This window comes from Pseudomonas bharatica, assembly GCF_048586865.1.
Lineage (GTDB): Bacteria > Pseudomonadota > Gammaproteobacteria > Pseudomonadales > Pseudomonadaceae > Aquipseudomonas > Aquipseudomonas bharatica.
In genome coordinates this window covers 113,223-170,893 of sequence record NZ_JBMAWR010000008.1, presented here as the reverse complement: position 1 = coordinate 170,893, position 57,671 = coordinate 113,223, and the positions used below count along the sequence as shown (strand labels likewise).

General features: G+C 65.6%; 42 protein-coding genes (1 of these 42 only partly in view). 29 read left to right on the top strand and 13 right to left on the bottom strand.

Going from position 1 to position 57,671, the window contains the following annotated elements; genetic code table 11:
- The first annotated feature begins 4 nt into the window (after positions 1-4).
- Positions 5-2,524: a TonB-dependent siderophore receptor gene (locus ACKLLE_RS12260; protein WP_420058144.1), complete on the top strand. Its 2,520-nt coding sequence runs from the start codon at positions 5-7 to the stop codon at positions 2,522-2,524.
- 9 nt (positions 2,525-2,533) lie between these two features.
- Here ACKLLE_RS12260 and ACKLLE_RS12255 read toward each other — a convergent pair whose 3' ends face one another.
- The gene (locus ACKLLE_RS12255; RefSeq protein WP_009395396.1) at positions 2,534-3,073 is read right to left on the bottom strand and encodes a histidine phosphatase family protein; all 540 of its coding nucleotides are present in this window, start codon (positions 3,071-3,073) and stop codon (positions 2,534-2,536) included.
- Positions 3,074-3,199: 126 nt separating this feature from the next.
- Between ACKLLE_RS12255 and ACKLLE_RS12250 the strand changes: the two genes are divergently transcribed.
- From ACKLLE_RS12250 to ACKLLE_RS12220, 7 genes are all read left to right on the top strand, one after another.
- A complete protein-coding gene (locus ACKLLE_RS12250; protein WP_420058143.1) occupies positions 3,200-4,774 on the top strand; it encodes a hypothetical protein in 1,575 nt (524 codons plus the stop codon).
- Positions 4,775-4,900: 126 nt separating this feature from the next.
- On the top strand, positions 4,901-5,578 hold the full coding sequence (locus tag ACKLLE_RS12245; protein WP_420058142.1) for a phytanoyl-CoA dioxygenase family protein: 678 nt from the start codon (positions 4,901-4,903) through the stop codon (positions 5,576-5,578).
- 498 nt (positions 5,579-6,076) lie between these two features.
- Entirely contained in the window at positions 6,077-6,781 is a 705-nt protein-coding gene (locus ACKLLE_RS12240) for an MgtC/SapB family protein (protein WP_420058141.1), read from the top strand.
- A 205-nt stretch (positions 6,782-6,986) separates the two neighbouring features.
- Positions 6,987-9,704 (top strand): magnesium-translocating P-type ATPase, encoded by a 2,718-nt coding sequence (mgtA, locus tag ACKLLE_RS12235; RefSeq protein ID WP_420058140.1) that lies wholly within the window; start codon positions 6,987-6,989, stop codon positions 9,702-9,704.
- Between the two features lie 116 nt (positions 9,705-9,820).
- Positions 9,821-10,345: a sigma-70 family RNA polymerase sigma factor gene (locus tag ACKLLE_RS12230; protein ID WP_420058139.1), complete on the top strand. Its 525-nt coding sequence runs from the start codon at positions 9,821-9,823 to the stop codon at positions 10,343-10,345.
- A complete protein-coding gene (locus ACKLLE_RS12225; RefSeq protein ID WP_420058138.1) occupies positions 10,342-11,283 on the top strand; it encodes a FecR domain-containing protein in 942 nt (313 codons plus the stop codon). Before ACKLLE_RS12230 ends, ACKLLE_RS12225 begins: the two co-directional genes overlap by 4 nt.
- A gap of 98 nt (positions 11,284-11,381) precedes the next feature.
- The gene (locus ACKLLE_RS12220) at positions 11,382-13,823 is read left to right on the top strand and encodes a TonB-dependent siderophore receptor (RefSeq protein WP_420058137.1); all 2,442 of its coding nucleotides are present in this window, start codon (positions 11,382-11,384) and stop codon (positions 13,821-13,823) included.
- A 398-nt stretch (positions 13,824-14,221) separates the two neighbouring features.
- On the opposite strand, the gene tssA is transcribed toward ACKLLE_RS12220, so the two are convergent.
- From tssA to ACKLLE_RS12195, 5 genes are read right to left on the bottom strand one after another with little or no spacing between them, the layout of a single operon-like run.
- Complete coding sequence (tssA, locus tag ACKLLE_RS12215; RefSeq protein ID WP_420058136.1) at positions 14,222-15,313, bottom strand: type VI secretion system protein TssA; 1,092 nt, start codon at positions 15,311-15,313, stop codon at positions 14,222-14,224.
- Positions 15,310-19,119, bottom strand: a complete 3,810-nt coding sequence (locus ACKLLE_RS12210; RefSeq protein WP_420058135.1) for a type VI secretion system protein — start codon at positions 19,117-19,119, stop codon at positions 15,310-15,312. The genes tssA and ACKLLE_RS12210 overlap by 4 nt, the downstream gene beginning before the upstream one ends.
- Entirely contained in the window at positions 19,116-19,886 is a 771-nt protein-coding gene (locus ACKLLE_RS12205) for a DotU family type IV/VI secretion system protein (RefSeq protein WP_064304265.1), read from the bottom strand. The genes ACKLLE_RS12210 and ACKLLE_RS12205 overlap by 4 nt, the downstream gene beginning before the upstream one ends.
- Positions 19,887-19,902: 16 nt before the next feature.
- The gene (gene tssK / locus ACKLLE_RS12200; protein WP_420058134.1) at positions 19,903-21,237 is read right to left on the bottom strand and encodes a type VI secretion system baseplate subunit TssK; all 1,335 of its coding nucleotides are present in this window, start codon (positions 21,235-21,237) and stop codon (positions 19,903-19,905) included.
- 49 nt (positions 21,238-21,286) lie between these two features.
- On the bottom strand, positions 21,287-21,757 hold the full coding sequence (locus ACKLLE_RS12195) for a hypothetical protein (RefSeq protein ID WP_064304264.1): 471 nt from the start codon (positions 21,755-21,757) through the stop codon (positions 21,287-21,289).
- A gap of 201 nt (positions 21,758-21,958) precedes the next feature.
- Between ACKLLE_RS12195 and tssB the strand changes: the two genes are divergently transcribed.
- The 9 genes from tssB (at position 21,959) to ACKLLE_RS12150 (ending at position 33,047) form a co-directional block, all read left to right on the top strand.
- Complete coding sequence (tssB, locus tag ACKLLE_RS12190; protein ID WP_064304263.1) at positions 21,959-22,528, top strand: type VI secretion system contractile sheath small subunit; 570 nt, start codon at positions 21,959-21,961, stop codon at positions 22,526-22,528.
- A 58-nt stretch (positions 22,529-22,586) separates the two neighbouring features.
- The gene (tssC, locus tag ACKLLE_RS12185; protein ID WP_420058133.1) at positions 22,587-24,080 is read left to right on the top strand and encodes a type VI secretion system contractile sheath large subunit; all 1,494 of its coding nucleotides are present in this window, start codon (positions 22,587-22,589) and stop codon (positions 24,078-24,080) included.
- A gap of 78 nt (positions 24,081-24,158) precedes the next feature.
- Positions 24,159-24,656: an Hcp family type VI secretion system effector gene (locus ACKLLE_RS12180; protein WP_009395379.1), complete on the top strand. Its 498-nt coding sequence runs from the start codon at positions 24,159-24,161 to the stop codon at positions 24,654-24,656.
- A gap of 4 nt (positions 24,657-24,660) precedes the next feature.
- The gene (gene tssE, locus ACKLLE_RS12175; RefSeq protein WP_420058132.1) at positions 24,661-25,098 is read left to right on the top strand and encodes a type VI secretion system baseplate subunit TssE; all 438 of its coding nucleotides are present in this window, start codon (positions 24,661-24,663) and stop codon (positions 25,096-25,098) included.
- Positions 25,082-26,884 carry a type VI secretion system baseplate subunit TssF gene (gene tssF, locus ACKLLE_RS12170; RefSeq protein WP_420058131.1) on the top strand — a complete coding sequence of 601 codons (1,803 nt, stop codon included), beginning with the start codon at positions 25,082-25,084 and terminating at the stop codon, positions 26,882-26,884. The genes tssE and tssF overlap by 17 nt, the downstream gene beginning before the upstream one ends.
- Positions 26,848-27,873 (top strand): type VI secretion system baseplate subunit TssG, encoded by a 1,026-nt coding sequence (gene tssG / locus ACKLLE_RS12165; protein ID WP_420058130.1) that lies wholly within the window; start codon positions 26,848-26,850, stop codon positions 27,871-27,873. The genes tssF and tssG overlap by 37 nt, the downstream gene beginning before the upstream one ends.
- A gap of 2 nt (positions 27,874-27,875) precedes the next feature.
- A complete protein-coding gene (gene tssH, locus ACKLLE_RS12160; RefSeq protein WP_420058129.1) occupies positions 27,876-30,434 on the top strand; it encodes a type VI secretion system ATPase TssH in 2,559 nt (852 codons plus the stop codon).
- 67 nt (positions 30,435-30,501) lie between these two features.
- Complete coding sequence (gene tssI / locus ACKLLE_RS12155; protein WP_420058128.1) at positions 30,502-32,508, top strand: type VI secretion system tip protein TssI/VgrG; 2,007 nt, start codon at positions 30,502-30,504, stop codon at positions 32,506-32,508.
- Positions 32,505-33,047 carry a toxin-antitoxin system YwqK family antitoxin gene (locus tag ACKLLE_RS12150; RefSeq protein WP_064304257.1) on the top strand — a complete coding sequence of 181 codons (543 nt, stop codon included), beginning with the start codon at positions 32,505-32,507 and terminating at the stop codon, positions 33,045-33,047. Before tssI ends, ACKLLE_RS12150 begins: the two co-directional genes overlap by 4 nt.
- A 109-nt stretch (positions 33,048-33,156) precedes the next feature.
- Here the strand turns inward: ACKLLE_RS12150 and ACKLLE_RS12145 are convergent, their stop codons facing one another.
- The gene (locus tag ACKLLE_RS12145) at positions 33,157-33,549 is read right to left on the bottom strand and encodes a DUF4280 domain-containing protein (protein ID WP_009395363.1); all 393 of its coding nucleotides are present in this window, start codon (positions 33,547-33,549) and stop codon (positions 33,157-33,159) included.
- Positions 33,550-33,893: 344 nt separating this feature from the next.
- Between ACKLLE_RS12145 and msuE the strand changes: the two genes are divergently transcribed.
- The 5 genes from msuE to ACKLLE_RS12120 all read left to right on the top strand — a co-directional run bounded on the left by msuE (position 33,894) and on the right by ACKLLE_RS12120 (position 38,808).
- Positions 33,894-34,460 carry an FMN reductase gene (msuE, locus tag ACKLLE_RS12140; protein WP_420058127.1) on the top strand — a complete coding sequence of 189 codons (567 nt, stop codon included), beginning with the start codon at positions 33,894-33,896 and terminating at the stop codon, positions 34,458-34,460.
- A gap of 9 nt (positions 34,461-34,469) precedes the next feature.
- Positions 34,470-35,654 (top strand): acyl-CoA dehydrogenase family protein, encoded by a 1,185-nt coding sequence (locus ACKLLE_RS12135; protein ID WP_064304255.1) that lies wholly within the window; start codon positions 34,470-34,472, stop codon positions 35,652-35,654.
- A gap of 9 nt (positions 35,655-35,663) precedes the next feature.
- Positions 35,664-36,764, top strand: a complete 1,101-nt coding sequence (locus ACKLLE_RS12130) for a sigma-54 interaction domain-containing protein (RefSeq protein ID WP_420058126.1) — start codon at positions 35,664-35,666, stop codon at positions 36,762-36,764.
- 62 nt (positions 36,765-36,826) lie between these two features.
- Entirely contained in the window at positions 36,827-37,963 is a 1,137-nt protein-coding gene (gene ssuD, locus ACKLLE_RS12125; protein ID WP_420058125.1) for an FMNH2-dependent alkanesulfonate monooxygenase, read from the top strand.
- Complete coding sequence (locus tag ACKLLE_RS12120) at positions 37,960-38,808, top strand: amidohydrolase family protein (protein WP_420058124.1); 849 nt, start codon at positions 37,960-37,962, stop codon at positions 38,806-38,808. The genes ssuD and ACKLLE_RS12120 overlap by 4 nt, the downstream gene beginning before the upstream one ends.
- 61 nt (positions 38,809-38,869) lie before the next feature.
- Here ACKLLE_RS12120 and ACKLLE_RS12115 read toward each other — a convergent pair whose 3' ends face one another.
- From ACKLLE_RS12115 to ACKLLE_RS12090, 6 genes are all read right to left on the bottom strand, one after another.
- Positions 38,870-40,129, bottom strand: coding sequence for a T6SS phospholipase effector Tle1-like catalytic domain-containing protein (locus ACKLLE_RS12115; protein WP_420058123.1), 1,260 nt, complete (start codon positions 40,127-40,129; stop codon positions 38,870-38,872).
- A 100-nt stretch (positions 40,130-40,229) separates the two neighbouring features.
- A complete protein-coding gene (locus ACKLLE_RS12110) occupies positions 40,230-40,607 on the bottom strand; it encodes a response regulator (protein ID WP_009395352.1) in 378 nt (125 codons plus the stop codon).
- Between the two features lie 54 nt (positions 40,608-40,661).
- Entirely contained in the window at positions 40,662-41,900 is a 1,239-nt protein-coding gene (locus tag ACKLLE_RS12105) for a hybrid sensor histidine kinase/response regulator (protein ID WP_420058122.1), read from the bottom strand.
- On the bottom strand, positions 41,894-42,469 hold the full coding sequence (locus ACKLLE_RS12100; protein ID WP_009395348.1) for a chemotaxis protein CheB: 576 nt from the start codon (positions 42,467-42,469) through the stop codon (positions 41,894-41,896). The genes ACKLLE_RS12105 and ACKLLE_RS12100 overlap by 7 nt, the downstream gene beginning before the upstream one ends.
- Positions 42,466-43,287, bottom strand: coding sequence for a CheR family methyltransferase (locus ACKLLE_RS12095; RefSeq protein WP_009395346.1), 822 nt, complete (start codon positions 43,285-43,287; stop codon positions 42,466-42,468). Before ACKLLE_RS12095 ends, ACKLLE_RS12100 begins: the two co-directional genes overlap by 4 nt.
- Positions 43,284-46,799, bottom strand: a complete 3,516-nt coding sequence (locus ACKLLE_RS12090; protein ID WP_420058120.1) for a response regulator — start codon at positions 46,797-46,799, stop codon at positions 43,284-43,286. The genes ACKLLE_RS12095 and ACKLLE_RS12090 overlap by 4 nt, the downstream gene beginning before the upstream one ends.
- A 261-nt stretch (positions 46,800-47,060) precedes the next feature.
- Between ACKLLE_RS12090 and ACKLLE_RS12085 the strand changes: the two genes are divergently transcribed.
- The 7 genes from ACKLLE_RS12085 to glgX all read left to right on the top strand — a co-directional run.
- Positions 47,061-47,414, top strand: a complete 354-nt coding sequence (locus ACKLLE_RS12085; protein ID WP_420058118.1) for a response regulator — start codon at positions 47,061-47,063, stop codon at positions 47,412-47,414.
- A gap of 553 nt (positions 47,415-47,967) precedes the next feature.
- Positions 47,968-49,518: a glycogen synthase GlgA gene (glgA, locus tag ACKLLE_RS12080; protein ID WP_009406540.1), complete on the top strand. Its 1,551-nt coding sequence runs from the start codon at positions 47,968-47,970 to the stop codon at positions 49,516-49,518.
- 3 nt (positions 49,519-49,521) lie between these two features.
- Positions 49,522-51,285 carry a malto-oligosyltrehalose trehalohydrolase gene (gene treZ / locus ACKLLE_RS12075; RefSeq protein ID WP_420058116.1) on the top strand — a complete coding sequence of 588 codons (1,764 nt, stop codon included), beginning with the start codon at positions 49,522-49,524 and terminating at the stop codon, positions 51,283-51,285.
- A complete protein-coding gene (malQ, locus tag ACKLLE_RS12070) occupies positions 51,282-53,348 on the top strand; it encodes a 4-alpha-glucanotransferase (RefSeq protein ID WP_420058115.1) in 2,067 nt (688 codons plus the stop codon). The genes treZ and malQ overlap by 4 nt, the downstream gene beginning before the upstream one ends.
- A complete protein-coding gene (locus ACKLLE_RS12065; protein ID WP_420058114.1) occupies positions 53,345-56,131 on the top strand; it encodes a malto-oligosyltrehalose synthase in 2,787 nt (928 codons plus the stop codon). The genes malQ and ACKLLE_RS12065 overlap by 4 nt, the downstream gene beginning before the upstream one ends.
- A 2-nt stretch (positions 56,132-56,133) precedes the next feature.
- Positions 56,134-56,442, top strand: a complete 309-nt coding sequence (locus ACKLLE_RS12060) for a DUF2934 domain-containing protein (protein WP_420058112.1) — start codon at positions 56,134-56,136, stop codon at positions 56,440-56,442.
- A gap of 94 nt (positions 56,443-56,536) precedes the next feature.
- A protein-coding gene (gene glgX / locus ACKLLE_RS12055; RefSeq protein WP_009406545.1) for a glycogen debranching protein GlgX crosses the window boundary here: on the top strand, positions 56,537-57,671 show its 5' portion. The gene runs 1,025 nt beyond the window's last position; only the first 1,135 of its 2,160 coding nucleotides appear in the window; it begins with the start codon at positions 56,537-56,539; its stop codon lies beyond the right edge, outside the window.

Sequence of the window (57,671 nt, the reverse complement as noted above, 5' to 3'; positions counted from 1 at the left end):
CTTCATGCTCTCACGTCCTACCCCACTGGCCTTCGCCCTGCGCCTGGCCCTGCTCGGCGCTACCCTGGGCGCCAGCCAGCCGTCATTCGCCGCCGAGGCCGCGACCCAGCAACAAAGCCGCAACTACCGGATTCCCGCAGGCAGCCTGGACAGCGTCCTCGGCGCCTTCGGCCAACAGGCCGGAATAATGATCGGCGTGGATTCGGCGCTGACCGCCGGTTTGCACAGCGACGGCCTGAACGGTGACTACAGGGTGGCCGACGGCCTGGCCCGGATCCTCCTCGCCAGCCCTCTGCAGGCCGTGGCGGACGGTCCCGGCTATCGCCTGGTCAAGCGCCCCGAAAGCAACGCCCTACAACTGGCCGCGACCACCATCAGCGGCCAGGGCATGGGCGAAATGACGGAAAACTCCGGGTCCTATACCACCGGCCTGGTGAGCATCGCTTCCAAGACACCGTTCAGTCTCAAGGACACCCCGCAAAGCGTCTCGGTCATTACCAGCAAGCTCATCGAGGACCAGCGCCTGACCACCCTGCCCGAGGCCATGAAGCTGGCGCCGGGCATCACTACCCGCAGCGCCACCTATCACTCGAAACAGTTCTACTCGCGCGGGTTCGGCATCGATAACCTGCAGATCGACGGCGCCGCACCGATGGATATCGGCAATGGCGTCGGTACCTTCTACAGCGACCGCCTCTACGACCTGGCCGCCTATGACCATGTCGAGGTCTTGCGTGGCGCCAGCGGCCTGCTTGGCGGCACCGGCGACCCGGGCGGCATCGTCAACCTGGTGCGCAAGCGCCCGCTGGATCACTACCAGCTCAAGCTCGATACCTCCGCCGGCTCCTGGGACAACTACCGCAGCGAGGTCGACCTGACCGGCCCCCTGGCGTTCGACGGCGCGCTGCGCGGGCGCCTGGTGGCCGCCTGGACCGACCGCCAGTACTTCATGGACAACCGCAGTACCGAGAAGCCTTTGCTGTACGGCATCCTCGAAGCGGATCTTGGCGCGGACACGTTGCTGACCGTCGGCGGCAGTTACGACAAGGTCAAGGAAAACGGCACGGGCGACGGCCTGCCCCGCTACAGCACCGGCGGCGACGTACACCTGCCGCGACACAGTTGGTACACCACTCGCCAGGCCTGGAGCGACAGTTCGACCAAGGAGTGGTTCGCCAAGGTCGATCACTACCTGAGCGAGGACTGGAAGCTCAATAGCTCGTACACCTGGAACTACAACAGCTCCACTACCGAAGGCGTGATTCCGTATGGCTCGGTGGACGAAACCAGCAACACCGGCCCGTACTGGTGGGGCAGCTACGTGTCGAGCTGGAGCGAGCAGTCGGTGTTCGATATCAACCTGTCCGGCGGCTTCGATGCCTTCGGCCGCCGCCACGAGGTGCTGCTCGGTGCCGACTACCAGAAGGTCACCAGCCGTTGGCGCGCCGCCGGCGGGATGGTCGGCAAGGGCGGCCTGATCGACCTGTGGGAGCCGTCGGCCACGCCGCTGCCCAGTGACGACTCCAGCCATGCCTTCTGGCGTGATTACTCACCGAACACCCGTGAGCAATACGGCGTCTACTCGACCCTGCGCCTGCAATTGAGCGACCCGCTCAAGCTGGTGGCAGGCGCCCGTGCCCAGCGCTACAAGTTCGAGCAGGCCTACAGCAAGCGCAACAGCGACGGCACCGGACCCTGGGCGTTGCAGGACCGCGTGTTCGATCGCGAGCCGACGACCCTGGTGCCCTTCGGCGGCCTGATCTACGCCCTGGACGATCAGTGGTCGGCCTACATCAGCTACAGCGAGGTATTCAAACCCCAGGCACAAAAACTGATGGGCCCGGAAGACGCCGCGACGTCCATCGAGCCGATGACCGGCAAGACCTACGAAACCGGAATCAAGGGCGAGTTGCTGGGCGGCGCCCTGAACGTCAGCGCGGCGCTGTTTCGTACCACCCGCGAGCATCAGGCCGCGATCGATCCGGCCTACCCCGATCCGGCCTTCAGCTACAGCGGCGCCTGCTGCTACCTGGCCCAGGACAGGATCGTCAGCAAGGGCCTCGACCTGGAGGCCAGCGGCGAGATCGCACCAGGCTGGGAGGTGCTTGCCGGCTACACCTACAACCGCGTGCAGAACGATACCGAGGAAACCCTCTACAGCACCATCACGCCCAGGCACCTGTTCAAGCTCTGGAGCATCCATACCCTGCCCGGCGCGCTATCGGCGGTACGGGTCGGCGGCGGTATCACCGCCCAGAGCCCGACCTACGTGACCGGCCAGGCCTACCGCCTCGATGCGGCAGGCAATGCCATCGACAGCCGCGCCTACGACTTCAGCCAGGCGGGCTATGCGGTGTATGACGCGCTGGTGGAGTACAAGGTGGACCAGAACTGGACCGTCGCGCTCAAGGGCAACAACCTGTTCGACCGTCGCTATTACGAAAGCGTCGGGACATCCGAGTACGGCAACTACTACGGGGAGCCACGCAACTTCACCCTGACGCTGCGTGGCGTGTTCGACTGATCCGCCGCGTCACTCGATGCGCAGGCGCCAGCGGTCGTAGCGGCTGAGGCTGAGCCGCGACAGCGCAAGCACGTCGATGTGCTGGAACGCCGTCGGCGGGCATTGCAACACATGCATCAATGCCGCGCGAATCACCATCGGGTGGGTAATGGCCTGCCAATGCCCGGTGGCCGTCCAGCCCTCCAGCCAGTCCGCCACCCGCTGGCACAGCCGCGCCACGGACTCCCCGCCATGGGGCGCGGCCTGGGGATCGTGCAGCCATTGCTGCAGAGCATCGGGCTCGTCTTGCGCCAAGCGCTTGAGCGACAGGCCCTGCCAGCGCCCAAGATCGCAGTCGCGCAGCGCTGGCTCGGGCTGCGCGGCGAGTCCCAGCAGCTCGGCAGTCTGTCGCGTACGCCACTCAGGCGCGACCAACGTGCGCGCCTGCCCGTCGAGCGCGACGGGTGAGGCGAGCGGTACCAGCACCCCCTCCTCTTCCAGGTGGAAGCGGCCGACGCGCTGGGCGTCGCTGCGGGCGTGACAGATAAGGGTCAACTGGCTGTTGTTCATGGACGGGCCTGGACGTGGGACGGGGCGGCTGCGCGCATTGTGTCACAGCTGAATTGGAGCGCCGTTCAAGCTTCTCGCCCAAGCGCCGATAACCCTTGGACAACTATGGACATCACGGGCCCACTCATGAACCCGATCAACGCAGGATTGCGAATCTCGCCTGTTTACACCGCGCCGCAGCGCGCAGCCGACTCCAGCATCGCCATACAAGCGCCTGCCGCTACCACCAGCGGCAATGTCACTCTGGGCCAGACACGCAACGATAACGATGGCTACACCTACCCGTCACGCAGTACTGCCACGACCGCGAGCTATGCCCTGGAGCAGGACGCGGTCGACAAGCTCAGCCTCAGCCTGCTGACCGGGGTGCAAGGGGCTTCACTGGGCGAACGCCTGCGCGGCGTGGGGGCAGCCCTGGTCGAGCAACTGGCGCTCAAGGGCGGCGCATCCGTGTCGCAATCGGCGTTGCGCTATGCTGCCGGCGCCGAACCCGGCGCCGAAGCCGTGAAGCTGCGCGGCGACAGCCTGCGCCAGGCACCGGACAATGCCATCAGCCTGCGCCTGACCACCGCTTCAGGCGCCACCATTACCCTGTCCCTGGCCAGCGACGACAACGGCCTCGCAGTCAGCGCCGAGGTCCAGGGCGGTGAACTCAACGCCTACGAACTCAAGGGCCTGGCAACGCTGGCGGAGGGTTTCCAGGCCGCCATCGACGGCCTGGCCCAGGAACCGCCAAGCCTCAAGCTGGACGGCCTGGTCAGCTTCGACGCGAACCTGTTCAAGTCCTTGCAGATGAACGCCAGCCTGCGAACCGCCAGCGGCGAGCAGCAGGTGTTCGACCTGAGTCTCGATGACAAGGCACGCAACCTGAGCCTACAAGGGCCGTCGGGGAACATCAGGCTCGATTTGGATACCCGCGACAGCAGCCTGCTGGGCAACGCCGGGCAGCGCCAGGCCGCGATCGACAACTACCTGCAGCAGTTCGACGCAGCGCGAAAGCGCGGCAACGGCGACAAGGACCTGATGAACCTGTTCAAGGACGCTTTCGTCCAGCTCAACCGCGTGGACGATGGCAGGCTTGCCAAGGAGGCCGGTTCGACCCAAGGGCGAAACGATCGGTTGCTGCTCAGCGGCCTTGCCGACTTCAGTGCCTCGATCGGCCAGCCGGCGAAGTCGGTCAACCCGCTGCTGCCCGGGGAAACCGACCGTTTCGACTATCGGGTTTCGCAAAGCACCACGGCCCAGGGCAAGGCCCTGTCCAGCCGCTCGATCCAGCAGGACCAGCAATCGCGCCTCGACGCCGCCTGGCATGTCGGGGCCAATCCGCAAGTGCCGCTGGCCTTGAGCAAGGACTACAAGTCGCAGAACTACAGCTATCACGAGATCACCGACGAAGCGAAAAGCAGCACGCGCCTGGGCTTCAACAAGGACAACCGGCTGGTGGAGGCCAGCGCGACCCAGCAGGCCAGCCAGAACGAGCGGGTGCGCAGCTATGTCGATGGCGTGCTGAGCAGCGAAACCAACACGCCCAAATCGGTCTCGCAGACGCGCAACCTGCTCGGCTTGCTGGATGACGTACTGCAGCGCGAGCGGATCTCGCTCCGGGAAAAGGGCGTCTCGGTGCTGGAGTCGCTCCTGGCGGGCAAGCGTGATGAATGGTGGTTGCAAGGTGATGCAAACGGCATCGCAGTGCACGCGTGAAACCAGGCGTTCGCGTTTGTGACCAGCCACGCAAAGCCGCAGATGCCAAATTGACATCATTCGGGGCCGGACCTACCCTCGGCCACCGTCCCCAGAACCTTTGCCGGCAAGGACCGCAGACCCGCCATGAGCCCCCGCGAACAACTCCGCCGAGACGGCTACCTGCTGCTGCGCCAGGCGATCCCGGAGGCCTGGCTGGACGACCTGCGCGCTGCCTTCGACGCCGGTGCCCGCGCCTCGCACGAATGGCCGATACCCCGTGGCCGCGACTGGCGCCACTCGCTGCTCGACAGCCATCCGCGGATCCAGGACCTGTGCCGCCTGCCGTTACTGTTGGCGGCCACCGGGGCGATCATCGACGAGCGCTTCTTCCTCTCCCATGTCGAGGGCCGCGAGCCCCTCGCCGGCGGTGGCCATCAGCGCCTGCACCGGGATATGTGGGGACACCGGCCGGGGGACACGGTAACGGCCATGGCCTACTTCGACGACTTCGGCCCGGACAACGGCGCGACCCGCCTGGTCCCCGGTACTCATCGCTTCGAGCCGGGGGAAACGCCGTTCGACTTCGACGATGAAACCGGGGTGGTGCAGGTATCCGGAAGGGCCGGCGATATCCTGGTGTTCGATGTCGACCTGGTCCATGGCGCCAGCCTCAACACGTCGGGCGCACGGCGCCGCTCGGTCCTGATCAACTATTGCGCCGAACCGCTCTACGCCACCCACCTGCAGACCGCACCGATGCGCAATGTGAGCATGGACAGCAGCGAGCGCTTCGAGCCCATGGACTATGCGTTCGAGCAGTAGATGCCAGGCAGCAAGGACTGAGTTGTCAGTACCGGCCTCATCGCTGGCAAGCCAGCGATGAGGCCGGTACTGAAAAGAAAGATGTCGAATCTTTCATCAAGGCCACACCCCCGGCCATCCGCGCCCTCCTACACTGACCTTGTAGAAACCCCAAGCGAAGCGCTTGACCCGCCTCTCCTGCGCGGGTAAGGTGCGCCGCAATTTCAAACCCCATAGGAGTCCTGCCTTGGACAGTTGTCCCAGTCGATTGCGACAGGTCTGAACAGCGAGCACGTCCGGCAGCACTTTCCCTGCCACTGTCTCGCTGATCACAGCGGACAGTGGCGATCCGCATCCCACCCGGGATGACGCATCCCCATTCTCCCTCCCGACATTGCCCGGCAGCGTTTGCGCGGCCCGGTAACGCCGTGACCTTTCGCCATCCATAAACCCGCATTCGCGCCGGCTTGCAGCCGGCGTTAACACCGGCCTCTATCCGTAGAGAAACGGAGGTGAATCATGGATTGGAAAATCTTTCTGCTGCGCGCCGCTGCAGCGCTCGTCCTCGGTGCCCTGATCGGCGCCGAACGGCAACTGCGCCAGCGCCTCACCGGCCTGCGCACCAACGCCCTGGTCAGCACCGGCGCCTGCCTGTTCGTGCTGATGACCCAGAGCGTCCCGGGCCTGGCCAGCGACGCCTCGCGCATCGCCGCCTACGTGGTCTCCGGCATCGGCTTCCTTGGCGGTGGCGTGATCATGCGCGACGGCCTCAACGTCCGCGGCCTGAACACCGCCGCCACCCTCTGGTGCACCGCCGCCATCGGCGTGCTGTGCGGCATGGGCCTGCTGCTGGAAGCCGCACTGGGCGCCATGGTGGTGCTCTGCGCCAATATCCTGCTGCGCGATATCGCCCAGCGCCTGAACCATCAGGACGTGGTGCCGCCCACCGAATCGGCCCAGCACTATGTCGTGGAAATCGTCTGCCGCGCCGAGGATGAAATCCAGGTACGCAGCCTGATGCTGCACAGCTTCGACGGTGCCAGCCTGCGCCTGCAATCGCTGCACAGCGAGGACCAGGCCAACCCGGCAAAGCTGGAGGTGCGCGCCGAACTGCTCGGCAATCACGACGCTACCAGCCAGCTGGAGCGCCTGGTCAGCCGCATCAGCCTGGAAAAGGGCGTCAGCTCGGTACGCTGGCAAGTCTTCGAACTGGCGGCCGATTAAGGCCGCTGAACATCAACCCGAGAGGAGCATCCGGAGCCCGGCCATGAATCCCGACCCCAGTCCCGTGACACCCAGAACCGGGCTGGGCGGCAGCTAGCGATCGCCTTTCGCGCTGCCGTCCGGCCTGACCCGACGGCAGCGCACTCCCTGCGCTGCGCAAGCCCTATTGGTGGCGGCCCGCGCGGCAACCACCCGGGAGTAGATCATGCTGTTCAAACGCTTCGGCCAGCGCCTGCTGGCCTTCTTCGACCACGGCCTGAGCCGGCATCTGCGCCGCCAGGCGATCCTTGAATCACTGCGTGGCGGCAGCGCCCGCAGTCACCTGCCTGCAGACTTCGTGCGCCAGCTCACCCTGGTCGCCAAACTGGATAACGACGCCCTCTTCCAGCGCTTCGGCAGCCGTGCCGAAGGGCTCGACGAGGCTCGCGTCGAAGCCATTCGCGCGCGGGCCGGGGCCAACCTGGTGGGCCAGGAAAAGCCGGTCTCGCCCCTGCGCCACCTGTGGTGGTGCTACCGCAACCCGTTCAACCTGCTGCTGACCCTGCTGGCCCTGGTTTCCTGGCTGACCGAAGACCTCAAGGCCGCTACCGTGATCGGCAGCATGGTGCTGATCTCGACCCTGCTGCGCTTCGTCCAGGAGTCGCGTTCGAACCATGCCGCCGAGCGCCTGAAAAGCCTGGTGGCGAATACCGCCAGCGTGCTCCGGCCTGGAATGCCCGGAGCCGACCGGCGCGGCGCGGTGGAAATTGCCTTCCGCGACCTGGTGCCCGGTGACCTGGTGCTGCTCAGCGCCGGCGACATGATCCCCGCCGACCTGCGGGTGCTGGAAGCCAAGGACCTGTTCGTCAGCCAGGCGGCGATCACTGGCGAATCGCTGCCGGTGGAGAAGTTCGCCCTGCCCCGTCACGGCGCCGCCGGCAGCCCGCTGGAGCTCGACAACCTGTGCTTCATGGGCACCAACGTGGTCAGCGGCAGCGCCCGCGCGCTGGTGGTCGGCACCGGCGAGCACACCTGGTTCGGCAACCTCGCCGAACGGGTACTGGCCAGCGACCGCGAGCCCACCGCCTTCCAGCAAGGGGTGAACAAGGTCAGCTGGCTGCTGATCCGCTTCATGCTGGTGATGGCGCCGCTGGTGCTGCTGATCAACGGCTTCACCAAGGGTGACTGGCTGGAGGCTTCGCTGTTCGCCCTGTCCATCGCCGTCGGCCTGACCCCGGAAATGTTGCCGATGATCGTTACCTCGACCCTGGCCAAGGGCGCGGTGGTGCTGTCGCGCAAGAAAGTCATCGTCAAGCGCCTGGACGCTATCCAGAACTTCGGCGCCATGGACGTGCTGTGCACCGACAAGACCGGCACCCTGACCCAGGACCGCATCGTCCTGGAACGCCATACCGATGTGTTCGGCGCCTCCTGTGACGCGGTGCTCGACGATGCCTGGCTCAACAGCCACCACCAGACCGGCCTGAAGAACCTGCTGGATGTCGCCGTGCTGGAACATGCCGATGCCGGACGCATGGCGCGCCTCGGCGAGCGTTTCGCCAAGGTCGACGAAATCCCTTTCGACTTCCAGCGCCGGCGCATGTCGGTGGTGGTCGGCGAGCAGGACAACGGCCACCGCCTGGTGTGCAAGGGTGCGCTGGAAGAAGTGCTCGAGGTGTGCACCCGGGTGCGCATCGGCAGCGATGAAGTGCCCCTGGACGCCGCCCTGCTGGCGCGCATCCGCCAGCACACCGCCTGCCTCAACGACGATGGCCTGCGGGTGGTCGCGGTAGCGGTACGCCAGTTGCCGGGCGCTCGCGAGCAGTATCGGGTGGCCGATGAAAGCGACCTGCTGCTGACCGGCTACATTGCCTTCCTCGACCCGCCACGGGACAGCACGGCGGCAGCGCTAAAGGTGCTGGCCGAACAGGGTGTGGAGGTCAAGGTGCTGACCGGCGACAACGAGCGCGTCACCCGCCGGGTCTGCCATGACGTGGGCCTGCCGCTGAAGGGATTGCTGCTGGGCGGCGAGATCGATGCCCTGAGCGATCGGCAACTGGGTGAACGCGCCGCCGAGTGCAACCTGTTCGCCCGCCTCACCCCGGCGCACAAGGAGCGCATCGTGCGCCTGCTGCGCCAGCGCGGGCATGTGGTCGGGTTCATGGGCGACGGCATCAACGACGCCCCGGCCCTGCGCGCGGCGGATGTGGGCATCTCGGTGGACTCGGCGGTGGATATCGCCAAGGAAGCGGCGGACATCATCCTTCTGGAAAAGAGCCTGATGGTGCTCGAAGAAGGCGTGGTCGAAGGGCGCAAGACCTTTGCCAACATGCTCAAGTACATCAAGATGACCGCCAGTTCCAACTTCGGCAACGTCTTCAGCGTACTGGTGGCCAGTGCCTTCCTGCCCTTCCTGCCGATGCTGCCGCTGCACCTGCTGGTGCAGAACCTGCTGTACGACGTGTCGCAAACCGCGATCCCGTTCGACCATGTCGATGCCGAGCAACTGCGTAGCCCGCAGCGCTGGCAGGCCGAGGACATCGGGCGCTTCATGCTGTTCTTCGGCCCGCTGAGCTCGATCTTCGACATCCTCACCTATGCGCTGATGTGGTTCGTCTTCGCCGCCGACACGCCGGATCACCAGACCCTGTTCCAGTCCGGCTGGTTCGTCGAAGGGCTACTGTCGCAGACCCTGGTGGTGCACCTGATCCGCACCCGCAAGCTGCCCTTCGTGCAGAGCCGGGCGGCCTGGCCGCTGCTGGCGATGACCGTGGCGATCGTCGCCATCGGCCTGTTGCTGCCGATGTCGCCACTGGCCGGGTACTTCAAGTTGCAGGCGCTGCCGTGGACCTACTTCCCGTTCCTGCTGGCGATCCTGGTGGGCTATGTGGGGGTGGTGCAGGCGATGAAAGGATGGTTTGCGCGGAGGTATGGATGGAAGTGACGGTTAAAGAGGGGCTGTAAGGCCGGTATTGCCCGGGAAAGCCCATTTGCTTTCCCGGACAATCCCTCTATGATTGCGATCAATTCCTAATTGCACCCTGTTATCAGGAGATCCTGGTGCCTGTCTCGCCGCCGCCCTCTTCCGCCCACGACCCGCTCCATGGCCTGTACCGCGACCACAGTGGCTGGCTGCGCGGCTGGTTGCGGCGCCGCCTGGGCGACGGCGAACGCGCCGCCGACCTGACCCAGGACACCTTCCTGCGCCTGATCACCGGTACCGTCGCCTATCCCCTGCGCGAGCCGCGCAATTTCCTCGCCACCGTGGCCAAGCGGGTGATGGTCGATCACCTGCGAAGGCGCAGCCTGGAGCAGGCCTACCTGCAAGCCCTGGGCAATGAGCCGGAGCTGCTCGAAACCTCCCCGGAACAGCGCCTGTTGCTGCTGGAAACCCTGTTGCAACTGGATGCCATGCTCGACGGGCTCGATCACAAGGTGCGCCAGGCCTTCTTCCTGGCCCAGCTCGACGGCCTGCCCTATACCGAGATCGCCCGACGCCTGGACGTATCAGTGAGTTCAGTGACCAAGTACATCGCCCGGGCCACCGAGCAGTGCCTGCTGTTCAGCCTGGACGCGGCACGGTGAATCCGGGGGCCCAGCGCGTTGCCCTGCGGGATGCGGCCAACTGGTACGCGCGCCTCGGCGCGGCGCCGGACTGTTCCGGTACACGGCATCAATGGCAGGCCTGGCTGGAACAGGACGCCATGCACCAATGGGCCTGGCAACGCCTCGAAAGGTTGCAGAGCGAGCTGCACGGACTGCCCCCGGCCTTGACTCGCGATACCCTGGCCAGCGACCTTGAGCAACCTGCCCGCCGCCTGCTGCTCAAGGGACTGGTCCTTGGCACGGGCGTCTCCGCGCTGGCCTGGAGCGGCTACCGACAGTCGCCGTTGTGGCTGGCAGACCTGCGCACGGCCACGGGCGAGCGCCGTCGCATCCTCCTCGCCGACGGCACGCAACTGATCCTCAACACCGCTTCCGCCGTGGACATCCGCTTCAGCGCCGAACAGCGCCTGATCCTCCTCCACGCCGGAGAGATCCTCGTCGCCACCGCCAAGGACCCGCGACCGCTCAGCGTGCGCAGCCGCCACGGGCACATGCGCGCTCTGGGGACCCGCTTCAGCGTGCGTCAGGAAGACAACTGCACCGAACTGCAGGTACTCGAACATGCGGTCGCCGTGCGCAACCGCGCGGGAGCAGCGGAACTGCAGGTCGAGGCCGGGATGGGGCTGCGCTTCGCCGACGGTCCGCTACCGGCTGCGCAGCCACTGGACCCGAATGGCGCCGAATGGGCCAATGGCCGCCTGGTCATCGACAACTGGCGCCTGGACCGCACCCTCGCCGAATTGCAGCGCTATCGCCCCGGATTCATCCAGTGCGCCGACGACGTCGCCCATCTGCGCCTGTCCGGCGCCTACCCACTGGACGACACCGACCGCGCCTTGGCCGCAATCGCCAAGGTGCTTCCGGTACGCATCGACCAGCGCACCCGCTACTGGATCAAGGTGCGCGGGCGCAGCTGAGTGCTCAATGAAAAATATTTTCATTTTCCTTTGTCGATTTGGACTTCTCGCTCGACCCCTCCTTCAAATCGCCGCCATTGCCCTTGAAGGAGCCCCGCATGCAACACCCCGCCTTTGCCCGAAAACCTCTGGTCGTCGCCTTGCTGGGCGCTGCGCTGGGCCTGCAGGCCGGGCTGATCCAGCCGCTCGCCGCCAGCGGCCAGGCCCGTGCCGAAGAACCCCAGCGCCGCTATGCCATTGCCCCCGGCCCGCTGGGCGCGGTGCTCAGCCGCTTCGCCAGCGACGCCGGGGTGGTGCTGTCGTTCGATGCCCGCCTGACCCAGGACCGGCGCAGCCCGGGCTTGCAAGGTAGCTACAGCGTCGAGCAGGGTTTCGCCCTGCTGCTGCGCGACAGCGACCTGCAGGTGGTGCGCAGTGGCGGCAGCGATTACCTGCTGCTGCCACGCAGCAGCGACGACGCCATGAACCTGGGCGCCACCACCATCAACGCCGCCGGCCTGGGCACTACCACCGAGGGCACCCACTCCTACGCCACCTCCGCCGTGACCATCGGCAAATCCACCCAGAGCCTGCGGGAAACCCCGCAATCAGTGACGGTGATGACCCGCCAGTTGATGGACGACAAGAACCTCAACAGCCTCGACAAGGTCATGAGCAAGACCCCGGGCATCACCTTCAGCCAGCGCAACTACGGTGCCCATGTGTTCCAGTCCCGCGGCTTCGTGCTTGGCGAGGAAAGCTATTTGATGGACGGCGTGCCCGGCCAGGCCTACACGGTGACCGGCTGGCTGCCACCGGACATGGCGGTGTATGACCGGGTCGAGGTCCTGCGCGGCGCCAGCGGCCTGCTGGTGGGTGCCGGCAACCCGGGCGGTGCGGTCAACCTGGTGCGCAAGCGGCCAACCGCCGAGCCGCGCTTCTCGGTAACCGCCCGTGCCGGCTCGTGGGACAACTATCGCCTCGACCTGGATGGCAGCGGCCGGCTTAACGACTCCGGCACCGTGCGCGGGCGCTTCGTCGCCGCCTATGAAGACAGGCACTCCTACCTCGACGAACTGGAATCCCGCACGCCGCTGCTGTACGGCATCATCGAGGCCGACCTGAGCGACGACACCACGCTGACCGCCAGCCTTCGCCACCAGACCGGCGATATCAACGGCTATTCGATCTTCGGCCTGCCGCGCTACAGCAACGGCCAGTCCCTCGGCCTGTCGCGTTCCACCGCCCTGGTCCAGGACTGGAACAGCCACGAAACCGAGATGAACGAGGTATTCCTCGAACTGGACCACCGCTTCGACGACCGCTGGACCAGCACCACCTCGTTGAGCCATTCCAAGGGCCAGGTCTACCAGGCGCTGGCCTACGCCCGCGGGGCCATCGACCCGATCACCCGGACCGGTTCGACCTTTCGCGGCGTCGAGTTCCGCAAGGTCGGCATCGACAGCACCGGCATCGATAGCCACATCGACGGCAGCTTCGACGCGTTCGGCCTGACCCACCAACTGACCCTGGGGGGCAACTGGTCGAAGCAGCGGATCGACGACAAGGCGGCGGATATCTACTTCGATGACCCGGTGCCAGTGGATGTCTTCGACCCCGACCACCACTCCATCGCCAAACCGGCGCGCCCGGCCTGGACCTCGGCCAACGACCTCGTCGACCAGCGCTACGGGCTGTATGCCAATACCCGGCTCAAGCTGGCCGAGCCCCTGACCCTGGTTCTCGGCGGGCGGGTGAGCTGGTACGACTACGACTACACCTACAACCTCAAGGAAGCGCCGGACTATCAGTCCAAGGAAACCGGCCAGGTCACCCCGTTCGCCGGGCTGATCTACGACTTCAGCCAGGACTGGTCGTGGTACGCCAGCTACGCCGATATCTTCATGCCACAGAGCAACTACGTGAGCTACGCCGGCTCGCCCCTGAAGCCGGCGATCGGCACCAACTACGAAACCGGGATCAAGGGCGAGCTGTTCGACAAGGCCCTGAACCTGTCCGTGGCGCTGTTCTATATCAAGCAGAAGGATGCCGCCTACTTCGACCCTGACGAAAACCACAGCTGCCCGCAGAATGCCAACGGCTTCTGCTGGCTCAACGGCGTGGTCCAGCGCAGCAAGGGCGTGGACATCGAGGCCAGCGGCGAACTGCTGCCGGGCCTGCAGGTACTGGCCGGCTACACCTACAACAGGACGGCCAGCAGCGGCACCGAACGGCTGTCCAGCGAAACGCCACGCCACCTGGCCAAGGTTTCCACTAGCTACAACCTGCCCGGTGCGTGGAACCGGGTGACGCTGGGCGCCGGGGTGCAGGCGCAATCGGGCTACGAAAACGAAACCTGGGACGGCTATGGCTACGGTGCCGCCGGACGGGCGATCTGGGACGCGCGGGTCGCCTACCGGATGGACGAGCACTGGACACTGAGCCTGGTCGGGGAAAACCTGGCAGATCGCAAGTACTACGTCTCGGCAGACGGAACCGACCGGGTCAACCTGTATGGTGAGCCACGCAACTATATGCTGACCCTGCGCGGGGAGTTCTAGGAGGGTGCTGAATGGTCCGGCCTCATAGTGGGGCTGGGCATGGTCTTCGGTACCTCCCGGCTGCGCGGGCTGTACCTGCGGGTCGAGCGCTGGATCAACGGGTTCGCGGGCGCAGCGCTGGTCACGCTGGGGGTGCAGCGGGTCTTCAGTCGCTGAGCTTGTCCCCCTGTAGGAGCTGGCTTGTCGGAGCGCCGAACCGCTGCGATGGACCGAGCCCTGTGGGAGCGGGTTCACCCGCGATTGCAGTAGTGAATTCACCATAGCAATCGCGGGTAAACCCGCTCCCACAGGGTACGCGTCGTGCTTTGGAACTGTTCTCTGCGCGACAGCGCAGCCTGAAAGGCTGGGCGGACTCCCACAGGGGCCACATTCCAACCAGGGACTGCGTCGTCGCTGTGTTAAAGAACTCCCAGCAAGGTCCACAACCGCCGCGCCTCGGCATCCGAATTGATCAGTTCGCCCAGCAGTTCGCGCAGCGGCTTGTTGCCCCATTCCACGCCGCGACGGATCAGGTACGGCACCGGGCTGTGCGGCTCGGTACGGGCCAGGTAGTCGGCGATCACCAGCAGTTGCCGGTAGGCTTCCTCACGGGTGCGCGGCTCGGCGAACGGCGCGCGGGGTTCGATTGCGGCAGACAGGTCCATCGCGCGGGGTTCCTCCGGTTCGGGTTGCGTGGCTTCGGGCTCGGGCGGCAGCAATTGCGGCGGGTGCAGCGCGAGGAATTCACGCAGCAGGTTTTCCAGGTTGTCCAGTTGCTTGCGCAAGCGCACGAACGAAGGCCCCTCGCCGCCCAGGTTGCGATCGCACCAGCCATCGAGCAGCAACAGTTGCGCCTTGGTGGTTTCCACCGCCTTGACCCCTTCGAGCCACCAGGCGACCGGCGTTCGCCGAACCTCGTCGTTGACCTTGTTCTGCAATGCCTGGGCCGCTTCGGCAGCGACCTTGGCCGGCTTGCTGTCATTGATCTGCACCTGGCGTTGCTTCATCTGCTGCCAGCTGTACAGGTTGAAGACGCCGATCTCTGCGGATACCTGGGGAAACAACGGCATCCGGGTATGGATCACCTCGTCATAGCGCCGCGCCATCCAGAGCAGCGGCGCGGCGCGGCGACCGGGGTCATCGTCGTCCAGTTGCGGATGCAGATCGCCGGGGTAGCGCTCGCACAGGCCACCGATCAGCGCCAGGGCATCGACCATACCCTTGAGCCCCTCACGGTGCAGCCAGGCCTCGCCGAGCCAGGCCGCGATCATCAGGTCCTTGCTGCGCGTCTTCATGACATCGCTGGCGATCACTTCGACCTTTTCCCAGTCGGCACGCTTGACCTCGGTGGTCGACCACACGCCCGTGGGCAGGCTGGTGTCATCTTCGCGGCGCAGTTCCTTGATGCGGTCGAACACCGCCTCGTAGTGCAGATCGGTACCACAGGGCAGGTTCGCGGAAACGGGCTCGAGCAGTTGGCTGACCCGCGCGGAGAAGCCGGGGGTAGTCATGGTAGATCTCCTGAATCGACCACGGCACGCGAGGCGTAGCCGAGGGGGGATGACGGCGCCTGGACCGGCAGCGGATGAATGGACAGGGGCGCCTTGCCCCCCTGGCTCATCAGCGACAGGCGCAGGAACATCCGCGTCTGGTTGTCTTCCTCGGGCTGGGCGTGCACCGGCACTTCCAGGCTCAGGGGGAATTCGGTGTAGTCGACATTCGGCTGGCGCAGCGTGGAACCGTGGGCCGCCATCATGCGCAGCAGCGCCCAGGGCCCCTGGTACTGCCATTCGGCTTCCAGGCCGTTGACGTGGAGTTGCTGCTGCACCGGGTCGTTGACCGGCCGCTGGGTGCCGTCGCGGGCCCAGCGCAAGCGCAGATCGAGGGTCTGGCCGAGGCTCCAGTGCAACACCTGCTCATCCCCCGGCCAGACGATTTCACGATTGCCGGCAGCCAGGGTCCAGGCGATGACCTGGTCGGCGCCGCGTTCGCTGTCGCGGTCGGTACGCCAGGTCACTTCCATGTCGATCCCGGACAGGCCGGCCTTGTCGCGCATGAGGATCGCCCCGAGCCAGGGGCGGGCCAGTGCGATCCGGTCGAGGAATTCGCCGGCCGCCGCGCGATCGCGAACCGTCAGCAGGCCGAGACCGTCCCGCGCCTGTGGCAGGCGGTTGTCGATCAAGGTGAGGAAATACTGCACCCGTGCAGGGTCCGCGTCTGGCGCATGGCGGTCGCTGGCAAAGGGGAAGCGCCCGGCCAGGTACTGATTGAAATAGCCGGCCAGTTCGTTCCAGGCGCCGGCCACGCTCTGCCGCTGGAGGTACTGGCAACGCTGCAGGGCGCTGCGCTGCAGGGCATTCCAGTGCTGGGTGAGTTGCCCGGAAGCATGGGGCGCGAGGGCCGAGCCGAGGATCTTGGCGCAACTGCCCTGGTCCATGTCGTTGAAGTCGCGCACGATCAGTTGGGTGATCAGGGCTGGCGAGCTGGACGGGTTCTGGGCCTTGTACTTGACCATCTCCTCGCTAAGGGAATTGAAACGGTTGACCAGCTCCGCCTCGCCGAGGTTGAGGCTCGGCAACTGGGTCATCAGCCAGTCCTTGGCCGGCGCCGCCTGTTCGGTGATCGCGGTGATCACGGCGAACTGTTGCTCCAGGCTGCCCTTCAGGTCCTGGGAATCCACTGCACGGAACAGGCGCAGGCCCAGGTCCTTGGTGCCGTCCCACTGGTTGATGGCGCTGTAGTCACGGAACAGCGGCTGCTGGTAGACCTCCTCGATGGCCAGGGACACATCGGCCAGGGCGCTGCGGTTCAAGGCGCTTTGCAGGCCGCTGGCCAGGTCTGGGCGCTGCAGCTGGATAAACGCACCGTGCACGGCCAGGGCCTGGTCGGTGCGCACCTGGAAGGTCGCGGCGCCGGGCAGTTCGCTGTCCACGGTCTGACGGCCCAGGCTGGCCCACATGGCGTCGCCCGCCACCGTTTCGGCCGTCTTCAGCAGGGCATTGCGGTACACCGGAGGAATGCCCGCCAGCGACTCGTGGGCATACTGCCGATAGCTGTCGGCATAGCTCTGCGCCAGGCGCAGGCCCTCGCCATCCACATGGCTCAGCGGCGTCGCCTCGCCCAGCGCATCCTCGCGCAGGGCCCGGGCGACGAAGTCACGCTTGAGCAAGAGGTTGATCGCGCTTTGCAGATGGACGATGCGGTCCTGCAAGGCCAGTTGCCCGGCAGCGTTCTGCACCAGCAGGTTGCGGCTCGACGAGCCCTGGGCGATCCACTGTTCCTTGAAGGCGTATTGCATCTGCTCGGCCTGGCGCTCGGTCTCGTCGGCGATGGCCGGGCCCAGCAGCTTGCTCTGGCGGATCTTTTCCAGCAGTTCCCCGTAGCCTGCCACCAGGTCCTGGCCCTTGCCGCGGCTCCAGGTGGAGTTGGTCAGGTCGATGGCCGACTGCAGGTCTTCGATCAGCGCATCCACATGCTCCAGCTCGCGCAGGGTCTGCCCGGCACCGTTTTCCAGGCGGTCAAGGTAGAGCTTGAGGTAACCGGCGGAAACGACATAGCCGTCGGTGCGGAAATAGTGCCCCAGCCAGTTGCCCATCAGCTGGTTGAAGTTGCCCTGGATGGTGCTGCGGTACAGCGACAGGTCTAGCGGCTTGAGCGGGCTGATGCCCTGGTTGACCAGCAGGCGGTTGTAGTAGCGCTCGTTGGGCAGGGTGCCGGCGTTCAGGTTCATGTCCAGGACCTGGTTGCTCAGCGGGATCAACTGGTCGAGCGGGGTCTTCTGGTTGGCCTGGGCCTGGCCATAGAGGCTGGCCACCTGCTCCAGGCGCAGCACCTTGTGCACCAGTTCGCGCGCCTTGAGGTAGCTCGGCCATTGCGCCGGATCACCGCCCTGGGGCGCAGCCGTACGCCGGGAGGCCTCGGCGATGGCCAGTACATCACGCAGCTCGGCCTGCAGCAGGTCGTGGATCGGCTGCTGCATATGGGTCATGGCGGTGCGCTGCAGCACCCGGTCCATGTCCTGGTCCAGCGACGAGAACCAGGAGGTCGGATAGGCCAGCGAGGTGAAGTGCCAGCGTGGCGCACGCTCCAGCACATTCCAGAAACTCTGCACGTTGTGCCGGGTCAGTTCCTGGCGATGACTGTCGTCGGGGACCGCGACGTAGTCGTTCTGTGCGTTCTGCAACAGCCGCGACAATTCGCCGGCATCGCGCAGCGAATCGCGCCACACCCAGATCATGCCGATGGCCCAGAGCACACCGACCACCGCCGCGCTCACCGCGACGATGCGCTGCCAGCGCTGGCGCAGTTGCAACAGCCGCGGAATCGGCCGGGCCAGGCCGCGCTCGGCGTTGATGCGCTGCTGCCAAAGGCCGTGGGCGAAGACGTTCTGCACCCGCGGCTGGTCCAGCGCAGTCAATGCCCCGGCCTCGCCCGACATGGCCTGGGTGCCGGTGAAGTACAGGCCGCGCAGGGCAGGCGCCTCGCCGTGGGTGTTGCCCTGGAACACCGGCCACAGGAGCATCTGCAGGTTGCGTCGCATGCCCTCGAAACGCTGCGGCAGGGTGTCCAGTTCGTTGCTCAATTGCCCGGACAGGGTCCCCATCTGCACGATCGCCTCGGACAGCGCATGGCTGATGCCATCCACCGCGTCGTCGGTCCACTGCGATTGCCAGGCCGCCTCCGCCGGATACGGCGAGGACCAGCCGAGCGCCTGCTTGCGCGCCTGCTCCGGCAAGGCCCGGGCCAGTTCCTGGAAGCCCGGCACCTCGTCCATCCCGGTGACCAGGACATATACCGGCAGGCTGGTACCCAGGCGCTGCAGCAGGTCGATGAAGCGCCGGCGTGCGTCGAGGCCCAGGGTCGCGGCGCGGTCGGCGTCGAGCAGGTCGGCGGCGGCGATGGTCCAGATCACGCCGTCCAGCGGGCGGCGCGAGCGCAGGCGCAATAGCAGGCCGATCAGGTTCCACCAGCCGCTGGCCTGCTTCATGCCCTCGCCGGGCATGAACAGCGCCTGCGGCACCACCAGTACAGCGCCGCTGGGGTCCGCCCACCAGCGACCGAACCAGGCTGGTTTGTCCACCGGGTTGAGGTTCCAGTCGGCGCACAGGCGCTTGCCTTCGACCTCGTCGCCAAGCATCAGCAGCCAGGGAGCCTGGTAGCGGTCGCTGACCCCCTGTTCGTGTTCCATCTGACGCACGGCCAGATAAAAGCTGCGCACCGTCGCGCCATTGCGGCTGCGTAGCCACAGCACCAGCAGCACCACCAGCAGCAGGACGACCAGGATGCCAATCACCCAGGCCACGACGGACAGGCTCATGAAATCGGCTCCTGGACCTGGTGGGGCACGGCCAGGTGCAGCACCGGCGACAGTTCCTGGCCAATATCGCGCCAGAACAGGTGGCCGACTGCGACCAGCAGCAAGGTCACGCCAAGGATCAGCAGGCCCAGGCGCACCCCGTCGCCCATGGCTTCCCGCGGCGCAAGCTGCTGTGGCCGGACACTGGCCGGCTCTGCCAGCAGGGCACCGACGTTGGTGTAGTCCGGATCACGCTGGCGGGTGAAGTTGTACAGCGCATGCCGCCATTTGGCGTGCAGCGCTTCGCCGCCGGGTCCGCGCAGGCGGCCATGGAAACCGAGGATCAGGCACAACAGGTAGACATTGCCCAGGTCCTGGCTGGTGGGTGCCTGTTCATCGAGCAGGCGCTTGATTTCCACCGGCAGGCGATCGCCGGCCTGGCGGCTGCTGTACAGGCGCAACTCCAGCGGGCGCTCCTGCCACACCGGCTGGCCGGGCCAGTCGGCGAACAGCAGGGTTTCGTCGACCAGGGCGACGAAGGCGTAGACCATCGACTTGACCTGCAAGGGCGCCGAATCGCCGACGCTGGCAAAGGCCGTACGCCACAGGCGACGGGTGGCGCCGGTGGAGAGCTCGACCACCTGGTCGACGAGTTTGTCGAGGTCCTGGCCGCGCTTGTCCAGTTCGTCCCAGGCTTGCGCCCAGTCCTGCCAGGCCTGGTGAAAGGCACTGGTCAGGGGCGCATCCTGCACGCCGCGATAACGCGAAACGGCAATCCCTTCTGGCATAGGCTTCCCTACCGTGTCAGGCGTCTTGTTCTTCGTGGTCGTCGTCGATCAGCAGTACGATCTGCCAGGGCCGGAAGGCTTCACCCGAGCCGGTGGACACGATCTGCAACGGCTGGTGCGGGTCGAAGCCCGGGCCACCGGCCTCGATCACGAACAGGCGGGTATCGTCGCCGACCCCGTAGGCCACCTGATCCTTGCGGCTCATCGGGTTATGCGCCAGGCCCGGGCGGCGCTGGCGCGCCAGTTCGGGCACCTGTGCGGCAGAGGCGATGATGGTCCGCCCCAGCCACAGGCGGGCACCCTCCTCGGGCGTTCCGGCCGGCATGCGCAGGCCGATGACCAGGGTCTGGCTGGCCGCCGACGATGGCAGGCTGATCTCGTAGACATTGCCCATCTGCCTGAACAGATGGCTGCGATAGCCCAGGCGCAGCTTGCCCAGTACCTGCTCCATCCAGCGCAGCACCTCGTCGTAGCCGCGGTACAGGTCAAGAAAATCCAGCGGCGCAAAGGCCGGAACGCCCCTGGCCGGATCGAGCACCGACCAACTGCCGGCCATGCCCAGCAACAACCCGTGCAGGCCCTGGGGCGTGGCGATGCGGCTGTTGAGCAGGCCTTCGACTTCCGGCAGGCGCGCCCACAGGGCTGCCGATTGCCGGCGCAGTTCCTCGGCACTACCGGCATCCCCTTGCAGCGCCTGCAGGCGCTTGCCGAGGAAGACGCATTTCTCGCGGATCATCGCGCAGAGCTGGAAGACCCGCTGGCCCAGGGGCGATTCGGGCAGGATGCGCGGCGTCGGTGCAATGAAATCATCCATTACCTTGTAGCCGCCATCGGCCTTGCTGATCCGCAGCAACGGCAGGCACACGGTGTCGGCCTTGCTGGCATCGGTCACCAGGCGCGGGTGCGGTATCCAGACCTGGACGGGCTCGTCATCGAGGTTGTTGTCGAGGTTGGGTACCGGCTCGCTGAGCGCCGACCGCCAGCGACCGTCCAGCGGGCGCAGGCGCTGGCCCTGCCAGATCGGGCTGACGGCGAGGTAAAGGGTGACACTGGCATCGGGCGCGGCGGCGATCACCTCGACTAGGTCGAACTCGGGCAGGCCGCCCTCCCCCGGTTCGATACTGATCGGCATGCCGTCGGGCAACGTAGCCTCCAGACCAAGGATACGCAGCTTGCCGGCGACCAGCGCCGGCTGCTCCCAGGACAGTTGGGTCACGCCCCAATACCAGGGGTTGGCGGCCCTGGCCAGGTGCGCGGCAATGGCCTCGGCCCGCAGTCCTTGCAACTGAAAATGCTGGGGCAGCAGTTGCATGCCTTCGTACCAGCAGACCACATCAGGTCGCACGCTCATAGGTTCCCTTGACATCCTGTATTTGGCATCTGTGCAAACGCGCCCGCGCTCAGCGCAGGTTCTGGTCGAGCAGGGTCATCTCGCGCGCATCGAATTTCAAGCGGATGCTGCGCTGGTCTTCCAGGCGCAGGCGATGGGCGCCCGGGCTCTGGTAATTGGCAAAGGCCACGAGCCCTACCGAGGGTTTTCCGTCCAGCGGGAAGGTCGATGATTCAATCAACTGTCCCGGCACCAGTTCCAAACCCCAGACATAAAGATATTGACGAAAGTCGCGCTGATATTGATCGCGCGTTGCAAACCATTGTTTTGCTGTAAGTCCCGATAACTTTGCAAGCAAATCATTATCGTTGACGGCAATAAAGTCGACCGCGATGGGCGAGTCATCATTTGCACGCAAAGCAACATCGAGGGTAACTCCGTCGACACTTACCCTGGATCCAAAATAGGCGCAGCCGGCCATGTAGGCCAAGCCTGAAAGTATCACCGCCATCCTTAAAAACTTGAACTTCTTAAGACGCATAATGATCCAAGAAAAGTTTTATTTGCATTTCCGGATGCCTGTTATAGCATCCATGCCAATTCGCCACCACGACGAATTGAGGTGATTGCGGAAAACAGGATCCTCCAACGCGAGTGTGTCCGCTCCGCGGTCTAAGCAAGGGAATGCGATCAGTGGGAAACCGTTGCATTGCGCCCGCCTTCTGCATCGGAGTCAGCCACTATGGAAGAGAGTATTCAGCACAAGCTGGGCCGGGTTCGTCCGCCTCGTGTGCAGATCACCTACGACGTCGAAATCGGCAACGCCATCGAGAAAAAGGAACTGCCGCTGGTCATGGGCATTCTGGCCGACCTTTCCGGCGCCACGCCCAACCCGGAAAAACTCAATGAGCGTCGCTTCGTCGAGATCGACAGCGACAACTTCAACCAGGTCCTCAATTCGATCAAGCCCAGCGTTACCGTCAACGTCAAGAACACCCTTAGCGGCGGCAACTCCCCTCTTAGCGCCAAGCTGGTCTTCGAGTCGATCGAAGACTTCGATCCGATCAACGTGGTGAAAAAAGTCGATGCACTCAAGGTGCTGTTCGGTGCCCGCGAACGCCTGCGCGATCTGCTGACCAAGCTCGATGGCAACGACAGGCTCGATGAAATGCTGAAGCAGGTGCTGTCCAGTGCCGACGAGGATCTTGAGCTGATCAAGGCGGCTCGCTCCGATGCCACGGCGAAAACCGACGCCAAGCCCGAAGACAAGACAGACGACGCGGATACCGGCGAAACCCCGGAAACCAAGTAACCGGCCCGACGCCTGATTCGCCCGCCCGATCATTCCCCTTGCATCCGGAGACTTCACCATGCCCGCGTCCAGCACCGAGAATCCAAGCGAAGGCAGCACCCAGACCCTGACCCTGCTGGAAAAGATCATCCAGGAAGGCCAGATCATTCATGACGAGAGCCAGAAGGTCTACGCCCAGGACCTGATCGCCGAGTTCGCCAGCCAGGTACTCGACAAGGCCCTCACCGTCAGCCAGGGCGAAGACCCTGACACCCGCGCGCTGATCAACAACCGCATCGAGCAGATCGACAAGCTGATCGGCGACCAGCTCAACGAAATCCTCCACGACGAAGGCTTCCAGAAGCTCGAAGCGTCCTGGCGCGGCCTGCATATGCTGGTCAGCAACACCGAGACCAGCACCCGCCTGAAACTGCGCCTGCTCAACGTGTCGCAGGACGAGTTGAAGAAAGACCTGACCCGCGCTGTCGACTTCGACCAGACCGTGCTCTTCAAGAAGATCTACGAAGAGGAATACGGCACCTTCGGTGGCAACCCGTTCAGCGTCCTCGTCGGCGATTACTTCTTCGGCCGCCACCCGCAGGACATCGCCTTGCTGCGCAAGCTGTCCGAAGTCGCCGCCAATGCCCACGCGCCCTTCATCGCCGCGGCCAGCCCATTGTTGTTCGACATGAAGCAGTTCACCGACCTGGGCGTACCGAAGGACCTGGCCAAGCTGTTCGAGAGCCTGGAACTGGGCCCCTGGCAGGACTTCCGCAATACCGAGGACTCGCGCTACGTGTCCCTGGTGCTGCCACGCTTCCTCCTGCGCCTGCCCTACGGCCCGGACACGCTGCCGGTGGAGGGCATGAACTTCACCGAGAACGTCAGCAACCCGGACGGCAAGCAGTACCTGTGGGGCAACGCCGCCTGGGCCCTGGCCCGGCGCATCACCGACGCCTACGCCAGGTTCGGCTGGGCAGCGGCGATCCGCGGCGCCGAGAGCGGTGGCGCGTTGACCAACCTGCCGCAGCACACCTTCAAGACCGCGTCCGGCGACCTGACCCTCAAATGCCCGACCGAAGTGGCGATCACCGACCGCCGCGAGAAGGAGCTCAACGACCTCGGCTTCATCGCCCTGTGCCACAAGAAAAACACCGGTACCGCGGTATTCTTCGGCGGCCAGACCACCAACAAGCCACGCACCTACAACACCAACGAGGCCAATGCCAACGCGCGGATCTCCTCGATGCTGCCGTATGTGCTGGCGTCGTCGCGCTTCGCCCATTACCTGAAGGTCATCATGCGTGACAAGGTGGGCAGCTTCATGACCCGCGACAACGTACAGACCTACCTGAACAACTGGATCGCCGACTACGTGCTGGTCAACGACAACGCGCCCCAGGACATCAAGGCCCAGTACCCGCTGCGTGAAGCCCGCATCGATGTGACCGAGGTCGCCGGCAAGCCGGGCGCCTACCGTGCCACGGTGTTCCTGCGTCCGCACTTCCAGCTCGAAGAACTGACCGCCTCGATCCGCCTGGTAGCCACCCTGCCACCACCGGTCGCTGCCTGACCCTGGCTCCTGCGGGCCCGGCCCGCAGGAGTGCTTTCCCTACCTATTCGAATTTTCTGACTGCAGGAGCTTCACGCGATGGATGCGATCATTCTGGATCTGGGCGACGACATCAAAGGTGACTCGCTGATCGAAGGCTACAAGGACAAGATCGAGATCATGTCCTACAGCCACAACGTTGCCATGCAGGTGACCAACGACGTCAGCAACACCGAGCGGACGTCGGGCAAGCCCTTCGTCGGCGAATTCACCCTGACCAAGTTCATCGATACCTCCACCCCCAACCTCAATCTCTATTGCGTCTCCGGCAAGCCGGTGGCCGAGGCCAAGATCACCGTCGGCCGTAACGCCGCCGAGAGCAGCGGGCAGATCATGCCCTTCATCGTCTACACCCTGACCAACGTGATCTTCTCCAATGTCAGCGTCAGCGGCGGCACCGGTGGCAAGCCGGTGGAAACGATTTCCCTGAACTTCACCAAGATCAAATGGGAACTGACCACGCAGAAAGACGACGGCACCAAGGAAGGCGTGGCGGGCACCAGCTGGGACATGACCCTGAACAAGGCCGGTGCCTGAGTAGATGTCCAGCGGTCACCGCCCCCTGCTGTTCGAACGCCTCGGCAACCCTGCGGGCGAGGCGCCGACCCTCGACCGCCAGGCCCTGGCCGATTCGGTCCGCGAGGAACTGACGCGGCTGCTCAACAGCCGCCGTGCGGGCCCGACGCTGAGCACGCCGCCCACGGTGCTGGACTACGGCATTGGCGACTGGAGCGGCCTGCAGGCCAGCAACAGCGACGATCGCCGGCGCATCGCCCGGGAGGTCCGCGCCGCCATCAACCACTTCGAACCACGCCTGAAGGCCGGCGAGGTCGAAGTACGCCAGGTGGCCGGACAACCACGGCGGCTGAATATCCTGGTCAGCGGCATGCTGCGCCAGGGTGGCCAGCAATGGCCGGTGGCCTTTGTCCTGGACAAGCAGGACTCGGCGGTGGAGGTCAGCCATGAGCGACTCGATTGACCCGCTGCTGCTCAACTATTACCAGCGCGAGCTGACCTGGCTGCGCAACGCCGGCAGCGCCTTCGCCGAGCGCTATCCCAAGGTGGCCCGGCGCCTTGAGCTGTCGCCCGGAGAGAGCCAGGACCCTCATGTGGAACGGCTGCTGGAAGGCTTCTCCCTGCTCTCGGCACGCCTGCAACGGCGCCTGGACGACGACTACGCCGAATTCAGCGACGCCCTGCTCGAACAGCTTTACCCGCTGGCCCTGCGCCCCTTGCCTTCCTGCGCCATCGTGCGCTTCGAACCGGACCTGACCAAGGGCGCGCTCGCCAGTGGCTATGCCCTGCCCCGCGACACGCCCCTGTTCGTCACCACGACCCGTGGCGACAGCCTGCATTTTCGTACCGGCGCCGAGGTCAACCTATGGCCGTTGCAGATCAGCGAAGCGGTGCTGCTCGGCGCCGACGAGGCCCGCGAGCTGACCGGGCTGCACCAGGCCGCGTCGGCCCTGCGCCTGCGTATCGATTGCCTGGGCAAGGCGTCCTGGAACGAACTGGACCTGCGCCACCTGCGCGTGCACCTCGATGCATCGCCCATGGTCAATGCCGCGCTTTACGACCTGTTGGGCGCCCATACCATCGCGGTGTGCAATGGCGCCAGCCGCGAGCGCCTGCTGCGCCTGGACCGCCTGCCGCAGGTGGTGGGCTTTGCCGAGCACGAGGCACTGCTGCCCGAGGAGGACGGCGTACACCCCGGTCTGCGCCTGCTGGCCGAGTACTTCGCCTTCCCGGAGAAATTCCACTTCTTCGACCTGCCCCTGGACCCGCGCCAGGTCGAGGGCAGCAGCCTGCAGCTGTACCTGGTGTTCGACCGCCCGGCACCCACGCACCTGTTTCTGCAGCCCGGCGACTTCGCCTTGGGCTGCGCCCCGGCGATCAATCTGTTCCGCCGCACCTCCGAGCCCTTGCGCCCGGACGGACGCAGCAGCGAATACCGCCTGGTCGCCGACAGCCATCGTGAGAACAGCGTCGAGATCCATAGCATCCGCAGCCTGCGTGCCCTGGGCGCCGATGGCGTGGTGCGCCCGCTGGCGCCCTACTACGGCAGCCAGCACGGCAGCGCTGCCACCCGGTACTGGCACGCCCGGCGCATCCATGGGCTGACCCCGAACCGCATCGGCAGCGACATGATGATCAGCCTGGTCGATCCCGGCTTCGATCCGCTGCGCCAGGCCTGGGATTTCAGCCTCAGTGCCGACCTGCTGTGCACCAACCGCCATCTGGCGCAGAGCCTGGCGGCCGGTACCCGGCTATCCTTCGAGCGCCCCGGCGCACCAGCCAGCGCATACCTGGTCAACCCGCCCAGCGCCCAAGGGGTACCGAAACTGGACGGCCAGTCGCGCTGGCGCCTGGTGTCGCAGCTCACGCTCAATCACCTGTCGCTGGTGGAAGGCCCGCAAGCCCTGGGGGCGCTGCGGGAAATCCTGGTGTTGCACAACCTGCGCAACGAAGCCAGCGCCAGCCGGCAGATCGACGGCCTGAAGAGCCTGAGCAGCGAACGGCGCGTCGCCCAGGTCGGCAACGATGCCTGGCGCGGCTGGCGCAAGGGCCTGGAAGTACGCATCCAGCTTGACCCGACCTACTTCGCCGGGCATAGCACCGTGCTGTTTTCTGCGGTGCTGGCGCAATTCTTCTCGCTCTATGCCACCGCCAACCGCTATATCAGTACGGTACTGGTCGATGCCGATGACCCCACCAAGGAAATCAAGACATGGAGCCCGCAAGCCGGCATGCCCCTGAGCCTTTGAGCCAGACACTGCGCGAGCGCCCGCAAGGTTTCGAGCTGCTCCAGGCCCTGCTGATCCTCGAACACGAGAACCGCAAGGCCACCTCCCTCGGCTGCGGCAGCGTCCCGCAGAACGAAGCGGTGCGCCTGCGTGGCCCGCTGACCCCGGTGTTTGCCGTGGCACAGGTGGAAAAGCTCAGCCATGACGCGGCGGATCCGCGGCCGATCCTGAGCACCCCGGTGTTCGGCCTCGGCGGCCCTGACGGCCCGCTGCCCTACGCCTTCCAGGAATGGCTGCAACAGCGTGCCGTGGCCCGCGACCATGCCCCGGCGGAATTTCTCGACCTGTTCCAGCATCGCCTGCTCAGCCTGCTCTACCGCGCCCTGCGCAAGCATCGCATCGCCTTCGGTTTCGCCAGGCCCGAGGCCAGCCCGGTGCATCGGCAACTGCGTGCCTTGAGCGGCCTGCTGCCCCAAGGCCTGCACGAGCGCCAGGGCCTGCCGGACGCCGTGCTGCTGGCGCGCACCGCCCTGCTTGCCGGCGGACGGCGCTCGCTGGCCGGCTTCGTGTCCATCGTCCGCCATCATTTCGGCCTACCGCTGAGCATCGCCCCCTACACCGGCGCCTGGTGCGAAATACTGCCCGGCAGCCGCAGCGTGCTTGGCCGTGGCCGGCGCAACCTGAGCCTGGGGCGCACGGCGATCGCCGGCAAGCACATCTGGGACGAGCACGCCGGCATTACCCTGACGTTCAGCCCGCTCAGCCAGGCCCAGGCCGACTCATTGCTGCCCGGCGCCGACGTACACGGGCAGTTGGCCGACCTCGCCGCGCTGTATTTCGGTCCCGACCTGGACTGCAGGCTGGTCCTCGAAATCAAGGGTGCGCCCGTGCTCCACCTGGGCCGCCAGCACGATACCCGGTTGAACTGGAACAACGGTGTCCGCCGCCGCGCGGATCCGGATCAGCTCCAGCGCATCGAAACCCGCTTGCGCCAACCCGACAGGGAGTGAACATGGAACTCGGCAGCCTGATCGCCTGTTTGAACCCGGATACCCGCGACGCCCTGGAGCGCGCGGCCCAGCGCTGCCTGCAGCGCGGCCATCATTTCGTCGAGGTGGAGCACTTTCTCCTCGAACTGCTGGAAATCCAGGGCGGTGACCTGGCCTGCCTGCTGCCGCCCTTCAAGGTCGAGCGCGACGCGCTGGCCGAGCAGATCAACCGGGCCCTGGAGCTGTTCAAGTCGGGCAATACCCGCACGCCATCGCTGTCGGCGCAGACCATCGACCTGCTCAAGGAAACCGTGCTCCAGGCCAGTATTCGCGGCGGCGGACAGCGTATCCGCTCCGGGCAACTGCTGCTGACCCTGCTGGAGCGCGAGGCGTTGCGCAGCCAGTTGCTCAACAGCGCCGCCGGCCTGCTGGCCATCCCGCTGGACAGCCTGCGCGCACGGTTCCAGGAACTGACCCGCAGTTCCCGCGAGCAACCGGCCGAGCCAGCGCCGTCCAAGCGTGGCAAGGGCGCGGCGAACAGCAGCGAAGATCCGATCCTCGAGCAATACACCCAGGACCTCACCGCCGACGCCAGGGCAGGCCGTATCGACCCGATCATCGGTCGCGAAGGCGAGATCCGCCAATGCATCGACATCCTCCTGCGCCGCCGGCAGAACAACCCGATCCTGGTCGGTGCGCCGGGCGTGGGCAAGACCGCGCTGGTCGAAGGCCTGGCGCTGCGCATCGCCGCCGGCGACGTACCACCGGCCCTGCAGGACGTTTGCCTGCGGGTACTCGACCTCGGCCTGCTGCAGGCCGGGGCCGGGGTCAAGGGCGAATTCGAGCAGCGCCTCAAGGGCGTGATAGACGCCGTGCGCAGCTCACCCAGCCCGACCATCATGTTCATCGACGAGGCCCATACCCTGATCGGCGCCGGCGGCGCCGAAGGTGGCAGCGATGCGGCCAACCTGCTCAAGCCGGCCCTGGCCCGGGGCGAGCTGCGTACCCTGGCCGCGACCACCTGGCAGGAATACAAGAAATACTTCGAGAAGGACCCGGCCCTGGCCCGACGCTTCCAGCTGGTCCAGGTGGAAGAACCGAGCGAAGCCACCTGCGTGCAGATGCTGCGTGGCATCGCCGCCAGGCTGGAGCAGCACCACGGCGTGCTGGTGCTGGACAGCGCCATCCAGGACGCGGTGAAGCTGTCGCACCGCTACATTTCCGGGCGCCAGCTGCCGGACAAGGCCATCAGCATCCTCGACACCGCTTGCGCCCGGGTTGCCCTCGGCCAGCACGACGTGCCGCCGCCCCTGGAAAACCTGCGCCACCGCCAGCACAGCCTCGATGAAGAACTGCAGCGCCTGCGTCGCGAGCAGGCCACCGGCCAGGATCACCGCGACCGCATCACCACCCTGGAAACCGAACTGACCCTCAACCAGGACGCCATGCGCGAGCTGGAAAGCCGCTGGAGCGAAGAGCGCGAAGCCGTGCGCGAATTGCTCGAAACCCGCCGCGAGCTGCTGGCGCTGAGCGAGAAGGCCGACGCCGACGGTGAGCGCCGCGACCCCGACACCGACAGCCGCATCGATTACCTGGCCGCCGAACTGCTGCGGCTCGAGGCGGGCCTGGATGCCATTCGCCAGGATGATCCGCTGGTACCCGAGCAGGTCGACTCGAAGATCGTCGCTGCGGTGATCGCCGGCTGGACCGGTATCCCGGTGGGCAAGATGCTCGCCGACGAAGCCCATGCCGTGCGTACCCTCGGCCAGCGCATGGGCCAGCGGGTAATGGGCCAGAAAGCCGCGCTGGATACCATCGCCCAGCGCCTGCAGGCCTACCGTGCCGGCCTGACCGACCCACAGAAACCGGTCGGCGTGTTCCTCCTGCCCGGCCCCACCGGCGTGGGCAAGACCGAGACCGCCTACGCCCTGGCCGACGCCCTGTACGGTGGCGAGCGCAACCTGATCAGCATCAACCTGTCCGAGTACCAGGAAGCCCACACCGTCAGCCAGCTCAAGGGCGCCCCGCCCGGCTATGTCGGCTACGGCAGCGGCGGCGTGCTCACCGAAGCGGTGCGGCGCAAACCCTATTCGGTGGTGCTGCTGGACGAGATCGAAAAGGCCCACCCGGATGTGCTGGAAGCCTTCTACAACGTCTTCGACAAGGGCGTCATGGAAGACGGCAGCGGCCTGATCGTCGATTTCAAGAACACCGTGATGCTTGCCACCAGCAACGTCGGTGCCGAGCTGATCCTCGACACGGCGAAGGCCGACCTGGACGGTGACGCGTTCAACGAGCGCCTGCACAAGGTGCTGTTGCAGGCCTTCCGCCCGGCGTTCCTGGCGCGGATGACCGTGGTGCCCTACCACCCGCTGGACGAGGCCACGCTGGAAGGTATCGTCCTGGCCAAGCTGGAGAAACTGCGCGAACGCTACAAGGCCGCCACCGGCAAGCAGTTCGACTTCGACCGCGGCATCGTCAAGGCGGTACTCGGTAAATGCAGCGGCGCCGGAGCACGGGATATCGAAAATGTGCTGATGAAGCAGGTCACCGGAAAACTGGCGGAGTGGGCGCTTGAGTAAAAGCGCCGTAAGCGTGCCATGACCGTGTACAGTCGCAGTTTTGCCCGATCCATCCCGAGAACCCTAGATGCCCCGCGCCACCGACAGCACCACCAGCCTCTACCTCAGCGCCAGTGCCCTGCCCGATCTCTATCCCGAGGCGCTGAGCGGCACCGAGCTGCTCAATGGCCTGGGCATGCAGATGCTGCGCGGGCACTCGGATGCGGCGCTGGCCCTGGCTGACGCGGTCGCCAGCCATGTCACCGTCACCCTGCACAACGACGAGCAAGTGCGCCCGCTGGACGGCCTGGTGGCCGAGATCCGCCAGATGCCGGCCGATGCCAGCGCCGACCGCTACCAGTTGCTGCTGCGGCCCTGGCTGTGGTGGCTCAACCTCGCGAGCAACAACCGGGTATTCCAGAACCTGACCACGGCGGACATCGCCAGCCAGATCTTCGATGCCCACGGCTTCAGCGACTACAAGCTGTCCCTGAACGGCAGCTACACGGCCAGGGAATACTGCGTGCAATACGGCGAAAGCGACTTCGCCTTCGTCTCGCGGTTGCTGGAGGAAGACGGCATCTTCTGGTTCTTCACCCACGACGCTGGCGTGCATACCCTGGTCCTGGCGGACAACAACGACGCCTTCCCGGCCATCCCCAACGGCCCGGCCATCCAGTACCTGGGCCAGGGCATGGGGGTGCGCGAGCTGCACGGCATCCGTTCCGGGCAACGGGTGATGCAGGCGGTCGCCGGGGTCTATTCGGCAAGCGACTACACCTTCGCCACACCCACCACCGAGCTGTACAGCCAGGCCGAAGCCAAGGCCGGGCCGCTGAACCTTTACGAACACCCCGGCGGCTACATCGAAAAGGCCCGCGGCGATGCCCTGACCAAGCAACGGGTCGACGGCCTGCGCAGCCAGGAGCAGCGTTTCATCGGCGAAAGCGACTGCCGCTGGCTGGTGCCCGGCCATTACTTCTCCCTCAGCGGCCATGACGACGAAGCCCTGAACAGCGACTGGGTAGTGACCTCGGTCACCCACGACGTCGATCACCAGCATTACCGCAACCGCTTCGAGGCAATCCCCAAGGCCACCGCCTACCGCCCGCCACGGGTCACGCCCAAGCCGCGCATGCATACCCAGACCGCCCGGGTGGTCGGCAAGGCCAGCGAGGAAATCTGGACCGACCAACATGGCCGGATCAAGATCCAGTTTCCCTGGGACCGCGACGGCAAGGGCGACGAAAGCAGTTCGTGCTGGGTCCGCGTGGTCCTGCCCTGGACCGGCCAGGCCTTCGGCATGCAGTTCGTGCCCCGGGTCGGCCAGGAAGTGATCGTTACCTTCATCGATGGCGACCCGGACCGCCCCCTGGTCAGCGGCTGCGTGTACAACGGCGACAACACGCCGCCCTGGCCCCTGCCGGAAAACCAGACCCAATCGGGCATCATGACCAACTCGTCGAAGGGCGGCGGCGGCTTCAACGCCCTGCGCTTCGACGACAAGAAGGACAGCGAGGAAGTGTTCCTCCAGGCACAGAAGGACTTCAATACCAAGGTGCTCAACGATGTCACCGTGGACATCGGCCACGACGAAACCCAGACGGTGAAGAACGCCCGGACCCGCACGGTCAAGGAAGGCGATGAAACCATCACCCTGGAAAAGGGCAAGCGTACGGTGGCGATCCAGACCGGCAGCGACAGCCTCGACGTCAAGGACAGCCGCACCGTCACCGTCGGCGGCGACCAGACCCACCAGACCGGCGGCAACTACACCGACAAGGTCAGCGGCAACTACAGCCTGACCATCGATGGCGACCTGAGCATCAAGGTCAGCGGATCCATCACCCTGCAAAGCGGTGCCAGCTTCAGCATCAAGAGCGGCGCCGACCTGGCGGTGCAGGCCAGTACGTCGATCGCGCAGAAGGCCGGTACCTCCTTCGCCAACCAGGCCGGCACCTCGCTGGAGAACAAGGCCGGCACGACCATGACCAACGACGCCGGCGTCAGCCTGACCAACAAGGGTGGCGCTGAACAGACCGTGGACGGCGGCGGCATGCTGACGATCAAGGGCGGACTGGTGAAGATCAATTGAAGAATACCGCCAGGGGTGATGCTTTCCAGCTTGAACGCGGCGACTCGCGGCTTACCGGGCGGCTGCTCGAGGGTGACCTCGATGGCCCCCTGCGCATCGAGGAAAACGCCCGGCCCCAGGCCAGCCTCAACTATGCCGGCGGGGTGCTGCACGGGGTCAGCCAGACCTTCCATGCCAATGGCCGGGTCTCGGCACGGTTGCCGTTCAGCAACGACAAGCTGGAAGGCGTGGCCAGCTTCTACGGCGAGGACGGCCAATTGCTGCGGTCAGCCAGCTACCGCCGCGGGCTGCTGCATGGCGAGGCGGTCAGCTACTTTCCCGACGGCAGCGTGGCCGAGCGCGAGCTGTACAGCAATGGTGTACGCGAGGGGTTGCAGCAGCGGTATCACCCCAACGGCAAGCTGGCGATGAGGGCGCAGTACCTCAATGGCCAGGCGCTGGATCCGGGGCAGAAATATGCCGAGGATGGCCGGCCGCTGAATGCGGCGGGGAAACCGGTTTCGCGGTTGAAGTGGTGGTGGACCAATGGGGCGGAATAAGGTCCGGGATCTGCTTTGATCCTTGAGGGCCTAATCGCTGGCAAGCCAGCTCCCACAGGGATTTGAGCTGTGGGAGCTGGCTTGCCAGCGATTAGGCCCTCAAGGCAACTCAAGGAATCAGGGTCTGGACCTGGCCGGCGAAGTTGATCTTGATCACCCCGGCCCAGTTGCACATAAGCATGCTGTTGGCATCCAGCGCCGGCATGTTGCCCAACAGCACCGTGGGCGCGCCGGGAATCCATGGCGAGGCGGTGGCCGGGATGCACGGCATCGGCGTCAGCACCCCGAGGGCGGCGGCGGTAGCGGCGGCGACCATCGGGTTGGCCATGCTCGTGCACATGCCGAAGGTGGGGATATTGACCAGCGGGATATGGTCCATGATGTTCGCCGCCGGCACCCCACCGACCATCACCCGGTTGACCGGCAGGACATTCAGCGCGCAAGGCGCAGCACCGAAGCTGCATTGCAGCAAGGCGCCGGTGCAGACTTGGGGGCAGGACATCAGCAAGCTCCAATCCGTGGGAATCGAAGTGTCCGACTCTACCCCATTCCCATGACATTTCCTTCTCCCGAGCGGTCCCGATCACCGGCATATTTCTTCCAGTTATTTATCTAGCTTTATTGATAATTGGACTGCATATCAAAACTTCTCTAAAAACCTGTTCACCCGGCCACTGTTCGCCGGGCAACTGTTCACCCAGCAACACCTGGGCAACAGTTGCCTTCCATGCCAACACCTCGGGTAGCCGCGATACCAATGCAACCCATTGATTCATAAGGCTTATGGAAACTGGAACGGCTCTTGCTCCATTCCAGGAAAACCACAGCGCCAAGGAATCCGAATCAATGAGCACCGCATTCAACATCGTCGCCGTTTCCGGTGGGGCCTGGCGCCCATCGCGCACCCTGGTCCTGACCGAGGCCCTGATCGGCGCACTCGGCCAGCATCTGGACTTCAACGTGCAGGTCATCGAACTGGGCGACATCGCCCGCCCCGTCGGCGGCGCCCTATCACGCAGCGAATTGCCCGCCGACGTCGAGGCACAACTGTTGGCCATCGAACAGACCGACCTGCTGATCGTCGCCGCCCCGGTGTATCGCGGCTCGTACCCGGGCCAGTTCAAGCACCTGTTCGACCTGATTGGCCAGGATGCCCTGATCGACACTCCGGTGCTGCTCGCCGCTACCGGCGGCAGCGAGCGCCACGCGCTGGTCATCGATCATCAACTGCGCCCGCTGTTCAGTTTTTTCCAGGCCCTGACCCTGCCGATCGGCGTCTACGCCTCGCAAGCCGATTTCGACGATTACCGGATCACCAGCCCGGCCTTGCAGGCACGCATCGCCCTGGCTGCGGAACGCGCCGCCGCCGTGCTTGGCGGGGTGATCGACAGTGCACCCCGCAAGATCGCTTGAGGCATGCCCATGACCCTGCCTTCGCCTACCCTGCAAACCCCACTGCAAATCGCCCGTGAGCTGGCTGCCGGATTTGCCGCCACCGCCGTCGAACGCGACGCCCGCGGCGGCACGCCGAAAGCCGAACGCGATGCCCTGCGCGCCAGCGGCCTGCTCGGCCTGGTCATTCCGACCCAGTACGGCGGCCTTGGCGCCAGCTGGAGCGAAACCTTGGAAGTGACCCGCGAATTCGCCCGGGTCGATAGCTCCATCGCCCACGTCTTCGGTTTCCAGCACCTGATGCTGGCCACCGTGCGCCTGTTTTCTCGCCCCGAGCAGTGGGAGCCCTGGTTCGAACAGACCGCGCGCAAGCACTGGTTCTGGGGCAATGCCCTGAACCCGCTGGACACACGCACCGTGGTCAAGCGCTTCGATGGCTGGGTGGAGTTTTCCGGCAGGAAGAGCTTCTGCTCCGGCGCCAGCGATTCGGAAATGCTCATTGCCTCGGCAGTGGATGAAAGCGCCGGCGGCAAGCTGTTGATCGCCGCCGTACCGAGTGCGCGCAGCGGTATCACCCTGCACGGCGACTGGGACAATATCGGCCAGCGCCAGACCGACAGCGGCAGCGCTACCTTTGAGCGGGTGCGCATCGAACACGGCGAGCTGCTCCTCGATCCCGGTCCGCTGAGCACGCCGTTCGCCTGCCTGCGGCCGCTCATCGCCCAGTTGCACTTCGCCAACCTGTTCCTCGGCATCACCGAAGGCGCCTTCGCCGAAGCGCGCCAGTACACCCTCAACGAAAGCCGTCCGTGGTTCCGCTCCAGCGCCCGCCACAGCGGCGAAGACCCTCATGTGCTGCGCCATTACGGCGAGTTCTGGGTCGGCCTGGAAAGCGTGCGCCTGCTGATCGGCCGTGCCGCCGACCTGCTCGACCAGGCCTGGGCCAAGGGCACCGCCCTGGGTGCCGAGGAGCGCGGGCAACTGGCCCTGGCCATCGGTACCGCCAAGGTTGCCGCGACCCGCCACGGCCTGGACATCTGCAATCGCCTGTTCGAGGTCACCGGCGCCCGTGCCACCCACGCCTCGCTGCGGTTCGACCGGCACTGGCGCAACCTGCGCACCCAGACCCTGCACGACCCGCTGGACTACCGCGTCCACGAGCTCGGCGAATGGGCGCTCAACGGTACGCGCCCGACTCCGACCTTCTACTCATAAGGCCCGACCATGCAACTGCTGACCCTGCCCCCGTCCCCGACCCTGGCCACCTCGATCCGCGCCACCGCGCAGGTCTTCGAAGACCCGCGCTCGCAAGCGCTGCTGGCCCACCTGCAACAGGTCGCGCCCAGCGAGGCGAGCGTGCTGATCATCGGCGCCACCGGGACCGGCAAGGAACTGGTGGCGCGGCATATCCATAACCTCAGTGGCCGGCGCAACGGGCCGTTCGTGGCGGTCAACTGCGGCGCCTTTGCCGAGTCGCTGGTGGAAGCCGAGCTGTTCGGCCATGAGAAAGGTGCCTTCACCGGCGCCCTGGCCGCCAAGGCCGGCTGGTTCGAGGAGGCCGACGGCGGGACCCTGTTCCTCGACGAAATCGGTGACCTGCCGATACCGATCCAGGTCAAGCTGCTGCGCGTGCTGCAGGAGCGCGAAGTGGTGCGCCTGGGCTCGCGCAAGAGCATCCCGATCAATGTGCGGGTGCTGGCGGCGACCAACGTGCAGCTGGAGAAGGCCATCAACGCCGGGCACTTCCGCGAAGACCTGTACTACCGCCTGAACGTGGTCAGCCTGCAACTGCACCCGCTGCGCGAACGGCCGGGGGACATCCTGCCGCTGGCCCGGCACTTCATCGCCGAATACAGCCGGCGCCTCGGCTATGCCGAAGTCAGCCTCAGCGAAGAAGCCCGCCAGCGCCTGGCCAGCTACGACTGGCCCGGCAACATCCGCGAGCTGGAAAACGTCATCCACCACACCCTGCTGCTGTGCCGCGACCAGGTGATCCGCGCAGAAGACCTGCACCTGTCGAGCCTGCGCATCGAGCGCGAGGGCGACAACAAGCCACGCCAGGAAAGCGCTGACGAACTGCTCCAGCGCGCCCTGCTGCAACTCTTCGAGGAACAGGGCGAGGGCCTGCATGAAAAGGTCGAGGACGCCCTGCTGCGCGCCGCCTACCACTTCTGCCACTACAACCAGGTGCACACCGCGCAGTTGCTCGGCCTGTCGCGCAACATCACCCGCACCCACCTGATCCGCATCGACGAACTGGTGGTCAACAAGCGCCGACCTGCCCCCGGCGGCTTCGATGGCCGGGTGATCAATCTGTCGATCTGAATTCCTATAAAGCCCCTTGCTACGCGTGCCTACCTACCAACGATGGCAACAAGGACACTGCAATGAGTCTCGATATTTTCTGGTTCCTGCCGACTTCCGGCGACACCCGCTACCTTGGCCACTCCGCCAGCGGCCGTCCGGCGACCAACGCCTACATGCGCCAGATCGCCGTGGCTGCCGACCAGCTCGGCTACGACGGCCTGCTGATCCCCACCGGCGCCAGTTGCCTGGACCCCTGGGTCACCGCCGCCAGCCTGGTGCCGGTGACCCAGCGCATCAAGTTGCTGGTGGCGCTGCGCACCTCGCTGGGCAACCCCACCGCCTCGGCGCGCCAGGCAGCGACCCTCGACCAGGCCAGCAACGGGCGCCTGCTGCTCAACGTGGTGCCTGGCGGCGATGCCACCGAGCTGGCCGCCGACGGCGTATTCCTCGAACACGACCAGCGCTATGAAGCCTCGGACGAGTTCCTGACCATCTGGCGTCGCCTGCTGCAGGGCGAGAACGTCGATTTCGCGGGCAAGCACCTGAAGGTCGAAGGCGCGCAGAACTTCTTCCCGCCGGTGCAGCAGCCCTACCCGCCGCTGTACTTCGGGGGCTCCTCGCCCGCTGCCCATGAGCTGGCAGCCAAGCATGTGGATGCCTATCTGACCTGGGGCGAGCCGCCTGCCGCGGTGGCCGAAAAGATTGCCGACGTGCGTGCCCGCGCGGCGAAGCATGGCCGGACCGTGCGGTTCGGCGTGCGCCTGCACGTGATTGTCCGCGAAACCAGCGAAGCCGCCTGGGCCGCGGCCGACGAACTGATCAGCCATCTGGACGACGCCACCATCGCCGCGGCCCAGGCCAACTACGCGAAGATGGACTCCGAAGGCCAGCGACGCATGGCGGCGCTGCACGGCGGTGATCGCAACCGGCTGGAAGTGGCCCCCAACCTCTGGGCCGGGGTCGGCCTGGTGCGCGGTGGCGCCGGGACCGCGCTGGTCGGCGATGCAGAAACCGTCGCCGCCCGTCTGCTGGAATATGCCGAGCTGGGAGTGGACAGCTTCGTGCTGTCCGGCTACCCGCACCTGGAGGAAGTCTATCGCTTCGCCGAGCTGGTCTTCCCGCTGCTGCCGGGCAAGGGCAAGGTCACCGTGGACGGCGCCTTCACCGGCGGTGCCTTCGATGTCCGTGCCGGCAAGGGCAAGGAGCAGGCGGCATGAAGATCATCGACCTGCGCTGCCGCCCGGCCTACCTGCACCCTTTCTTTGGCGGCGTACCCGGCTCGCCCGAGCACGACACCGCACGCTGGCTCAATCGCCGGGTCGGCACCCGGGGTGCCGACAACCATTTCGAGCGGTCCCTGACCCAGGAAGGTTTCCTCGGTGAAATCCGCGCAGCCGGGCTGGACAAGGCCGTGGTGGTGGGCCGGCACACCCCGGGGCAGCATCTGTCCAACGACCTGGTCCACAGCGTGGTCCACGGCCATCGCGAGCTGCTCGGCATCGGCGCGGTGGAGCCGGTGCTGCAAGGGATAGAAGGTGCCCTCGCGGAAATCGACCGGGCCATCGATGTGCTGGGCCTTGCCGGTATCGACCTGGAGCCGGGCTTTGCCGAGCCTGCGCGGCATCCGGACGACCGCCTGTACTGGCCGATCTACGAGCACCTGCAAAAACGCGGTGTGCCGCTGTTCATCATGAGCGGGCCGACCACCCCGGACCCGGCCTACAACGATCCGGGGCGCCTGGCTGCGGTGGCGCGGGCCTTCCCGCAGTTGAAGATCGTCGTCAGCCATGGCTACTGGCCGAATGTGCCGCAGGCTATCGGAGTGGCCTTCCGCTACGAGAATATCCACCTGGTACCGGACATGTACCTGTTCCAGCCCGGCAGCGAAGGGTACGTGCAAGCAGCCAACGGCTTCCTGGGCGACCAGTTGCTGTTCGGCTCCTCGTATACCTTCCGCCCGATCGGGCAGAGCATCGAGGATGCGCAGCGCCTGGGCTTCAGGGATGAGGTGGTGGAGAAGTTCTTCTACCGCAATGCGCTCAGGGTGCTGACGCCTGGCTGATGCAGCCGGCTCCCTCGCTGGCAACGCCTGGGAACCGGCGTTGTCAGCGACGGAGCCCTGCTCATTCGATGACCGAATGAACCACCCTGACCCCGTCCGCCGTAGGCCGGTCGATGAACAGGCTGTCCAGCAGCGGACTGTCCGAATACAGCTCTGCGTTCCAGTTGGCCGAGCAATGGATGTAGCGACGCCGTAGCAGGCCGATCTCCTGCGCATCCGGCGCCTGCCCGCCGAGCACCTTGGCGGCGATGGCCTGCAACTCTTCGGGCAAGGTCCAGTCGTCCGGTTCCAGCGGCACGCCGGCCTGCACCGCCCGCTCATGCATCAAGCGCAGATACACGCGCGACAACGCGCCACTCACCTGGCGCTCCCCCTGAATCCACACCCTCACCCGCTTTTCCCGCTGGATATCGCGCTTGGGCAGGAAAGGCTGATCGATGCTGCGACTTTGCAGCTGCACGCTCAGCCCCAGTGCCTCCCATTCCTGGCGACGACGCTCCAGGCACTGGCTCGCCAGTTGCCAGGCCCGGGTCTTTTCCAGCGGCACATGCGCCCACTCAAGGCTGCTGAATGGCCGCTCCAGCACCAGACGCTCGAGCCCGTCCCGATAGCCCCCGCCGATATCGCAGTGATCCCCAGGCAACAGCCGGTCGTCCGGCCCGGCAACCAGGGGGAAATTCAAACGCCGCTCATCCGCCGCCACCAGATGCACCACCCGCCGCGCCTGATTGGCGCGCAGGGCCAGGCGCAAGCCGTCAAAGTCGGCATTGGCCGCGCTCAGGTTGCCCTTGAGCGGCGCGATGATGCTGGCCACCGTGTCGAACAGACCGATGAAATTCAGGCTCACCGGCAGATCACCGCAGACGCTGCGCAGCCCCTGCAGGTCGTTGGCCAGGTGCCGTGCGGCCGCGGCGCCACGACTGAATCCGAACAGATCGAGCTTGATGCCCGAAACCGCCAGCGACGGGTTGGCCACCAGGAAACGCTGGAGCAACGCCTCGACCTGGCTCGGCACCTGTGCTACCCGCGCGGCCACGCCGGAGGCGCCCCGCCCGGTAGCCTGGGTGAACAGGGCGTCGGGCTCGCCGCACGCAGTGCCGATACCTTCGATGTACAAGGCCAGCGCAGCCTGCCGTGCATCGGCGGGCACATGCAGGCTGTGCCGGTAGCGCTCGAACAGCCGTGCCACATTGCTTTTGCCCCTGGCATAGCTGCCAGCCCCGTCTTGCCCGCTGTTATGCAGGTTCATGCCGGTGCCGTCGAAGAACAGCCCAAGGTGGAGAGTGATGTCCTGATGTCGCGGAGGGAGTGTCGGATTCATGACGGTTCCTGTGTCGTGAGAACAAGGAACCGATCGGATCACCCCGCGCAATCGCGGGGTATAAGGGAAATCGACTCAGCGCGTACGAACAGGCTGATGCTCAGGCCAGCAGCGCCTGGATCTGTTCGCGCAGGCTATCGAGGTCGAACGGCTTGGCCAGGATTGGCGCGCGGAAGGCGATGGGGCTGCCGGATTCGCGGATTTCCGCCGGATAGCCGCTGATGAAGATGACCTTCAGGTCAGGCCGCAGCTTGACCGCCGGCTCGGCGATATCGACCCCGGAGATTCCGCCGGGCAGGCGGAAATCGGTGACCATCAGGTCCAGGTGCGGCTTGCTGGCGAGGATCTCGAACGCCTGGGCGCCATCCTCGGCCAGGAGGACGCGGTAGCCCTCCCCCGACAGGTAGTCATTGAGGACCATACGGATAACCGGCTCGTCCTCGACGACCAGTACTACATCTTGCGCATCTACGCTCATGCCAACGCCTTGATTCTTTTCATTCGGGTGATGATGACCATACTGACCCCGGGGCTACGCAGAGGTTGCTTCGGAGCGACCACTTTCATCATTTTGTTCATGCACATCGCATACCAGCGGCAGATGCACGCGGAACGTCGCACCCTCGCCTTCGGCACTGCTGACCGAAATGCGCCCGCCGTGGGCCAGGACGATCTGTTCGGAGATATACAGCCCCAGGCCGAGCCCGGCGACGCTGTGGTTGGAGGCGACCCGTTCGAACTGCTGGAAGATCCGCCGCTGGTTCTCCGGACTGATGCCGATGCCCTGGTCGCGCACTTCGACGCAGGCCATGCCCTGGTCTTCCAGCACGCGCACCTGCACCGGCCGTTTGGCACCGTAACGCAAGGCGTTACTGAGCAGGTTGGCAATCACCTGTTCGATGCGGAACTCGTCCCAGATGCCTTCCAGCGGCCCGGCAACTTCCAGTTCGATGACCGAACCGACCGCCGCGGCCTGGGCCGCGAAGTTCTCCACCAGGCCACCGACCAGTTGGGTCAGGTTGAAGCGCGACGGGCTGATGGACAATTTGCCGGTGCGGATCCGCGACACATCGAGCATGTCCTCGATCAGCCGGATAAGGCTGTTGATCTGGCGCTCGTCGCGCTCGACCATGGCCCGCATCTTGTCGAGGGTGAAGGCGTCGGCGTTGTCCCGGGACAGGTGCAGCTTGCGCAGCTGGGTCTCCAGGATCAGCCCGTTGAGCGGCGTACGCACCTCGTGGGACACGATCGACATGAAGTCGTCGCGCATGCGCACGGCCCGCTCCAGCTCGCCCCGTGCCACCTGCAGCTGTTCGAGCAGTTGCTGCTGCTCCTGCTGGCTGCGCGCCAGGGCCTGGACCTGACGGTCGAGGGCCTTGCGCTGGCGATACAGCTCGACGAAGACCTTGACCTTGCTCTTCACCGCCAGGGTATCCAGCGGCTTGTGCAGGAAGTCCACCGCGCCGCTCTCATAGCCTTTGAACGCATAGTTCATCTCGCGCCCGGCGGCGCTGACGAAGACGATGGGGATGTGCTTGGTTTTCTCCATCCCGCGCATCAGCTCGGCCAGCTCGAAACCGTTCATGCCGGGCATCTGCACATCGAGGATGGCCAGGGCGAATTCGTGCTCGAGCAGCAGCGACAGGGCCTGGTCGGCGGAGCCTGCCTGGTAGACCTCGCGATCCTCGGCCTTGATCAGCGCTTCGAGCGCCAGCAGGTTTTCCGGAAGATCGTCGACGATCAGCAGTTTGGCTTGGATGTGGCTCAGCATTCTTGTGATTCCAGCTTGGCGAGCAAATGCCCGATGCCATTCAAAGGGAGTATATGGTCGGGCCGATGCAGCGCCAGCGCTGCCTCCGGCATGGCCGGGACCTGGGCTTCGGCCGGGTCCTGGACGATGCTCAGACCACCGTACTGGCTGATTCGTGCCAGACCGGCGGCACCATCTTCATTGGCCCCGGTCAGCAATACTCCGGCGAGGTTTGCCCCATAGGCGTCGGCGGCGGATTCGAAGAGGATATCGATCGATGGCCGGGAGAAGTGCACGCGCTCCTCCTGGCTCAGGGACAGGCTGCGGTCACGCTCCACCGACAGGTGATAGCCGGGCCCGGCAACGTAGATCATCCCCGCCTCGATGCTTTCCTTGTCCCGCGCCTCCACCACCGGCCGTCCCAGCCTGCGGGCGAAGACCTCGGCCAGGCGGCTGTCGTGGTCATCGGGCAGGTGCAGCACGCAGATCAGCGGCAGGCGATAGAACCTGGGCAGGCAGGCCATTACCGTCAGCAACGCGCTGACCCCGCCGGCCGAGGCGCCCATGACGATCGCTTCGATGCGTCTCATAGCTTGCGGTAGATCCGTTCGGGCTTGACCAGCGCCTCGAAACGTTTGGCATAGGCGGAAAAATCCAGGGTCTCCTTGCTGCCCAGAACGAGGAACCCGCGGTGGCACAAGGACTCATGGAACAGCCCGAAGGAACGATCCTGCAGGTCTTTGTTGAAATAGATCAGCACGTTGCGGCACGACACCAACTGGGTTTCGGAGAACACGCTATCGGTGGCCAGGCTGTGGTCGGCGAAGGTCACGTTTTCCCGCAGGCTGCCGTCCATGATGGCGTTGCCGTAGGCACAGGTGTAGTAGTCGCTGAATGCCCGGGTACCGCCGGCAGCCACGTAGTTGCGCTCGTAGGTGCGCATGGCGTCCATGCTGTAGATGCCCTGCTTGGCCTTCTCCAGGGAGTTGGGATTGATGTCCGTGGCGTAGATGATGGTGCGTTCCAGCAAGCCTTCCTCGCGCAGCAGGATGGCCATGGAATACACCTCTTCGCCGGTGCTGCAGCCGGCGATCCAGATCTTGATCGACGGCCAGGTCTTCAGGTGCGGGACCACCTCACGGCGCAGCGCAAGGAAGTGGCTGGGGTCGCGGAACATCTCGCTGACCGGGATGGTCAGGTACTGCAGCAATTGCAGGAAGATGCCCGGGTCATGCAGCACCTTCTCCTGCAGCGCGGTCACCGTGGCGCAGTCGAACTGGCGCACGGCATGCAGGATCCGGCGCTTGATCGAAGCGCCGGAGTAGTCGCGGAAATCGTAGCTGTACTTGAGGTAGATGGCCTCGATCAGCAGGCGGATTTCGATGTCGGTATTACGCTCGCTAGTCAAATTCGCTCCAGTTGCGGCAGCCACACGCGGATCAGGGAGAACAGCCGGTCAAGGTCGATCGGCTTGGCCAGGTAGTCGTTCGCGCCTGCCTGCAGGCAGCGTTCCTGATCGTCTTTCATTGCCTTGGCGGTGACGGCGATGATCGGCAGCTTGCGCCAGCGCGGGTCCTTGCGGATCAGGCGGGTCGCCTCGAAACCATCCATCTCCGGCATCATCACATCCATCAGTACCAGGTCGATATCACCGCCCTGCTCCTCCAGGCGTTCGATGGACTCGCGACCGTTGCGCGCGATCTCCACCAGGGCGCCCTTGTGCTCCAAAGCACTGGTCAGGGCGAAGATATTACGCACATCGTCGTCCACCAGGAGGATCCTGCGTCCTTCGAAGACCTTGTCGCGGCTGCGCGCGGTGCGCAGCATGCGTTGCCTTTCGTGGGACAGCGTCGATTCGACTTTGTGCAGGAAAAGTGTCACTTCGTCCAGCAGCCGCTCCGGCGAGCGCGCGCCCTTGATGATGATCGAACGCGAATACTTGAGCAGTTCGGTCTCTTCATCGCGGCTCAGGTTGCGCCCGGTGTAGACGATCACCGGCGGGAAAGACTGGATCTCGTCGACGGTCATGCGCTTGAGCAGTTCGTTGCCCGGCATGTCCGGCAGCTTGAAGTCGATCACCATGCAGTCGTAGATGTGCGCCTTGAGCAGTTCCAGGGCCTCCTGGGCGGTACCCACGGCGGTGATCTGCACATCGTCGTCGCCGATCAGGCGGGCAATGCTCTCGCGCTGCAGGTCGTCGTCCTCGACCAGGAGGATGTGCTTGAGCTTCTGGGTGAGTTTCTCTTCGAGGCGGGCGAAGACGGTTTTCAGCTCCTCGCGACTGGTGGGCTTGACCACATAGCCCACCGCGCCCATGTGCAGCGCGGTCTCGATACGGTCCTCGACGGAAATCACGTGCACCGGGATGTGTCGGGTCGCGGCCTGTTCCTTGAGACGTTGCAGCACGGTCAGGCCGGAGTGGTCGGGCAGGCGCATGTCCAGCAGGATGGCGTCGGGGACGAAGCGTTCGGCCAGGTCGAAGCCGTCGTCGGCGGCATGGGCGACCAGGCAGTTGTAGCCCAGCTCGTGGGCCAGGTCGAAGAGGATGCGGGCGAAGTTCGGCTCGTCCTCGATCACCAGGATGCAACGCTTGCTGAACGGCGCTTTGTGCCGGTCGTCCTCGAAAGCCAGGCGACGCACCGCGCCCTCGGCCGGCGGCACGCCCTGCGCCGCCACCCGCGGTGCCGGGGTCGGCACGGCCGGTACCAGCGGCTGCGCACGAACAGGCGCCAGCGATGGCGTCTGGTCGACGATGGGCTCGTAGCTTTCCGGCAGGCTCAGGCTGAATACGCTGCCCTGCCCCGGAGTGCTCTGCACTTCGATCTCGCCACCGAGCAGGCGCGCCAGGTCACGGGAGATCGACAGGCCCAGGCCGGTTCCGCCGTAGCGGCGATTGGTGGTGCCGTCGGCCTGGTGGAACGCTTCGAAGATCGCCTGCTGCTGATCGGCGGCAATGCCGATGCCGCTGTCCTGCACGCGGAACACCACACCGCCGCCGGGCTGCGCGGCCACGGTCAGGCTGACCTGGCCCTGCTCGGTGAACTTGAGTGCATTGGACAGCAGGTTCTTGAGGATCTGCTCCAGGCGCTGGCGATCGGAGTACAGGGTCGCCGGCACCTGCGGCTCGACGTTGACGGCGAAGGCCAGGCCCTTGTCCGCCGCCAGCGGCTCGAACAGCCCGCGCAGGCCGTCGGCCAGGCGCGCCACCTGGAAGGTCTCGGCACGCACGTCGAGCTTGCCGGCCTCGACCTTGGCGATGTCGAGGATGTCGTTGATCAGGTTGAGCAGGTCGTTGCCGGCAGAGTAGATCGACTCGGCGTACTTGACCTGCTCGTCGCTGAGGTTGTCCTGCGGGTTCTCGGCCAGCAGCTTGGCCAGGATCAGCGTGCTGTTGAGCGGCGTACGCAGCTCGTGCGACATGTTGGCGAGGAACTCCGACTTGTATTTGCTCGACCGCTGCAGCTCCTCGGCACGTTCCTGCAACTGGATCTGCGCTTCGTTGAGTTCGTTGTTCTTGATGTCCAGGGCGTCGCGCTGCGAGGCCAGGGCTTCGGTACGCTCGGCCAGTTGCTCGTTGGTCTGCTCCAGCTCGGCACGCTGGGTTTCCAGATGGGCCTGGGACTCCTTGAGCACCCGCGACTGCTCCTCGAGCTCTTCGTTGGCGGTCTTGAGTTCTTCCTGCTGGACCTGCAGCTCCTCGTTGAGCTGTTGGGTCTGGGCCAGCACTTCCTGCAGGCGCTGACGATAGCGGGCGCTTTCGATGGAGGTGCCGAGGTTGCCGGCAACCCGCTCCAGCAGCTCATGGTCGCGCGGGTTCAGCGGGCGCAGGAAGCCCAGTTCGATCACCCCGTTGATCTGCCCGTCATGGGTCATCGGCATCAGCATCACGCTGCGCGGCAGGCCGTCGCCCAGGCCCGAACTGACCTTGAAGTAGTCCTGCGGCACTTCCTCCAGGGCCAGCAAGCGATTTTGCACCAGCACCTGGCCGACCAGGCCCTCACGAGGGCCGACCACCTGGTCGAGGGCTTCCTGGTCGCGGGAAAAGCCGTAGCTGGCGACGCGATGCAGGTTGTCGAACTCGTCGCGCACGTACAGCGCAGCGACCACGCTGCCGAGGTAGTTGGAGAAGAACTGCAGGATGTTGTGCCCGAGGGTCGGCAGCGTTTGCTGCCCCAGCACACGCTCGGCCAGTTGGGTCTGCCCGCTCCGGATCCAGGCCTGTTGCTCCAGGCGCTGGGTGGAGCGCTCCTGGGCATCGATATTGGCCTGGTAGCTGCGCGACAGGTTGACCAGGTCGCGCCGCCCGACCCAGGCCAGCAGGCCGCTGACCACCACGACGAACAGCAGGTACAGGGAAATCGATACCCAGGTGGTGGTGCTCACCTGCTCGTTGCGCTCGGCCCGCAGGCGCTGCTCCAGGGCGACGAAGTCCTCGTATTCCTTGCGGATCTGGTCGGTCAGGCGCTTGCCACGACCGGCCTCGATGTCGGAGCGGTAATCGTCGCCATTGCGACGCCGGTCGATCATTTCCTTGCCGAAGGCATTCCATTCGGCCTGCAGGGCTTCGAGGCGGCTAAGGCGATCGAGCTGGACCGGGTTATCCGCCACCAGCTCGCGCAGGGTATTCATCTGCGCCGCGATACGCGGCTTGGCCAGTTCGTAAGGGTCGAGGAAGTGTTCTTCCCCGGTAAGCAGGAAACCACGCATGCCGGTTTCCTTGTCGATGGACAGCTTGAGCGACTCGTTGGCGTTGTTGATCACCCGGTCGGTATGCCCGACCCACTGGATCACCGAAAGCAGGTACGCAATCACCGCAACGAACACCACGGCACTCAGCAGCCCCACTCCCAGGGGCAGGCTGATGTTGCGCACCAACAGCTTCTGGAAGCGCTGCTGGTCGATAGGGCTTGACTGATTCATCTGTTGGTCCATGCGGCAGAGTGTGACAATTGTTTTCTGGGCTTTGGGTCGGGCGCGAGCGCGACCGGAACGGCGCTGATGTCCCAGTCTATCCGTCTTCGCGGCTATTGGCAGGGCATAAAGCCAGCATTTGAGGCATGACGTCCGGATTCGTTCCGTGCATTATCACGGCCCCGCTATGCTCAACCAGGTCGCCCCAGGGAACTTCCAGCCGCGTGCCGCTTACAGAGTGAGTAACCATCATTGCCTCAGGAGTCACCCATGCCCGACACCCTCCCGCTTCTGGTCGTTGAAGACGACAACATCGTGCGCATGCTGATGCTCGACGTACTTGAGGAACTGGGATACGAGGTCACGGAAGCAGAAGACGGGGAAACAGCCCTCGCACTGCTGCGCAGTGGGCAGCAGTTCGCGCTGATGCTCACCGATGTCGGCCTGCCCGGTATCGACGGCAAGGAACTGGCCCGCCAGGCCCGCGAATTGCGGCCGCAGCTACCGATCATGTTCGCCAGCGGCTATGGGCAGAGCATCGACCTGCCCAAAGGCATGCACATGATCAGCAAGCCCTTCGGCATCGATCAGTTGCGCGACAAGATGAAGGCGATCCTCGGCTAGGCCGCAATAGGCATGGGTTTCTGCATATCTTTTGAGGTAGAAAGCCCGCCAGTAGATCGCATCAGGGCTGGCAGGTGCTTGTCATGACTTTTCCGGCGCCCTTGAGATCGAGCGCCGCGCGGGCGGCGCTCGATCTGGAGAACGCTGAAGATCTCCCGGCGTGCAAATAGTGACCATCACTATTCAGATACCGTGATAGGCCCCCTCTCCCTGCCCCGAACGCAAAATTGTGACCAACGGGTCACGCCCACCCCCAGCGTCTCCTACACTCATCAATCCTGCCTGCCAGCCGCACGGAAGCACCATCCAAAAAAGTTTGAACCTTCCGTGAAACCGGCCAGTCAGGAATTCAAGTAGGTCATCGTTTCCGGCATTCCGGACGCGGCCCGCCCATCTCTACCCTTCGTCACCTCGTCAACGGCTGGAGCGCCGATTGGCGCAGCGCTTGCACGGACGACAGGGACGCAACACCGCCAGCAGAAAAAGAGAGAAGGGATACAGGCATCGAATTCGGGCGAATCGCCCATCAGTACAAGGGACGGAGAGAAGTTAAATGATCAGTGCCGCTGTCGAACCGCAGTTCAATCCAGACACCAGCGCCCCCGTGGGCAGTGATATCGTCACCACCGGCCGTGGCTTCATTGGCGATAACAGGCAGAACCGGCACAAACGCAAAGTCTTGTTCGTCACTTCGGAAATCGCCGACCTGGTCAAGACCGGCGGCCTTGGCGACGTCTCCGCCGCCCTGCCCCGCGCCCTGCGCCATTTGCACGATGTGCGGGTGCTGATTCCGGGCTACCCCCAGGTCATGGACAGCGACTACCCCATCCATGTGGTCGGCCACCTCGGTGGCCATGCCGCCCTGCCGCCTTGCCAGATCGGGCGCATGGACCTGCCCGACGGCCTGGTCATCTACGTGCTGATCTGCCCCGAGCTGTACCAGCGCGAAGGCACGCCGTACGGCGCCAACAACGGTCGCGACTGGCCGGACAACCATATCCGCTTTGCCCGCCTGGGCCTGGCGGCGGCGGAAATCGCCGCCGGCGAAGGCATGGTCCACTGGACGCCCGAACTGATCCATGCCCACGACTGGCCCGCGGGCCTGGCCCCCGCCTACATGCACTGGCGCGGCCTGAACACGCCGACCCTGTTCACCATCCATAACCTTGCCTACCAGGGCGTGCACAGCCTGGGCTGCTGCCCGGAGCTGGCGATTCCCGAGCATGCGCTGCAACAGGAAGGCATGGAGTTCTACGGCAAGCTGTCGTTCCTCAAGGCGGGCCTGGCCTACTCCAGCCACATCACCACGGTCAGCGCCACCTACGCCCGCGAAATCACCACGCCGGCGTTCGGCTGCGGACTCGACGGCTTCCTCGCCAGCAAGGCCCAGCAAGGGCTGCTGAGCGGTATCCCAAACGGCATCGACGAGAGCTGGAACTCGGCCACCGACAGCCACCTGCAACATAATTTCGGCCTGAACGACTGGGAAGGCAAAGCGGCCAACGCCACCCAGGTACGCGAGCTGTTCGGCCTGGAGCCTTCCACCGGGCCGCTGTTCGCCGTGGTTTCGCGCCTGGTTTACCAGAAGGGCCTGGACCTGACCCTGGGCGTGGCCGAGTACATCGTCCAGCAGGGCGGCCAGCTCGCGGTGATCGGCCGCGGCGAGCCCGAAGAGGAACAGGCCATGCGCGAGCTGGCCCTGCGCTTCCCGGGCCGGATCGGCGTGCGCATCGGCTTCAACGAAACCGATGCCCGGCGCATGTTCGCCGGCAGCGACTTCCTGCTGATGCCGTCACGCTACGAACCTTGTGGCCTGAGCCAGATGTACGCCCAGCGCTTTGGCTCGTTGCCGATCGCCCGCAACACCGGCGGCCTGGCCGACACCATCGAAAACGGCGTAACCGGCTTCCTCTTCGACGAATCCACCGTCGAGAGCTATCGCGAAGCCCTGGGCCGGGCCTTCTACGTGTTCGAGAAAAAGCCGCTGCTCAACGCCATGCGCTGCCTGGCCATGACCCAACCCTTCAACTGGTGCCAGGCAGTGGAACCCTACGCCCGGCTCTACGAGGACCTGGTCGTTCGCGCCACGTGCGTACGGGGGTGAGCCATGCCGGCACTGCCCCTGCGCTTCACCCATGGAGCGCTGGTCGAAGACGGCCAGCGCACCTGCTTCTCGCTCTGGGCACCTGACGCCCGTAGCGTCGAACTGGAACTGGACGGCGCCACGTTCGCCATGGCCCCCGAGGCCGACGGCTGGTTCCGCCTGCACCGGCGCTGCGCCCAGGGTGCCCTGTACCGCTACCGGATCGATGGCGAACTGTCGGTGCCGGATCCGGCCTCGCGCTTCCAGCCCCAGGGCGTGCATGGCCCGAGCCAGGTCGTCGCGCCCGGGCGTCATCACTGGCGCCATGAGCAGTGGCGCGGACGGCCATGGACCGAGGCGGTCATCCAGGAACTGCATGTCGGGCTGCTCGGTGGCTATGCCGGGGTCATGCGCGAGCTGCCGCGCCTCGCCGAACTGGGCATCACCGCCATCGAGCTGATGCCGATCAACCAGTTTCCCGGCGAGCGCAACTGGGGCTACGACGGCGTCCTGCCCTTCGCGCCGCAGCACAGCTACGGCAGCCCGGACGAACTGATGGCGTTGATCGACCAGGCCCATGGCCTGGGCCTGATGGTCATGCTCGATGTGGTCTACAACCACTTCGGCCCGGATGGCAATTACCTGCACCGCTACGCCGAACGCTTTTTCCGCGAGGACAAGCACACGCCCTGGGGCGCCGCCATCGACTTCCGCCGCCCGCAAGTGCGGGACTTCTTCATCGAAAACGCGCTGATGTGGCTCAGCGACTACCGCTTCGATGGGCTGCGCCTGGACGCGGTCCATGCCATCGAGGACCCCGATTTTCTCCGCGTGCTGTCCAGCGCCGTGCGCCAGCATTGCGGCGAGGACCGCCATTGCTGGCTGGTACTGGAGAACGAAGCGAACCAGGCGAGCCTTCTGGAAAGCGCCTTCGATGGCCAATGGAATGACGACGGCCACAACACCCTGCACGTCATGCTGACCGGCGAGAAGGAAGGCTACTACGCGGATTTCCAGGCGCCGACCGAGCGCCTGGCGCGCTGCCTGGGCGAAGGTTTCGTCTACCAGGGCGAGACCAGCCACCACGGCACGCCCCGTGGCGAACCGAGCGCGCACCTGCCGCCGACGGCCTTCGTGCTGTTCCTGCAGAACCACGACCAGACCGGCAACCGCGCCCTGGGCGAGCGCCTGTCCAGCCTGTGTTCGCCCCAGGCGTTGCGCGCGGCGACCACGCTGCTGCTGGTGTCGCCGATGATCCCGCTGCTGTTCATGGGCGACGAGTGGGCCAGCGAGTCGCCGTTCCTGTTCTTCACCGACCATCACGACGAACTGGCCGACGCCGTGCGCGAAGGCCGCCGCGCCGAGTTCAAGGGCTTCGCCGCCTTTGCCGACCCGGCGCAAAGGGCGCGGATCCCCGACCCCAACGCGCTGCAGACCTTCCTCGACTCGCGACCGCGGCGCAACGCCGACAGCGACGACTGGGAGGCCTTCTACAAACGGCTGCTGGACCTGCGTCGCCAACACCTCGTGCCCCATCTGCCCGGCACCCGCGCACTGGGTGCACAGGTGCTCGGCGACAGGGCAGTCAGTGCCCGTTGGCGCCTGGGTAACGGCAGCGAACTGCGCATCGACCTCAACCTCGGCCCGGATCCGGTGCAGACGCACCTGCCGGCTACCTATCAACCGCTGTTCAACTGCACTGAAGAAGTGCACCAGCCAGGCACGCTGCACCCGTACAGCGCCCTGGTCAGTCTCGATTCCACCACCGCAGCGGAGCCTGCCCCATGAGTGACCTGCAACTGCACCATCTGGCCCGACGCGCTGGCGTCGCCGTGGACTGGATAGACGCCAACGGCCGTGCACAGCAGGTCAGCGAAGCCAATCTGCGCCGGATCCTCGGCGCCCTTGGCCACCCCGCCGACGATCCGGACAGCGTCGCCAGCAGCCTGGCGGCACTGGAAGACGTCGAGGACGGGCAACACCTGCCGCCCCTGCTGACCGCGGATGTCGATGCCCCGCTGGACCTGTCGCGCTGGTTCGACGGCGCCAGCCTGGTCCACGCAACCTTGGAAGACGGCAGCGAGCAAGCCCTGCGCCTCGATGCCCATGGCAAGCTGCCGGCCGGTTTGCCGATCGGTTACCACCGCCTGAACATAAACGGCGAGGGCTTCACGGTTGCCGTGGCGCCGCAGCGCTGCTTCACCCTGGCCGACGCGCAGCACCAGGCCACGCCCCGCGCGTGGGGCGTCAGTGCCCAGTTGTACAGCCTGCGACGCCCCGGTGATGGCGGCTTCGGCGACTGCCAGGCCCTCGAAGCCCTGGCCCGCAGCGCAGCCGAACGCGGCGCCGACGCGCTGGCGATCAGTCCGACCCATGCGATGTTCGCCAACGACAGCCACACCTTCAGCCCCTATTCGCCGTCCAGCCGCCTGTTCTACAATGCCCTGTACGCCAGCCCGGAACTGCTGCTCGGCGAGCGGGTGGTACGGGTTGCGAAGGAGTCCCTTGAACAGCCTTTCGAAGAGCTCGAGCAATTGCCGCTGATCGACTGGCCCCTGGCCGCGGCAGCCAAGCAGAAATTGCTGCGCGCGCTGTACCGGGATTTCAGCCGCGGCGAGCATCCGCTGCGAGAGGATTTCCAAAGCTTTCGCAAGGCCGGTGGCCAGCCGCTGGAGGACCATTGCCGTTACGAAGCCCTGCTCGATGCCGCCGCCAGCCGCGGCATCGGTACCGACTGGCGCAACTGGCATGACGACTGGCGTGACCCGGGCAGCCTCGAAGTGGCACGGTTCGCCGAGCACTACCCGGCCGCCATCGAGTACTACGCGTTCTGCCAATGGCTGGTAGCCCGTGGCCTGCAACGGGTGCAGCAGGCCGCACGTGGCCAGGGCATGGCCGTGGGCCTGATCGCCGACCTCGCCGTGGGCGCCGACGGTGCCGGTAGCCAGGCCTGGAGCCGGCAGGCCGAGTTGCTTGCCAACGTGCATGTCGGCGCGCCCCCGGACATCCTCAACCGCGCCGGACAGAACTGGGGGATCAGCGCCTTCTCGCCGCAGGGCCTCAAGCGCAATGGCTTTCGCGCCTTCATCGAAATGCTGCGGGCCAACCTGGCCCATGCCGGCGGCCTGCGCATCGACCATGTGATGGGCCTTTACCGCCTGTGGCTGATTCCCGCCGGAGCCAGTGCCCAGGAAGGCGCCTACCTGCATTACCCGATCGACGACCTGCTGCGCCTGCTGGCGCTGGAGTCGGTACGCCACCGGGCGATCATCCTTGGCGAAGACCTCGGCACCGTGCCCGAGGGCCTGCGGGAAAAGCTCGCGGCCAGGGGCATCCTCGGCATGCGCGTATTGCTTTTCGAGCAGGACCCGCCGGGGCATTTCAAACCCATCCTCGACTGGCCCGACAGCGCCCTGGCCACCACCAGCACCCACGACCTGCCGCCGCTGGCCGGCTGGCTGGCCTCCCGGGACATCGACTGGAACCACCGCCTGCAACTGATCGACGCCATCACCGAACGCGACTGGCGCGACACCCGACAGACCGAAATCAAGGGACTAGGCCAATTGCTGGAACGCAACTATCACACCCCGCTGCAGAACCCCGATGCCGTGATCGACGCCAGTGTGCGCCTGCTCGGCCATACCCGCGCCCCGTTGGTGCTGCTGCCGCTGGAAGACCTGCTAGGGGTCGATGAACAACCCAACCTGCCCGGCACCATCGACGGACATCCCAACTGGCGCCGGCGCTTCGCCGCCCCGGCCGCGGCGCTGCTCGACGACGCCGACGCCGCGCGCCGCCTCGAACTCCTCGCGCAAGCGCGCGAACAAGCCTGGGAGCGCGACCGATGAAAGCCCTGACCGCGACCCTGCGCCTGCAATTCCACGCAGGTTTCACCCTCGACGATGCCGTGCCGCTGGTGCCCTACTTCGCCCGGCTGGGCATCAGCCATGTCTATGCGTCGCCGCTGCTGGAGGCGCGCCCCGGCTCCATGCACGGCTATGACGTGGTGGATCCGACCCGGGTCAACCCGGAGCTGGGCGGCGAAGCGGCCCTTGAACGGCTGGTGGCCGCCCTGCGCCAGCACGGCATGGGCCTGCTGCTGGATATCGTGTCCAACCATATGGCCGTGGGCGGCGAACACAACCGCTGGTGGCAGGACCTGCTGGCCTGGGGCCGGCGCAGCCGCTATGCCGAGTTCTTCGATATCCAGTGGCACTCCCCGGATCCGCTGCTCGAAGGCCAACTGCTCCTGCCCTTCCTCGCCGACGACTACGGCAAGGTCCTGCAGCAAGGCGCCGCGCCGCTGCGGTTCGACGCTGCCAGCGGACACTTCCTTATCCACCACCACGACCATCGCTTCCCCATCAGCCCAGCGGACTACGGCCTGATCCTCGCCGGCAGCCAGTTAAGCGAGCTGCGCGAGCTGGCCGGACGCTTCGCTGCCTGCGCCAACCCGGACGAGGCCGAAGCGCAGTTGCAAGCGCTGGCCGGGCTGGCGCGCAATGCCCAGCACGCGGTGGATATCGAGCGTTTGCTGGAGGGCTTCGACTCGCGCCAGCCCGAAGGTTTCCAGCGCCTGCACGCCCTTCTCGAACGCCAGCACTACCGGCTGGCAAGCTGGCGCACGGCCGCCGACGATATCAACTGGCGACGCTTCTTCGACGTCAACGAGCTGGGCGGCCTGCGGGTGGAGAAACCGGCCGTGTTCGAAGCCACTCACGGCAAGGTCTTCGAACTGATCGCCCGGGGCCTGGTGGACGGCCTGCGCATCGACCATATCGACGGCCTGGCCGACCCGCGCGGCTACTGCCGCAAGCTGCGCCGGCGCACCACCGCCCTGCTCGCCGGGCGACCGCTGGACGCGGCGCTGGAGCATCTGCCGATCTATGTCGAGAAGATCCTCGGCGCCGATGAGCGCCTGCACCGCGACTGGGGGGTGGACGGCACCACGGGCTACGAATTCATGAACCAGGTCTCGCTGTTGCAGCACGACCCGGCCGGCGAAGCTGCGCTGACCGCGCTATGGCAGGACCTCAGCGAGCGTCCGGCCTTCGCCGACGAAGTGCGCCAGGCGCGTCAACTGGTGTTGCAGGGCACCCTGGCCGGTGATTTCGAGTCGGTGGCCCAGGCTCTGTTGCAGGTCGCCCGCAACGATGTGATGAGTCGCGACCTGACCCTCGGCGCCATTCGCCGGGCATTGCAGGCGCTGGTCGAGCACTACCCGGTGTACCGCACCTACATCGGCCCCTGTGGCCGCCCTGCCGAGGACGAGGCTTTCTTCCAGCAGGCCCTGGAGCAGGCGCGGGCCAGCCTGGGCGATGCCGATGCCAACGTCCTCGACTACCTGCAACGCTGGCTCGGCGGCGAGCCTTGGCGCAGCCTGCCGCCGGGACGGGCGCGCAAACAGTTGCGCCATGCCTGCGTGCGCTTCCAGCAACTGACCTCGCCCACCGCCGCCAAGGCGGTCGAGGACACCGCCTTCTATCGTTCGGCGGTACTGCTGTCGCGCAACGACGTCGGCTTCGATTCCGAGCGCTTCAGCGCGTCGCCCGCCGTCTTTCACGCCCACTGCCAGCAACGCCTGGCGGCGTTTCCGGGCAACCTGCTGGCCACCGCCACCCACGACCACAAGCGCGGCGAAGACATGCGCGCGCGGCTGGCGGTGATCAGCGAGCGGCCGGAGTGGTATGCCCATCGCGTCGAACACTGGCGCGAGCTCGCCACACCGCTGCGCCAAGCACTGGCCGACGGCCCGGCGCCCTCTGCCGGTGACGAACTGATGCTCTACCAGACCCTGCTTGGCAGCTGGCCGCTGGACCTCGACCCGAACGACGACGCCGGCCTGCGCGGCTATGCCGAGCGCCTGCGGCAGTGGCAGGTCAAGGCGCTGCGCGAAGCCAAGCTGCGCAGCAGCTGGAGCGCCAACAACGAGCCTTACGAAGCGGCCTGCGCGGCCTTCCTTGACGCCATCCTGCTGGACGCCCAATGCCAGCAACTGCGTCGTTCCATCGCCGAAGCGGCATTGGCGCTGGCGTGCCCGGGTGCGCTCAACAGCCTGGTGCAGACCCTGCTGCGCATGACCGCCCCGGGCATCCCGGACCTGTACCAGGGCGCCGAGTTCTGGGACTTCAGCCTGGTCGACCCGGACAACCGCCGTCCCGTGGACTTCACTGCCCGGCGCCAGGCCCTGGGCGAGGACCTGCCCGTCGGCGAACTGCTCGGCCAGTGGCGCGACGGGCGGATCAAGCAAGCCTTGATCGGCCAGGTGCTGGAGCGCCGCCAACGCTTCCCGGACCTGTTCCTGCACGGCGACTACCTGCCGCTGCAGGTGCTTGGCAAGCATGCCGAGCGTGTCCTGGCCTTCGCCCGTGTGCACGACGGGCAACAGGCGGTGGTCGTCGTGCCACGCCTGGCCGCCGGCCTGCTCGGTGGCCAGGCGCAACCGCTGATCCCGGCGCAGAACTGGGACGACACGCGGGTGCTGTTGCCGTTCGAACTGCCTGCCAGCAACTGTTCGGGACTTTTCGAGCAGCGCGTAGTCACACACAACAGAGAGCTGTGGCTGAACAGCGCGCTGGAACACTTTCCCGTGAATCTCTTTATCGATCGCATCGAGTCATCAGGAGCCTAGCCATGAGTGTCGAAGAAAAACGCATACGCGAATTCGCGTACCAGATCTGGGAGTCGGAAGGCAAACCCGAAGGCCAGGAAGAGCGCCATTGGGACATGGCGCGCAAGCTGGCCGAGGCCGAAGCCCTGGCGCCGCAAGCCAAGTCCGCCGGCAAGGCGGCGGGCAAGGCCGCCAGCACGCCGGCCAAGCCCAGGGCCGCGGCCAAGCCCAAGGCCGAACCGGCTGCGAGCCTGGGCAGCAAGCCTGCCGTGAGCAAGCCGGCGGCGGCGGCGAAAAAACCGCGCGCACCGAAGAAACCCGCCCCGCTCTGATCCCGGGCTTCCAAATCGTTTGATCCGCCACACGCGACAGCCTCCGGGCTGTCGTGCAGGCCTCCTGTACCCCTAGAATCGCTTCAGGTGACCCATGAGCCGTCGTCAAGAAAAACCCGCAAACGTACACACCGAACCCTCGCGCATCCGTGAAGGCCTGCCCTTCCCCCTCGGTGCGACCTGGGATGGCCTAGGGGTCAACTTCGCCATCTTCTCGGCCAACGCCACCAAGGTCGAGCTGTGCCTGTTCGACGCCAGCGGCGAAACCGAGATCGAGCGCATTGAGCTGCCCGAGTACACCGACGAGATCTTCCACGGCTACCTGCCCGATGCCCATCCCGGCCTGATCTACGGCTACCGCGTGCACGGCCCGTACGAGCCGCACAACGGCCATCGCTTCAACCCTAACAAGCTGCTGATCGACCCCTATGCCAAGCAACTGGTGGGCAGCCTCAAATGGTCGGAGGCGCTGTTCGGCTATACCATCGGCCACCCGGACGGCGACCTCAGCTTCGATGAACGTGACAGCGCGCCCTACGTGCCCAAGTGCAAGGTCATCGACCCGGCCTACACCTGGGGCCGCGACCGCCGTGTGGGCACGCCCTGGGAAAAGACCATCGTCTACGAAGCCCACGTGCGCGGCATCAGCATGCGCCATCCGTCCGTGCCCGATGCCGCCCGCGGCACTTTCGCCGGGCTGATGAACGACGACCTGATCGGGCACATCAAGGACCTCGGCGTAACCGCCATCGAGCTGCTGCCGATCCATGCCTTCGTCAACGACCAGCACCTGCTGCAAAAAGGCCTGAACAACTACTGGGGCTACAACAGCATCGCCTTCTTCGCCCCCCATCCGCGTTACCTGGCCAAGGGCAAGATCGCCGAGTTCAAGGAGATGGTCGCGCACCTGCACGATGCCGGCCTGGAGCTGATCCTCGATGTGGTCTACAACCACACCGCCGAGGGCAACGAGCTTGGCCCGACCCTGTCCATGCGCGGTATCGACAACGCCTCGTACTACCGCCTGATGCCCGATGACAAGCGTTACTACATCAACGATTCCGGCACCGGCAACACCCTCGACCTCAGCCATCCCTGCGTCCTCCAGCTGGTCACCGACTCGCTGCGCTACTGGGCCGGCGAGATGCATGTGGACGGTTTCCGCTTCGACCTGGCGACCATTCTCGGCCGTTACCACGAGGGCTTCGACGAGCGCCACAGCTTCCTCG

What these genes read in the sequence shown, in the direction of transcription:
- ACKLLE_RS12220 (WP_420058137.1), top strand. Translation starts at nt 11,382, where the DNA reads ATGCAACACCCCGCCTTTGCCCGAAAACCTCTGGTCGTCGCCTTGCTG.
- msuE (WP_420058127.1), top strand. Translation starts at nt 33,894, where the DNA reads ATGAGCACCGCATTCAACATCGTCGCCGTTTCCGGTGGGGCCTGGCGC.
- treZ (WP_420058116.1), top strand. Translation starts at nt 49,522, where the DNA reads ATGCCGGCACTGCCCCTGCGCTTCACCCATGGAGCGCTGGTCGAAGAC.
- tssI (WP_420058128.1), top strand. Translation starts at nt 30,502, where the DNA reads ATGCCCCGCGCCACCGACAGCACCACCAGCCTCTACCTCAGCGCCAGT.
- ACKLLE_RS12105 (WP_420058122.1), bottom strand. Translation starts at nt 41,900, where the DNA reads ATGCTGAGCCACATCCAAGCCAAACTGCTGATCGTCGACGATCTTCCG.
- tssB (WP_064304263.1), top strand. Translation starts at nt 21,959, where the DNA reads ATGGAAGAGAGTATTCAGCACAAGCTGGGCCGGGTTCGTCCGCCTCGT.
- ACKLLE_RS12130 (WP_420058126.1), top strand. Translation starts at nt 35,664, where the DNA reads ATGCAACTGCTGACCCTGCCCCCGTCCCCGACCCTGGCCACCTCGATC.
- tssK (WP_420058134.1), bottom strand. Translation starts at nt 21,237, where the DNA reads ATGAGCGTGCGACCTGATGTGGTCTGCTGGTACGAAGGCATGCAACTG.
- ACKLLE_RS12085 (WP_420058118.1), top strand. Translation starts at nt 47,061, where the DNA reads ATGCCCGACACCCTCCCGCTTCTGGTCGTTGAAGACGACAACATCGTG.
- malQ (WP_420058115.1), top strand. Translation starts at nt 51,282, where the DNA reads ATGAGTGACCTGCAACTGCACCATCTGGCCCGACGCGCTGGCGTCGCC.
- ACKLLE_RS12060 (WP_420058112.1), top strand. Translation starts at nt 56,134, where the DNA reads ATGAGTGTCGAAGAAAAACGCATACGCGAATTCGCGTACCAGATCTGG.
- ACKLLE_RS12090 (WP_420058120.1), bottom strand. Translation starts at nt 46,799, where the DNA reads ATGAATCAGTCAAGCCCTATCGACCAGCAGCGCTTCCAGAAGCTGTTG.
- mgtA (WP_420058140.1), top strand. Translation starts at nt 6,987, where the DNA reads ATGCTGTTCAAACGCTTCGGCCAGCGCCTGCTGGCCTTCTTCGACCAC.
- ACKLLE_RS12120 (WP_420058124.1), top strand. Translation starts at nt 37,960, where the DNA reads ATGAAGATCATCGACCTGCGCTGCCGCCCGGCCTACCTGCACCCTTTC.
- ACKLLE_RS12245 (WP_420058142.1), top strand. Translation starts at nt 4,901, where the DNA reads ATGAGCCCCCGCGAACAACTCCGCCGAGACGGCTACCTGCTGCTGCGC.
- ACKLLE_RS12110 (WP_009395352.1), bottom strand. Translation starts at nt 40,607, where the DNA reads ATGAGCGTAGATGCGCAAGATGTAGTACTGGTCGTCGAGGACGAGCCG.
- ACKLLE_RS12135 (WP_064304255.1), top strand. Translation starts at nt 34,470, where the DNA reads ATGACCCTGCCTTCGCCTACCCTGCAAACCCCACTGCAAATCGCCCGT.
- glgA (WP_009406540.1), top strand. Translation starts at nt 47,968, where the DNA reads ATGATCAGTGCCGCTGTCGAACCGCAGTTCAATCCAGACACCAGCGCC.
- ACKLLE_RS12180 (WP_009395379.1), top strand. Translation starts at nt 24,159, where the DNA reads ATGGATGCGATCATTCTGGATCTGGGCGACGACATCAAAGGTGACTCG.
- ACKLLE_RS12240 (WP_420058141.1), top strand. Translation starts at nt 6,077, where the DNA reads ATGGATTGGAAAATCTTTCTGCTGCGCGCCGCTGCAGCGCTCGTCCTC.
- ACKLLE_RS12115 (WP_420058123.1), bottom strand. Translation starts at nt 40,129, where the DNA reads ATGAATCCGACACTCCCTCCGCGACATCAGGACATCACTCTCCACCTT.
- ACKLLE_RS12255 (WP_009395396.1), bottom strand. Translation starts at nt 3,073, where the DNA reads ATGAACAACAGCCAGTTGACCCTTATCTGTCACGCCCGCAGCGACGCC.
- ACKLLE_RS12065 (WP_420058114.1), top strand. Translation starts at nt 53,345, where the DNA reads ATGAAAGCCCTGACCGCGACCCTGCGCCTGCAATTCCACGCAGGTTTC.
- tssF (WP_420058131.1), top strand. Translation starts at nt 25,082, where the DNA reads ATGAGCGACTCGATTGACCCGCTGCTGCTCAACTATTACCAGCGCGAG.
- ACKLLE_RS12210 (WP_420058135.1), bottom strand. Translation starts at nt 19,119, where the DNA reads ATGAGCCTGTCCGTCGTGGCCTGGGTGATTGGCATCCTGGTCGTCCTG.
- ssuD (WP_420058125.1), top strand. Translation starts at nt 36,827, where the DNA reads ATGAGTCTCGATATTTTCTGGTTCCTGCCGACTTCCGGCGACACCCGC.
- ACKLLE_RS12145 (WP_009395363.1), bottom strand. Translation starts at nt 33,549, where the DNA reads ATGTCCTGCCCCCAAGTCTGCACCGGCGCCTTGCTGCAATGCAGCTTC.
- tssC (WP_420058133.1), top strand. Translation starts at nt 22,587, where the DNA reads ATGCCCGCGTCCAGCACCGAGAATCCAAGCGAAGGCAGCACCCAGACC.
- ACKLLE_RS12250 (WP_420058143.1), top strand. Translation starts at nt 3,200, where the DNA reads ATGAACCCGATCAACGCAGGATTGCGAATCTCGCCTGTTTACACCGCG.
- tssH (WP_420058129.1), top strand. Translation starts at nt 27,876, where the DNA reads ATGGAACTCGGCAGCCTGATCGCCTGTTTGAACCCGGATACCCGCGAC.
- tssE (WP_420058132.1), top strand. Translation starts at nt 24,661, where the DNA reads ATGTCCAGCGGTCACCGCCCCCTGCTGTTCGAACGCCTCGGCAACCCT.
- ACKLLE_RS12205 (WP_064304265.1), bottom strand. Translation starts at nt 19,886, where the DNA reads ATGCCAGAAGGGATTGCCGTTTCGCGTTATCGCGGCGTGCAGGATGCG.
- ACKLLE_RS12100 (WP_009395348.1), bottom strand. Translation starts at nt 42,469, where the DNA reads ATGAGACGCATCGAAGCGATCGTCATGGGCGCCTCGGCCGGCGGGGTC.
- ACKLLE_RS12260 (WP_420058144.1), top strand. Translation starts at nt 5, where the DNA reads ATGCTCTCACGTCCTACCCCACTGGCCTTCGCCCTGCGCCTGGCCCTG.
- tssA (WP_420058136.1), bottom strand. Translation starts at nt 15,313, where the DNA reads ATGACTACCCCCGGCTTCTCCGCGCGGGTCAGCCAACTGCTCGAGCCC.
- tssG (WP_420058130.1), top strand. Translation starts at nt 26,848, where the DNA reads ATGGAGCCCGCAAGCCGGCATGCCCCTGAGCCTTTGAGCCAGACACTG.
- ACKLLE_RS12195 (WP_064304264.1), bottom strand. Translation starts at nt 21,757, where the DNA reads ATGCGTCTTAAGAAGTTCAAGTTTTTAAGGATGGCGGTGATACTTTCA.